35 protein-coding genes and 1 riboswitch are annotated in these 43,968 nt (G+C 64.1%); of the genes, 24 read left to right on the top strand and 11 right to left on the bottom strand.

The window, feature by feature from the left end:
- The 11 genes from J0I79_RS14125 to J0I79_RS14075 form a co-directional block, all read left to right on the top strand.
- On the top strand, positions 1-832 hold an 832-nt coding region (locus tag J0I79_RS14125; protein ID WP_292859362.1), incomplete at its 5' end, for a sugar-binding transcriptional regulator.
- A gap of 45 nt (positions 833-877) precedes the next feature.
- Positions 878-2,323, top strand: a complete 1,446-nt coding sequence (locus J0I79_RS14120; RefSeq protein ID WP_292859359.1) for an extracellular solute-binding protein — start codon at positions 878-880, stop codon at positions 2,321-2,323.
- A gap of 180 nt (positions 2,324-2,503) precedes the next feature.
- Positions 2,504-3,427: a sugar ABC transporter permease gene (locus J0I79_RS14115; RefSeq protein WP_292859355.1), complete on the top strand. Its 924-nt coding sequence runs from the start codon at positions 2,504-2,506 to the stop codon at positions 3,425-3,427.
- A 9-nt stretch (positions 3,428-3,436) separates the two neighbouring features.
- Entirely contained in the window at positions 3,437-4,294 is an 858-nt protein-coding gene (locus J0I79_RS14110) for a carbohydrate ABC transporter permease (protein WP_292859352.1), read from the top strand.
- 2 nt (positions 4,295-4,296) lie between these two features.
- Positions 4,297-5,415: an ABC transporter ATP-binding protein gene (locus J0I79_RS14105; RefSeq protein ID WP_292859349.1), complete on the top strand. Its 1,119-nt coding sequence runs from the start codon at positions 4,297-4,299 to the stop codon at positions 5,413-5,415.
- Positions 5,412-6,536, top strand: coding sequence for an ABC transporter ATP-binding protein (locus tag J0I79_RS14100; protein ID WP_292859346.1), 1,125 nt, complete (start codon positions 5,412-5,414; stop codon positions 6,534-6,536). Before J0I79_RS14105 ends, J0I79_RS14100 begins: the two co-directional genes overlap by 4 nt.
- Positions 6,536-8,089, top strand: a complete 1,554-nt coding sequence (locus J0I79_RS14095; protein ID WP_292859343.1) for an FGGY-family carbohydrate kinase — start codon at positions 6,536-6,538, stop codon at positions 8,087-8,089. The genes J0I79_RS14100 and J0I79_RS14095 overlap by 1 nt, the downstream gene beginning before the upstream one ends.
- 10 nt (positions 8,090-8,099) lie before the next feature.
- On the top strand, positions 8,100-9,140 hold the full coding sequence (locus tag J0I79_RS14090; RefSeq protein ID WP_292859340.1) for a 2-hydroxyacid dehydrogenase: 1,041 nt from the start codon (positions 8,100-8,102) through the stop codon (positions 9,138-9,140).
- 46 nt (positions 9,141-9,186) lie between these two features.
- The gene (locus tag J0I79_RS14085) at positions 9,187-10,704 is read left to right on the top strand and encodes a glycerol-3-phosphate dehydrogenase (protein WP_292859336.1); all 1,518 of its coding nucleotides are present in this window, start codon (positions 9,187-9,189) and stop codon (positions 10,702-10,704) included.
- On the top strand, positions 10,704-11,762 hold the full coding sequence (locus tag J0I79_RS14080; protein WP_292859333.1) for a class II aldolase/adducin family protein: 1,059 nt from the start codon (positions 10,704-10,706) through the stop codon (positions 11,760-11,762). The genes J0I79_RS14085 and J0I79_RS14080 overlap by 1 nt, the downstream gene beginning before the upstream one ends.
- A gap of 48 nt (positions 11,763-11,810) precedes the next feature.
- Complete coding sequence (locus J0I79_RS14075) at positions 11,811-12,752, top strand: TIM barrel protein (RefSeq protein WP_292859330.1); 942 nt, start codon at positions 11,811-11,813, stop codon at positions 12,750-12,752.
- A gap of 59 nt (positions 12,753-12,811) precedes the next feature.
- On the opposite strand, the gene fba is transcribed toward J0I79_RS14075, so the two are convergent.
- Positions 12,812-13,876, bottom strand: a complete 1,065-nt coding sequence (gene fba, locus J0I79_RS14070) for a class II fructose-bisphosphate aldolase (RefSeq protein ID WP_140816912.1) — start codon at positions 13,874-13,876, stop codon at positions 12,812-12,814.
- Positions 13,877-14,140: 264 nt separating this feature from the next.
- Here fba and J0I79_RS14065 point away from each other — a divergent pair, with 264 nt between their 5' ends.
- The 3 genes from J0I79_RS14065 to J0I79_RS14055 are packed head-to-tail and all read left to right on the top strand — an operon-like array spanning position 14,141 to position 16,171.
- Complete coding sequence (locus J0I79_RS14065; RefSeq protein WP_292859321.1) at positions 14,141-14,911, top strand: DeoR/GlpR family DNA-binding transcription regulator; 771 nt, start codon at positions 14,141-14,143, stop codon at positions 14,909-14,911.
- A gap of 18 nt (positions 14,912-14,929) precedes the next feature.
- Complete coding sequence (locus tag J0I79_RS14060) at positions 14,930-15,688, top strand: triose-phosphate isomerase (RefSeq protein WP_292859318.1); 759 nt, start codon at positions 14,930-14,932, stop codon at positions 15,686-15,688.
- Between the two features lie 39 nt (positions 15,689-15,727).
- Complete coding sequence (locus J0I79_RS14055) at positions 15,728-16,171, top strand: RpiB/LacA/LacB family sugar-phosphate isomerase (RefSeq protein WP_292859365.1); 444 nt, start codon at positions 15,728-15,730, stop codon at positions 16,169-16,171.
- A 34-nt stretch (positions 16,172-16,205) separates the two neighbouring features.
- Here the strand turns inward: J0I79_RS14055 and J0I79_RS14050 are convergent, their stop codons facing one another.
- On the bottom strand, positions 16,206-16,940 hold the full coding sequence (locus J0I79_RS14050; RefSeq protein WP_292859315.1) for a FadR/GntR family transcriptional regulator: 735 nt from the start codon (positions 16,938-16,940) through the stop codon (positions 16,206-16,208).
- Between the two features lie 356 nt (positions 16,941-17,296).
- On the opposite strand from J0I79_RS14050, the gene J0I79_RS14045 reads away from it, so the two are divergent.
- Complete coding sequence (locus J0I79_RS14045) at positions 17,297-19,117, top strand: autotransporter domain-containing protein (RefSeq protein WP_292859312.1); 1,821 nt, start codon at positions 17,297-17,299, stop codon at positions 19,115-19,117.
- An 85-nt stretch (positions 19,118-19,202) separates the two neighbouring features.
- Here the strand turns inward: J0I79_RS14045 and dhaL are convergent, their stop codons facing one another.
- The 4 genes from dhaL to J0I79_RS14025 all read right to left on the bottom strand — a co-directional run bounded on the left by dhaL (position 19,203) and on the right by J0I79_RS14025 (position 23,005).
- Positions 19,203-19,838, bottom strand: coding sequence for a dihydroxyacetone kinase subunit DhaL (gene dhaL, locus J0I79_RS14040; RefSeq protein WP_292859309.1), 636 nt, complete (start codon positions 19,836-19,838; stop codon positions 19,203-19,205).
- A 10-nt stretch (positions 19,839-19,848) separates the two neighbouring features.
- The gene (locus tag J0I79_RS14035) at positions 19,849-20,856 is read right to left on the bottom strand and encodes a dihydroxyacetone kinase subunit DhaK (RefSeq protein WP_292859306.1); all 1,008 of its coding nucleotides are present in this window, start codon (positions 20,854-20,856) and stop codon (positions 19,849-19,851) included.
- Between the two features lie 179 nt (positions 20,857-21,035).
- Entirely contained in the window at positions 21,036-21,509 is a 474-nt protein-coding gene (locus J0I79_RS14030; protein ID WP_292859303.1) for a 6,7-dimethyl-8-ribityllumazine synthase, read from the bottom strand.
- 76 nt (positions 21,510-21,585) lie between these two features.
- Positions 21,586-21,732, bottom strand: a riboswitch (FMN riboswitch).
- Positions 21,733-21,829: 97 nt separating this feature from the next.
- Entirely contained in the window at positions 21,830-23,005 is a 1,176-nt protein-coding gene (locus J0I79_RS14025) for an MFS transporter (RefSeq protein ID WP_292859300.1), read from the bottom strand.
- 49 nt (positions 23,006-23,054) lie between these two features.
- Here J0I79_RS14025 and J0I79_RS14020 point away from each other — a divergent pair, with 49 nt between their 5' ends.
- The gene (locus J0I79_RS14020) at positions 23,055-23,594 is read left to right on the top strand and encodes an Lrp/AsnC family transcriptional regulator (RefSeq protein WP_292859297.1); all 540 of its coding nucleotides are present in this window, start codon (positions 23,055-23,057) and stop codon (positions 23,592-23,594) included.
- 10 nt (positions 23,595-23,604) lie between these two features.
- On the opposite strand, the gene mtnA is transcribed toward J0I79_RS14020, so the two are convergent.
- Both mtnA and mtnK read right to left on the bottom strand, forming a co-directional pair.
- Positions 23,605-24,699 carry an S-methyl-5-thioribose-1-phosphate isomerase gene (gene mtnA, locus J0I79_RS14015; protein WP_292859294.1) on the bottom strand — a complete coding sequence of 365 codons (1,095 nt, stop codon included), beginning with the start codon at positions 24,697-24,699 and terminating at the stop codon, positions 23,605-23,607.
- Positions 24,696-25,967, bottom strand: coding sequence for an S-methyl-5-thioribose kinase (gene mtnK / locus J0I79_RS14010; protein WP_292859291.1), 1,272 nt, complete (start codon positions 25,965-25,967; stop codon positions 24,696-24,698). The genes mtnA and mtnK overlap by 4 nt, the downstream gene beginning before the upstream one ends.
- 137 nt (positions 25,968-26,104) lie before the next feature.
- Here mtnK and J0I79_RS14005 point away from each other — a divergent pair, with 137 nt between their 5' ends.
- The 3 genes from J0I79_RS14005 to J0I79_RS13995 all read left to right on the top strand — a co-directional run bounded on the left by J0I79_RS14005 (position 26,105) and on the right by J0I79_RS13995 (position 29,790).
- Entirely contained in the window at positions 26,105-27,616 is a 1,512-nt protein-coding gene (locus J0I79_RS14005) for a sugar ABC transporter ATP-binding protein (RefSeq protein ID WP_292859288.1), read from the top strand.
- Positions 27,617-27,694: 78 nt separating this feature from the next.
- The gene (locus tag J0I79_RS14000) at positions 27,695-28,690 is read left to right on the top strand and encodes an ABC transporter permease (protein WP_292859285.1); all 996 of its coding nucleotides are present in this window, start codon (positions 27,695-27,697) and stop codon (positions 28,688-28,690) included.
- 47 nt (positions 28,691-28,737) lie between these two features.
- On the top strand, positions 28,738-29,790 hold the full coding sequence (locus J0I79_RS13995; RefSeq protein WP_292859282.1) for a substrate-binding domain-containing protein: 1,053 nt from the start codon (positions 28,738-28,740) through the stop codon (positions 29,788-29,790).
- Positions 29,791-29,857: 67 nt separating this feature from the next.
- Here J0I79_RS13995 and J0I79_RS13990 read toward each other — a convergent pair whose 3' ends face one another.
- Both J0I79_RS13990 and J0I79_RS13985 read right to left on the bottom strand, forming a co-directional pair.
- Positions 29,858-31,912: a bifunctional aldolase/short-chain dehydrogenase gene (locus J0I79_RS13990; RefSeq protein WP_292859279.1), complete on the bottom strand. Its 2,055-nt coding sequence runs from the start codon at positions 31,910-31,912 to the stop codon at positions 29,858-29,860.
- An 87-nt stretch (positions 31,913-31,999) separates the two neighbouring features.
- Positions 32,000-32,965: a sugar-binding transcriptional regulator gene (locus J0I79_RS13985; protein WP_292859277.1), complete on the bottom strand. Its 966-nt coding sequence runs from the start codon at positions 32,963-32,965 to the stop codon at positions 32,000-32,002.
- 203 nt (positions 32,966-33,168) lie between these two features.
- On the opposite strand from J0I79_RS13985, the gene J0I79_RS13980 reads away from it, so the two are divergent.
- From J0I79_RS13980 to J0I79_RS13960, 5 genes are all read left to right on the top strand, one after another.
- Positions 33,169-34,818, top strand: a complete 1,650-nt coding sequence (locus tag J0I79_RS13980) for an acyl-CoA synthetase (protein WP_292859275.1) — start codon at positions 33,169-33,171, stop codon at positions 34,816-34,818.
- A gap of 381 nt (positions 34,819-35,199) precedes the next feature.
- The gene (locus J0I79_RS13975) at positions 35,200-35,805 is read left to right on the top strand and encodes a TetR family transcriptional regulator (protein ID WP_292859272.1); all 606 of its coding nucleotides are present in this window, start codon (positions 35,200-35,202) and stop codon (positions 35,803-35,805) included.
- Positions 35,806-35,858: 53 nt separating this feature from the next.
- Positions 35,859-37,001, top strand: coding sequence for an efflux RND transporter periplasmic adaptor subunit (locus tag J0I79_RS13970; RefSeq protein ID WP_292859269.1), 1,143 nt, complete (start codon positions 35,859-35,861; stop codon positions 36,999-37,001).
- Positions 37,002-37,239: 238 nt separating this feature from the next.
- Positions 37,240-40,383 (top strand): efflux RND transporter permease subunit, encoded by a 3,144-nt coding sequence (locus J0I79_RS13965; protein ID WP_292859266.1) that lies wholly within the window; start codon positions 37,240-37,242, stop codon positions 40,381-40,383.
- A 193-nt stretch (positions 40,384-40,576) separates the two neighbouring features.
- Positions 40,577-41,941 carry an LLM class flavin-dependent oxidoreductase gene (locus tag J0I79_RS13960; protein ID WP_292859263.1) on the top strand — a complete coding sequence of 455 codons (1,365 nt, stop codon included), beginning with the start codon at positions 40,577-40,579 and terminating at the stop codon, positions 41,939-41,941.
- 43 nt (positions 41,942-41,984) lie between these two features.
- Here J0I79_RS13960 and J0I79_RS13955 read toward each other — a convergent pair whose 3' ends face one another.
- Entirely contained in the window at positions 41,985-43,694 is a 1,710-nt protein-coding gene (locus J0I79_RS13955; RefSeq protein ID WP_292859260.1) for an APC family permease, read from the bottom strand.
- Positions 43,695-43,968: the final 274 nt, after the last annotated feature.

The following is a 43,968-nucleotide window of genomic DNA, read 5'->3' as shown; positions in this document are numbered from 1 at the left end:
CATCACCAAGGCCAACCAGGAAGGGTTGGTGAAGGTCTATATCGACGGTGAAGTCTCCGAATGCGTCCAGCTCGAGGACGAGCTGTCGCGCCGCTATGGTCTCGACTATTGCGAGGTGGTTCCGGATTTCGATTCCGAGGACCTGCCGCTCAAGGCGCTCGGCATTGCCGGCGCGCAGTTCCTCAAGCGCGAGATCGAGCGCGGCGAACAGGCGCTGATCGGCGTCGGCCACGGCCGCACGCTCGCCGCCTGCGTGGAATATCTGCCGCGCACCTCGACAGACAAGATCCGCTTCGTTTCGCTACTGGGCGGCCTGACGAGAAAGTTCTCGGCCAACCCGCATGACGTGATCCATCGGCTGGCCGAACGCACCGGCGCGGAAGCCTATGTCATGCCGGTGCCGATGTTCGCCAACACTGCCGAGGACCGCGCCGTGCTGCTCGGCCAGAAAGGCATCAGCGAGGTCTTCGACCTCGCTCGCTCCGCCGACCTGTTGTTTGCCGGCGTCGGCACCGCCGAGCGCGAAGCATCGCTGGTCGCCACCGGCATGATCGAGAAGGGCGAGATGGAGGAGATCCGCCGCAATGGCGGTGTCGGCGAATTGCTCGGCCATTTCTTCGACGATGCCGGCAAGGCGGTCGCCACCACCGTTTCCGACCGGGCGCTGGCGCTGTCGCGCGAAGACATAGCCAGCCGCCGGATCGTCGCCGTCGCCGGCGGCAAGATCAAGGTTCGCGCCATCAGGTCGGTGCTGGAGGGCCGCTATCTCAAGGGGCTGATCACAGACGAGCGGACGGCGCGATTGCTCGTGGAAGAGACGCCGGTCGGGTAGCCGGCAACAGTTCAGTTGAAACTACCCTGTGGAGGAGAAGACGAAATGCATGAGAAAGAGAAAGACCTCATAGACGCCTTCCTGCGCGGACAAGTCGACCGTCGTGGACTGATCAAGGGCCTGGGTGCGATGGGCCTCGCCGCCGGCACCGCCGGCACGCTGCTCAATCTCGGGCAGACCCGCGCGCTCGCCGCCGATTTCGACTGGAAGGCGCACAAGGGCAAGACCATCAAGCTGCTGCTCAACAAGCATCCCTATGCCGACGCCATGATCGCCGATCTGGAGAACTTCAAGCAGCTTACCGGCATGAACGTCGTCTATGACGTGTTCCCCGAGGACGTCTATTTCGACAAGGTCACGGCGGCACTTTCGGCGAGCTCGCCCGAGTACGATGCCTTCATGACCGGCGCCTACATGACCTGGACCTATGGTCCGGCCGGCTGGATCGCCGACCTCAACGAATGGATCAAGGATCCGGCCAAGACCAACCCTAACTATGCCTGGGACGATATGCTGCCGGGCGTGAGATCATCCTGCGCCTGGAACGGCAAGCCGGGTGGGGCGCTGGGTTCCGAAGACGCCAAGCAGTGGTGCATTCCGTGGGCGTTCGAGCAGAACAACATCACCTACAACAAGGGCATGTTCGACAAGGTCGGTGTCGGCGTTCCCGGCAACATGGACGAGATGATCGCGACGGCGGCCAAGCTGCAGAAGGACATTGGCGGCGGTGTCTACGGCATCGGCGTGCGTGGCTCGCGCTCCTGGGCAACGATCCATCCGGGCTTCCTGTCGGCTTACTCGAACTTCAACGAGAAGGACCTGACTGTTTCCGCCGACGGCAAGCTCGCGGCGGCGATGAACACGGCCGGTTCCAAGGCCTTCCACGCCAAATGGGTGCAGATGATCCAGGAAAGCGGCCCCAAGGACTGGTCGACCTATACCTGGTACCAGGTCGGCACCGATCTCGGCGCCGGCGCTTCGGCGATGATCTTCGACGCCGACTGCCTCGGCTACTTCATGAACGGCGGCGACAACAAGATGGCCGGCAAGCTCGCCTATGCCGCCTTCACCGCCAATCCCGAGGCCAAGGCCTCGACGCCCAACATCTGGATCTGGTCGCTGGCGATGTCCAACTTCTCCAAGGACAAGGACGCGACCTGGTACTTCCTGCAATGGGCCTCGGGCCCCGAGCACGGCCTGTTCGGCGCCACCAAGATGGATTTCGTCGATCCCGTCCGCCAGTCGGTGTGGAAGGACGAAATGTTCCGCCAGAAGCTGAACAAGAGCTATCCGGGCTATGTCGAGATGTTCGACGCCTCGGCCGCCGGCGCCTCGATCAAGTTCACCGCGCAGCCGCTGTTCTTCGACCTCACCACCGAATGGGCGGCGACGCTGCAGAAGATGGTTGCCAAGGAATTGCCGGTTGACGAGGGTCTCGACAAGCTGGCCGAGAGCATCAACGGCCAGCTCAAGGAAGCCGGGCTCGGTTAGGCCCGGACCGGATGCTGGCCTGCTCCGGCGGGCCAGCCCAACCAGCCATTTCACGTCTGCGACGCGGCGTCTGGAGCAAGGGGTAAACCCGTTGCCCGAAGCGCCGCCAATTCGCCCCCCGGCCGCCTGGCTCCCTCAGGCGGCCGGCCGGGCGGGACAACAGGGATCACGGAGCAGCGGATGACTGCCGCAACAACCCACAGGGCCGGGCCGTCCGGCTTCAGGATCAGCAAGCGGGTGCTGCCTTATGTGCTCAGCCTGCCGGCCTTGCTTGTCTGCATCGGTATCCTGATCCCGTTCCTGACGTCGGTCGTCTATTCGTTCCAGCGCTACAGGCTAAGCCAGCCCTGGGCGCGGCAGTTCAATTGGGGCGACAATTACATTTCGTTCTTCACCGACCCGAAGTTCTGGAACACGCTCAAGGTATCGCTGCTCTATGCCGGCACCACTGTCGTGCTGGAACTGCTTCTCGGCCTCGCCATAGCCTTGCTCCTGCAGAAGCGCTCGACGTTGAACAACTTCATTTCGATCATGCTTTTGATGCCGCTGATGACGGCGCCAGCACTTGCCGCGCTGATGTGGAAGCTGATGACCAACCCCGGCTTCGGTGTGCTCAGCTATCTCGCCAGCCTGATCGGGCTGCATGATTTCCGCTGGGCCTCGTCGCCGTCGACGGCGCTGTTCACCGTGGTGCTGGTCGATATCTGGGTCTACACGCCCTTCATCATGATCCTGCTGCTTGCCGGCCTGCGCAGCCTGCCGACGCAGCCCTTCGAGGCGGCCGCGCTCGATGGTGTGCCGAGGAGCTTCGTCTTTTTCCGCATCACGCTGCCGATGCTGACGCCCTACATCCTGACGGCGACCTTGTTTCGGCTGCTCGATTCCATCCAGCAGTTCGACATCATCTATGCCATGACGCAAGGAGGACCGGGCGACACGCTGACCGTCTTCCAGGTCGAGGCCTATCTCAACTTCTTTCAGTCGACCAATGTCGGCCGCTCGGCGGCGCTGATGATCATCCTGTGGGCGATCACCTATTTCCTTTCCAACATCTTCATCAAGAACTGGCTGCGGCTGCGCGAACGCGCCCGTGGCCAGGCATAGGAGGCGGCGATGGAACACACTTCCCTCATCGAACGCATCCTGCGCGGCATCGCGCTGACGCTGGTCGTGATCTTCTTCATGTTCCCGATCCTCTGGATCTTCATGATGTCGTTCCAGACCAACGAGACCATCCTGCGCATCCCGCCGCAGCTGATCTTCGAACCGACGCTCGCCAACTACACGGCGCTGATCACCGGCAAGCTGATGACCGCCGCCGGCACGCTCGACATCGCTTTCATGCGCAACCTCTGGAATTCGGTGTTCCTGTCCGTCACCTCGGTCGCGGTCTCGCTGCTGCTCGGCGTGCCGGCCGCCTACGCCTTCGCGCGGCACAAATTCCGGGGCTCGGAGGACATCGCCTTCACGCTTCTGTCGTTCAAGTTCGCGCCGGCGCTGCTGGTACTCCTGCCGCTCACCCTCTATTTCCAGAAGCTTGGGCTGGCCAACACCTATTTCGGCCTGATCTGGGTCTACCAGCTGATCTGCCTGCCGCTGATCCTGTGGATCGTGCGCGGCTATTTCGAGGATATACCGGCCGACATCGAATATGCCTACCGCATCGGCGGCCATTCCTGGTTCGCGACGTTCCGCAAGATCGCCCTGCCGCTTGCCGGCCCTGGCATTGCGGCGGCCGGCCTGCTCGCCTTCATCTTCGCCTGGAACAATTTCGTCTTCGCGCTGGTGCTCGCCTCGGCCGACAAGCAGCCGGTGACGGTCGGCGCGCTGGCCTTCATCACCTCCTCGGGCATCCAGTACGGCCAGATTTCGGCGGCCATCGTGCTGTCGATCACGCCGACGCTGGCGCTCGCCCTCTACGCACAGCGCTATCTGGTCGAAGGCCTCTCGCTCGGCGCGGTGAAAGGATAGACATGGCCAGCCTCGAACTGAAAAATATCGTCAAGCGCTACAAGAGCCACACCGTGCTCGACAATCTGTCGCTGACGGTCGCCGACGGCGAGACCCTCGTGCTGTTCGGTCCGTCCGGAGCCGGCAAGACGGTGCTGCTCAGGTTGGTTGCCGGCGTCATCGACCCGGACGAGGGGAAAATACTCATCGGCGGCGATGACATGACGGATGTCGACGCGGAATTTCGCGGTGTCGGCATGGCCTTCCAGAACTTTGCACTGTTTCCGCATATGAGCGCGTTCGACAACATCGCCACCCCGCTGGAAGCCAAGCGGTCCTCGCAGGGCGCGATCAAGGCCGGCGTCGATAGCGTCGCCAAGCTGTTGAAGATCGCCCATGTGCTCTCCCACAAGCCGCGCGCGCTCTCCAACGGCCAGAAGCAGCGCACCGCGCTTGCCCGCGCGCTTGTCGGCTCGCCGCCGCTGCTCCTGCTCGACGATCCCTTGCGCAACGTCGATGCCAAGCTGCGCTTCGAGATGCGGCTGGAACTGCCGAGGCTGCTCGCAGATCGCGGCGCGACCGTCGTCTATGTCACCCAGGACTACAAGGAAGCCATGGCGCTCGGCGACCGGATCGCGGTGATGTCGCAAGGCGTCATCCGGCAGCTCGGCACGCCCGAGCAGATCTACCGCGAGCCGGCCAATATCGAGATCGCGCGGCCGTTTGGCGATCCAACGATCAACCTGCTTGACGTCAAGCCAGCACGGGATGCCCGGGGGATCTATGTCGGCCTGTCCAATGTCCAGGTCCATCTCGCCGAAGCGCCCGAGACCGCCATCGGCCGCGACTGCGTCATCGGGCTCAGGCCCGAATCGCTGCACTTCGTTGCCGACAATCAACCCGGCGCCATACCGGTGACCGTCGAGGCCGAAACGCCGCTCAACGAAAAGATCGTCACCCTGGTGCGCACCGTGCGCGGCCGCGAAATCCTGGTCTCCCGGCCGGCCGGCACGCCCGGCCGCAATGAGGGCAGGGCGCATATCGCCGTCGACGGCAAGAGCGCCTTGCTGTTCGATCATGCGAGCGGCGAGCGCATTGGCGCGAAGACTGTCGTCAAGCTGCGCAACGGAGAAGCGGCATGAGCCCAAGCGCACTCACAATATCTGAAGTCGACAAGTTCTATGGCCCGATCGATCGGGGCGTCCACGCCGTCAAGAAGTTGACGATGGAAATCGCCAGGGGCGAGATCGTGGCGCTGCTTGGCTCCTCTGGCTGCGGCAAGACCTCGACGCTGCGCATGATCGCCGGCTTCGAGGAGGTTTCGCGCGGCGCCATTTCGGTCGGCGGCCGCCAGGTTCACACCTTGCCGCCGGTGAAGCGCAACGTCGCGATGGCCTTCGAGGGCTATTCGCTCTACCCACCGCTGACCGTGCGCGAAAACATGGCCTTTGCCCTGAAAGCCGCCCGGCTGGCCAAGAGCGAAGTCGACGCCAAGGTCGCCAGCATCGCCAAGCTGCTCGAGATCGAAGACATACTGGAGCGCTATCCCAGCTCCATCTCCGGTGGCCAGCAGCAACGCGCCAGTCTCGGACGGGCGTTGATCCGCGACGCCGACCTGCATCTCCTGGATGAACCGATGGGGCAGCTCGAGCCGCAGCTTCGCGCCGTGCTGCGCGGCCGCATCAAGCATTTCATCAAGGAGCGCGGCCTGACCGCCATCCTGGTCACCCACGACCAGACCGAGGCCAATGCGCTCGCCGACCGCATCGCCGTCATGGAAGGCGGCGTGCTGCAGCAGTTCGACACGCCGGACCGGATCAAGGAGCGGCCGGCGAACCTGTTCACCGGCACGTTCGTCGGCGAGCCGCCGATGAACGTCTTCGAGGCCTTCGTTGCGGCCGCTCCAGGCAAGATCAGCCTCAAGCTTCCCGACGGCCTGTCGCTCGACTACGACAAGGATGCCTTCAGCGCCCCGGTCCGTGATCAACTGCTCAGCCGCGATCGGGTCATGATCGGCATCAGGCCCTATGCGGTCCGGCGCTCGAAGGACGGTGTTCCGGCAAGGGTCTCCGCCAATCAGTGGCTCGGCGACCAGACCCACATCGCGGCGGACTTTGCCGGCGGTTCGCTGGTGCTGGTCGAGCATGACCGCACCCGCCTCGATCTCGGCGCGCCGATCAATGTCAGCATCGACCCGAAGAACCTGCATGTCTTCGATCAAGCAAGCGGCATGGCGATCTCGCACGGCATGGAGCTTGCGTGATGCGAGATCTGCTCATCGGCATCGACGCCGGCACTTCGGTTATCAAGTCGATCGCTTTCGACCTGGCTGGCCGGCAGATCGCCGCCGCAGCGCTGCCGAACCACTATGAGACGCTGCCGGGCGGCGGCGCCGAACAGAATCTGGCGCGAACCTGGGCCGATGCCGCAGCCACCTTGCGCCAGCTCGCCGACAAGGTTCCCGATCTCGCACGCCGCACTGCCGCCATCGCCGTGACCGGGCAGGGCGACGGGACGTGGCTCATCGATGCCAAGGGCGAGCCGGTCGCCAAGGGCTGGCTCTGGCTCGACGCGCGCGCCGCCGCCGTGGTCGAGGAAATCCGCGCGCGGCCGGAGGACCGGCTGCGTTTCGAAAAGACCGGCAGCGGGCTCGCCGCCTGCCAGCAGGGCTCGCAATTCGTCTTCATGAAGCGCGCCATGCCCGAAATACTGGGCAAGGCGGCGACTGCCTTTCACTGCAAGGACTGGCTCTATTTCAAGCTGACCGGCGAGCGCGCCACCGATCCGTCGGAGGGAACCTTCACCTTCGGCGATTTCCACACCCGCGACTATTGCGATGACGTGCTCGACGTGCTCGGCGTTGGCGATCTGAGGCATCTTTTGCCGCCCATCACCGACGGCACCAGTCACAGCGCCGGACTGTCGGCGGCCGCGGCCGGCGTCACCGGCATGCTTGCCGGCACGCCGGTGGTGCTCGGCTATGTCGATGTCGTCTGCACCGCGCTCGGCGCCGGCCTGTTCGACCGCCAGCGCAAGCCCGGCTGCTCGATCGTCGGTTCCACCGGCATGCACATGCGGCTCGCCGAAACGCCTGATGACGTGCAGCTCAACGAGGCGGCGACCGGTTACACGATGGCGATGCCGGCGCCCGGCGTGTTCGCGCAGATGCAGTCCAACATGGCCGCCACGCTCAACATCGACTGGGTGCTCGGGCTTGCCTCCGGCATTCTCGCCTCGCAAGGCATAACCCGCAGCAATGGCGAGATGATCGCACTGGTCGATGCCTGGATATCGGCCTCGCAACCGGCGTCGCTGCTTTACCAGCCCTATGTGTCGGAAGCCGGCGAGCGCGGCCCGTTCGTCGATGCCAACGCCAGGGCGGGTTTCGTCGGCATCTCCTCGCGCCACGGCTATGCCGATCTGGTGCGCGCCGTCTTCGAGGGCCTGGCGTTCGCGGCGCGCGACTGTTACGCGGCGATGGGGCCGCTGCCGCGCGAAATCCGCCTGACCGGTGGCGCCGCCAGAAGCCCGGCGCTGCGCAAGATCCTCGGCGCCGCCATCGGCGCCGACACGCGCACCAGCGCCCGCGAGGAAGCAGGCGCCGCAGGTGCCGCGATGATCGCGGCGGTCTGCATCGGCCAGTACGCGTCCATGGACGACTGCGTCGGTGAGTGGGTGACGCCCTTGCTCGGCGAGGCCGAGCCGAGCGACCGCGACCTCGCCGCGATCTACGACAGGATGACCCCCTCCTACATGTTGGCGCACCAGGCACTGCGGCCCGTGTGGCGCTCAATGGCAGCATCGCAGGCAGATTGAGAAGCAGAGTATGCGTAAGAAGATAGCGATCATTGGCGACCGGTTCATGCTGCCGGAGGTGTTTCGCGCCAAAATCGAGGAGGTCGCGACTGGCGATCTCGATATCAGGACATTGCAGACGGCCTGGCCCGACGAGCCGATGGAGTTCGGCGATCCGGCGCTCGGCCTCGACAGGATCAAGGAATATTTCGGCCATCCCGATGAGGTCGTGGATTTCATCGGCGATGCAGAGATCCTTGTCACCCAGCTTGCGCCGCTCTCGGAAGGCATGATGCGACGCCTGTCGACACTGAAGCTCGTCGCGGTTTCGCGCGGCGGCCCGATCAACATCGACATGGAAGCGGCCAGGGCGCACGGCATCGGCGTGGTCAATGTGCCTGGCCGCAACGCTACCGCCGTGGCCGAGTTCACCATCGGCGCCATCCTGGCCGAGACTCGGCTGATCCGGGTCGGGCACGAGGCCTTGCGTAAGGGCGAATGGCGCGGGGATCTCTACCGCGCCGACCGCACCGGCCGCGAACTCAGCGAAATGACCGTCGGCGTCGTCGGCTACGGCAATATCGGCACCAAGGTGGTGCGCCTGCTGCGCGCCTTCGGCTGCCATGTGCTCGTCTGCGACCCTTATGTGCAGTTGAGCGCGGAGGACCGCAATGCCGGTGTCGAACTGGTCGCGCTGGACGACCTCCTGTCCCGCTCCGATGTGGTGACGCTGCACTCGCGCGTAACCGCCGAGACGCGTGGCCTGATCGGCAAGGACACGATCGCGCGGATGAAGCCCGGCGTCATCTTCGTCAACACCGCGCGCGGGCCGCTGGTCGACTATGACGCGCTCTACGAGGCGCTTGTTTCAGGGCAGATCGCCAGCGCCATGCTGGAGACCTTCGCGGTCGAGCCGGTGCCGTCGGACTGGCCGCTGCTGCAATTGCCCAACGTGACGCTGACGCCGCACATAGCCGGCGCCTCGGTGCGCACCGTGACCTATGCCGCCGAGCAGGCAGCCGAAGAAGTGCGGCGCTATCTCGCCGGCTTGCCGCCGGTCAATCCGTGCTGAGGGCATCAGCCATGGAGCGCAACTCCCGCAGCGGGGCAACGGCCAGATGAACGGCGGCAGTGATATCGTCGACCTCTTCGTCATCGGCGGCGGCGTCAATGGCGCTGGTATAGCGCGCGATGCCGCCGGGCGCGGCCTCTCGGTCATCCTGTGCGAGAAGGACGATCTCGCCGAGGGCACCAGCTCCCGCTCGGGCAAGCTCGTCCATGGCGGCCTGCGCTATCTCGAATATTACGAGTTCCGCCTGGTGCGCGAGGCGCTGATCGAGCGCGAGGTGCTCCTGGAATCGGCGCCACACATCATCTGGCCGATGCGCTTCGTGCTGCCGCACAGTCCGGATGATCGGCCGGCCTGGCTGGTGCGGCTGGGCCTGTTTCTCTACGACCATCTCGGTGGCCGCAGGCGGCTGCCGGCGACCCGCACGCTCGACCTGCGCACGGCGCCCGAGGGTGCGCCGATCAAGGACGCCTTCAAGCGCGGTTTCGAATATTCCGACTGCTGGGTCGATGATGCCCGCCTCGTCGTCATCAATGCGCTCGACGCCGCCGAGCGCGGCGCGAAGGTTTTCACCCGCACCGCTTGCACGGCCGCGCGCCGCGAGAACGGGCTTTGGGTCGTCGAGATGCGCAGCGGCAGGACCGGCGTCAAGACAGAGGTCCGCGCGCGCGCCCTGGTCAACGCGGCCGGTCCCTGGGTCAACGACATCGTCAACCGCGTGGCCGGCCAGAACTCCAGGCGCAACGTCCGCCTCGTCAAGGGCAGCCATATCGTCGTGCCGAAATTCTGGGAGGGCCGGCAGGCCTATCTCATCCAGAACAGCGACAAGCGCGTCATCTTCATCAACCCGTACCAGAACGATCTTGCCCTGATCGGCACCACCGACATCCCCTATGACGGGCGGCCCGAGGACGTCAGCGCGGACGAGAGCGAGATCGACTACCTGATCAAGGTGGTCAACCGCTATTTCAAGCGCGGCCTTGCGCGCGATGATGTCGTCTACTCGTTCTCCGGCGTCAGGCCGCTCTATGACGACAATGCCGACAACCCAAGCGCGGTGACTCGCGACTATATCTTCGAACTCGATGCGCCGGACGGGCAAGCGCCGCTGCTTTCCGTCTTCGGCGGCAAGATCACCACTTTCCGCAAACTGGCCGAGCACGCGCTGGACAGGATCGCGCCCTTCTTTCCCCGCATGGGAAAACCCTGGACGGCCAAGGCGCATCTGCCTGGCGGAGACATCGCCAATGCCGATTTCGAGCAGTTTCTCGGCGACCTTGGCGCCGAATATCCGTGGATGCCGGCATCGCTGCTCAAACACTACGGCCGGCTCTACGGCACAAGGACGCGGGCCTTGGTCGGTGCGGCGCGCTCGATCGATGAACTCGGGCAATGTTTCGGCAAGGACTTCTTCGAGCGCGAGGCCAATTACCTCTTCGAGCGGGAATGGGCGGTGACATCGGCCGACATACTGGAGCGGCGCACCAAGCACGGCCTGCATCTGTCCTTTGGGGAGCGCATGGCTTTCGAGGACTGGTGTGCAAACCGGCTGGCGAGGGCAGGCTGATGGCTAATCCCACCGATACCGGCGTCAGCGAATTTCGCATGCTGCGGTGCCTGTCGGCCAGCATCGGCGCCGACCCGCTGCTGGTTCAGGGCGCCGGCGGCAACACATCGATAAAACAGGCCGGCGTGCTGTGGATCAAGGCGTCCGGCACGTGGCTGAAGAATGCGGGCGACAGCGAGATCATGGTGCCGGTCGCACTGGCGCCGCTGCTCGATGCGCTCGCGCGGCGGAGCCCGGCGGCGGAGAAGGCGGCGCAGTTCACGCTCGCCGAGCTCAATCCCCGCCAATTGCGGCCGTCCATCGAGACGACGGTGCACGCGCTGCTGCCGCAGAAGATCGTCGTCCACGTCCATTGCGTCCAGACGATCTCGATTGCCGTGCAGGCCAATGCCGAAGCCCTGCTCGACGAGCGCCTGCGCGGCCTCGACTGGGCCTTCGTCCCCTATCGCCGGCCCGGCCTGCCGCTGGCGCAGGCGATCGCCGAGCGGCTGAAGCCCGCGACCGACGTGCTGGTTCTCGGCAATCACGGCCTCGTGGTCGCTGCCGACACGGTTGGCGAAGCGGCCCTGCTTTTGCAAAGGGTGACCGGGCTGCTGACACGACGGCCGCGCCCGACGCCGTCGCCCGATCTCGACGCGCTGCTGAGACTTGCCGCGGGCAGCGACTACCGGCTGCCGGCCTCGGCGGCCGCGCATGCCGTCGCGACCGATCTCGCCAGCTGCCGTATCGCCGCTTCCGGCAGCCTCTATCCGGATCATGTGATCTTCCTTGGCGTCGGCTCGGTAATCGCCGGCCCGGGCGAAAACGCGGCTGACGTCGTTGCCCGCACCACTGCGGCGCCGACATCCATCCTCTTTCCCGGCAAGGGCGTGCTGATGCGCCGCGACGCCAATGCCGGCGCGGAGGCCATGGCGCGCTGCCTGGCCGACGTCACCGCGCGCGTCGACGAGGCGGCGCGTGTCAACTATCTCAGCCCGAACGAGAACGCCGAATTGCTGGACTGGGATGCCGAAAAATACCGCCAGCAGCTCAATCGCGAGGAGGCGACGCTGCAATGAACGGCGTCCTCTTCATCGCCACGTCATGGCGCCGGGAGGGATAGCGGTTTGGCCTTCACGCTCTCCCTCAACACCAATCCGCTGGTCAACCGCTTTGCCGCGCCGGACGATCTGATCGACACGATTGCCTATGATATCGGCATCAGAGACGTTCAGCTTACGCATGAATTCGTCAATCCGGGCTGGCCGGCGGCCACCATCGTCAAGTTCATCCGCCTGTTTCGGGGCGCCTTGCAGCGCACCGGCGTACGCATCACCTCGGGCATGACCGGCCCTTATGGCCGTCTCAACCATTTCGGCCATCCCGACGCCGATGTGCGCCGCTACTATGTCGACTGGTTCAAGACCTTCGCCGACATTTCGGCCGAACTCGGCGCCAGCGGCATGGGCACGCAGTTCGCCATCTTCACCCACCAGGATTATGACGATCCGTCGCGCCGCGCGCGCCTGTTCGACATCGCGCTGAGCTGCTGGGGCGAGGTCGCCGAGCACGCCCGGGCGGCCGGCCTGAGCTATCTGTTCTGGGAACCGATGTCTGTCGGCCGCGAATTCGGCCACACGATCGAGAACTGCCGCCAGCTGCAGGGCGCGATCGATGCGGCCGGCATGGCCATTCCGCTGGAGATGATGGTCGACATCGATCATGGCGACGTCACATCAAGCAATCCGGCCGACATCGATCCCTATGCCTGGGCCGAGGCTTTCCCGCTGAAGTCGCCGATCATCCATATCAAGCAGTCGTCGATGAACAAGGGCGGCCACTGGCCGTTCACGTCGGCTCACAACAAGGACGGCCGCATCACGCCGCAAAAGCTGCTGGAAACTGTGCGGCGCGGCGGCGGCACCGATAACGAGATCTGCCTGGAACTGTCGTTTCGCGAGCGCGAGCCGGTCGACCACCAGGTCGTCGCCATGATCCGTGAATCGGTGGACTACTGGGCGCCGTTCATCGATACGGGCAGGCCCGGCCTTCTGCCGAAAGCCGGATAGAAAAGGGCGGGTGCCGATGCGGCTCCCGCCCTTTGAACGCTCGCTGGAAGCGGCCGAACTCAGCCGAACTTGGGATCGAGACTGCCCGACTTGTAGCGCTTGGCCATTTCCGACACCGGCAGCGGCTTGATCTTCTGCGCATTGCCAGCGGTGCCGAACTCCTCGAAACGCTGCTTGCAGAGCTTCCTCATCGCAGCCATGGCCGGCGTCAGGTACTTGCGCGGATCGAACTCCGAGGGGTTCTCGGTCAGCACCTTGCGGATCGCTCCGGTCAGCGCCATGCGGTTGTCGGTATCGATGTTGATCTTGCGCACGCCATGCTTGATGCCGCGCTGGATTTCCTCCACCGGCACGCCCCAGGTCGGCTTCATCTGGCCGCCATATTTGTTGATGATCTCCTGCAGGTCCTCCGGCACCGAAGACGAACCGTGCATGACCAGGTGCATGTTGGGCAGGCGGCGGTGGATCTCCTCGATGACGTTCATGGCCAGCACCGCGCCATCGGGCTTGCGCGAGAATTTGTAGGCGCCGTGGCTGGTGCCCATGGCCACCGCCAGCGCATCGACATGCGTGTCCTTGACGAATTGCACCGCCTGTTCGGGATCGGTCAGCAATTGGTCGTGGCTGATGGCGCCCTCGACGCCGTGGCCGTCCTCCTGTTCGCCGCCGCCGCTCTCGAGCGACCCCAGCACGCCGATCTCGCCTTCCACCGACACGCCGCCCCAATGCGCCATGTCGACGACGCGGCGGGTGATGCCGGAATTATAGGCGTAGTCGGCCGGCGACTTGCCGTCCTCCTTCAGCGAGCCATCCATCATCACCGAGGTGAAGCCGTACTGGATCGCGGTGACGCAGGTGGCTTCGTTGTTGCCGTGGTCGAGATGCATGCAGACCGGGATGTCGGGATGAATCTCGACCAGCGCGTCGATCAGCTTGGCCAGCACCACGTCATTGGCATAGGCGCGCGCGCCGCGGCTCGCCTGCAGGATGACCGGCGACTTGGTCTCCTCGGCAGCTTCCATGATGGCGAGGCCCTGTTCCATGTTGTTCATGTTGAAGGCCGGCACGCCATAGCCATGTTCGGCGGCGTGATCGAGCAATTGTCTCAGAGTGATGCGAGCCAACGAATAGTCTCCCGTATCTGTTTCAAAGCCTGTGGTTGCGGGCCGCCCGCGCACCGGTCGGTCCCATCCATGCTTCTGGCCGGAATTGCGCCCGACCGCAACCGCGACAGACCGTCCCGGCAGCAATTCTTGTTACAGCGCCGCGATATGATGCGGCCTGATATCCCAGGAAGTTATCTCATTATAACAAAAAAACTGATACTTTTGCGATGATTTCTGTTACATCCTGGGGCTGGTCAAGGAGCCAATCGGCGATCGGCGGCGATGAAAAGCGATACCAGGCGGCAAGGCATCATGGACTTCCTGATGGACGCCGGCGCGGCGAGCGTCGACGATCTTGCCTCGCGCTTCGGCATTTCCAGGATGACCGTGCATCGCGATCTCGATGAGCTCGAGGAGAGCGGCTTCCTGCGCAAGGTGCGCGGCGGCGCCTCGATCCAGCCGAGCGGTCTCTTCGAAAGTGATTTCCGCTACCGGCAGAAGCAGGCAACGGAGGAGAAGCAGCGCCTGGCGGCGGCGGCCGTCGCCATGGTCGAACCAGGCCAGACCGTCATCATCGACGACGGCTCGACGGCGGGCGGGATCGCGCGGCATCTGGCGGATCTGAGGCCGCTGACGGTCATCTCCAACAATCTGGCCGTCATCGACGACCTGGCAAGTGCCGGTGGCATCAACCTGATCGCGCTCGGCGGCCAGTACAGCAAGAAGTTTCACGGCTTCTTCGGCCTGCTGGCCGAGGCGTCGCTGCGGTCGCTGCGCGCCGATGTCGCCTTTCTGTCCTCATCCGCCATCCACGGCGCCTCCGCTTTCCATCAGGATCAGGAGGTGGTGCAGAGCAAGCGGCTGATGATGGCCGCGGCGACCCGCAAATATCTGCTGGTCGACCATGGCAAGTTCGGCCGCACGGCGCTGCATTTCCTGACCGATCTCAAGGCGTTCGACACCGTCTTCACCGGCCGCGAGCCCGAAGCCGGGATGCGCGCGGCGCTGGATGCGGCCGGGGTGTCGCTGAGGGTGGTCGGCAGCAGCGATTGAGGGTCAGGGAGAGTACGCGTGGTTTACTGGGTCGGTACAAGCTGGAAGATGAACAAGACGCTCGCCGAGGCGCTCGATTTCGCCGAAGCCCTGGCCGGTTTCGTCCCCGGATTTGACGACCGTATCCAGCCTTTCGTCATCCCCTCTTTCACGGCGGTGCGCCAGGTCAAGCAGGCGCTGTCGGCGACGCGGATCAAGGTCGGCGCCCAGAACATGCATTGGGCCGATGCCGGCGCCTGGACCGGCGAGGTTTCTCCAGTGATGCTCACGGACTGTGGCCTCGATCTGGTCGAGCTCGGCCACAGCGAACGGCGCGAGCATTTCGGCGAGAGCGACCGCACGGTTGGCCTGAAGACGGCGGCAGCCGTCAGACACGGATTGATACCGCTGATCTGTGTCGGTGAGACGCTGGCCGAGCGCGAAAGCGGCAAGGCAGATGCTGTGCTGACCAGCCAGGTTGAAGGTGCTTTACAATTCCTCGAAGGCGAGGCGAGGGGTGCAAGGATACTGTTCGCCTATGAGCCGGTCTGGGCGATCGGCGACAAGGGTATTCCGGCCAGCTCGGACTATGCCGATAGGCAGCAGGCGCTGATCAAGAAGGTGGCCGGCGGCCTGCTGCCATCCGTGCCACCAGTGCTCTACGGCGGCAGCGTCAATCCCGGCAACGTCGCCGAACTGATCGGCCAACCCCATGTCGACGGCCTTTTCATCGGTCGCTCCGCCTGGCAGGCCGAGGGCTACATCGACATCCTGCGCCGCGCCTCGGCGGCGATCTGAAACGAACGCATCCAAACGCATCCAGGAAGGACCATGACCATGAAAATAGCCATTGGAGCCGACAGCGCCGGCAAGCCGCTGCTCGATGTCATTTCAGCCCATCTCGCCGGCAAGCCCGGCCTCGTCGTCAGCGACCTCAGCCAGTCCGGCTTCTATGCCGACCTGTCGCAAAAACTCGCCCAGACGATCGTCGACGGCGAGAACGATCGCGGCATCCTGTTCTGCGGCACCGGCATCGGCGTTTCGATCTCGGCCAACAAGGTGCCGGGCATCCGCGCGGCACTCACCCACGACACCTATTCGGCCGAACGCGCCGCGAAATCCAACAACGCGCAGATCATCACCATGGGCGCACGCGTCATCGGCCCGGAACTGGCAAAGGCGATCGTCGACACCTGGCTTGCTTCCGAGTTCGATGAAAAAGGTCCGTCAGCCGGAAATGTCCAGGCGATCAACAAGCTCGACGCCGCAAAACCCGCCTGATTTCTCAGGCCGGGTCCGCGGCGTAGCCGCGCGTTTATTTCTGCCTGCCGAGTCTGGCGGCCAGGGAACGCCGAACATCCTCCTCCGCGTCGTCCAGCAGATCGACCAACAGTTTGCTGGTGGCCGCCGGATCGCGGTTTTCGATGGTCTCGACAATCCGCCGGTGCAGTCCCAGCGAGTGGCGCTGTCCAGCCGGATTGTCGTCCGAAAGCCGGAAGCTGATCACCAGGGCGGTTTCGATCAAGGCGGCGAGCGAACCGATCAACTCGTTGCCCGACATGTGCAGGATCGCCTGGTGGAATGCCAGATCCGGTATCGCGAAGCGCTCGCCGTCGTCGCCGGCCTTTTCCATCTCTTCAAGGATCGCCCGCAATTCGGCGATCTCTTCGGGACTGGCGCGCTCAGCCGCCAGGGCTCCGGCCGTCGGCTCGATGGCGCGGCGAAGCTCGAACAGCGAGCGGGCCTCCTCCGCCGTCGTTCTTGAGCCGAAACGCCACAACAGCACATCCGGATCGAGAAAATTCCAGTCCTTGCGCGGGCGCACCCTGGTCCCGGTGCGGGGACGCATTTCCACCATGCCCTTGCCCGCCAGAACCTTGACGACCTCGCGCAGGCCGGTGCGGCTCGCGCCATAGGAGGCGCTCCAGTCGTCGCCATTGGGCAACTGGTCGCCCGGCGTGAGCTCACCGCGTACGATGCTGAGACCGATCTCGTTGAGCAGTCTGGCGTGAAGGCCGGAATAGGAGGCGCCGGCCATGCGCGACGCCATCCGGGATGCTCGGGGAAAGGCAGTCGGAATCTTCATACTATTCCCATTATTCATACGATTGTCACGTGCCCACCCTAGTGAGCACATCGTTGACCCTCCCGCCAGAGCGATCGACGAACCACAGCGCGGATAAGAGCCGAAGAGCCACAAAATCTCGAATCTTGCCATCGCCGACGGCGCATCGCCGTCGTTGGCCGATGGCGTGCGCGTCGAGCCGTCGATCATACACACCAACAGGAACGCGCCAGAAAATGCCTCACAAAATGATTGATCAGATCAGCAAAGCCGCTCTTATGCGCGCGGCCTGCATTCCGAAAACCATGACCTCCTGCGTCTTGCTGTCAAGCGCCCTTCTCATGACATCGGTGCCCGCGTTTGCCGTCGAACCCTGGATCATGGTCGAGAAGACCACCTTCACCGGCAGCGCCATAAATTCGAAGCAGCAGGGCGTGACCACGGACGGCACGAACTGGTACTTTTCCGGTACCAATATCCTCGAGCGTACCGACAAGAACTATAACCCGTCATTGACTGTCTCGCCGGCCATCCCGCTCGCTCTCCAGCTTCCGTCTGAATTCTCCAGCCTAGGGCTGAACCATATTGGCGACATCGACTATGCCGACGGGCTCCTCTACATTTCGCTGGACACGAGCAAGCGCGATCCGATCACCGGGGGCAAATATGACCACCCGGTTTTCGCGGTTTATCGCGCGAGTGATATGAGCTTTACCGGCCAGGCTTTTTCGCTCAATCCGCCCCATGGCACCCATGACGTCGCCAGCTGGGTCGCTGTCGACGCCAAGAACGGCCTCGGCTATGGCATGGCCTATGAAAACGCGACCGAGATCGCCGTCTACAATTTGTCGGACTGGAGCTTCAAGGAATACATCCCGCTGACGCAGACCATCGATCAGGCGCAGGGCGGCAAACTCCTCGACGGCTGGATGTATTTCTCCACCGACAATGACGAGAAGCTCATCTACCGGGCGAACCTCAAGACCGGCGAGGTCGAGATCCTCGGCAATCTGAAACTCGACCGCGAGCAGGAAGTCGAAGGGCTTTCCTTCAACCAGACGAAGGATGGCTGGTCGATGTACATCCTCAACCGGGAACCGCTGGAGACGGACCCGAACGTCGAGGCGGTCGGCTTCTACCGCTATCTGCGCCCCTACGGGAATGCGCTTTCCGGCGAAATCCACGCCGACATCAACGGCGCGCTTGTCGAGGACAGCCGCTTCGCGCGGGATGCGGCGAACCGCCGGCTGCAATCCGCCTTCGACGCGGTCTCCGCCCCGGTCCTGACGACCGCCAGCATCGACGCAGGCGGCATTCATGCCGGTTCCGCCAATGCCGACGGCATCGTGATCTGGAGTGAGGCGCTTGCGATGACCGGCAAGGCGGATGGCGTCGGCGATGCCGCCGCCTTCGGCCGCAACACCGCCGGATTCGTTGGCGGCGCCGATATGCCAGTGGGCGACTGGCGGCTTGGCGTGCTGGGCGGCTACAGCCATTCCAGCTTCGATGTCTCCGATCGTGCTTCGTCCGGTTCGAGCGACAATTATAATCTCGGCGTCTATGCCGGTACGCAGTTGGGACAGCTCGGCTTCCGCGCCGGGGCGATCTATGGCTGGCATAATATCGACACCAGGCGCAACGTCGTCTTCCCTGCCTTCAGCGAACAGCTTTCCGCCAATTACAATGCGGCGACGGCCCAGGCCTTCAGCGAACTGGCTTACCGGATCGATCTCGGCCGCAACGCCTTCGAACCCTTCGCCAACCTCGCCTATGTCAATCTGAAGACCGACGGCTTCGCCGAGACCGGCGGTACGACATCCGCGCTGACGGCCCAGGCGATGACGACCCAGAACACCTTCTCGACGTTCGGCGTTCGCGCTTCGACCCAGTTCGACACTGGTGCGACGAAAGCCGCCCTGCATGGCATGCTGGGTTGGCAGCATGCCTATGGCGATGTCGGCCCGACTTCCGACCTTGCCTTCAACACCGGAGCGTCCTTCACCATTTCGGGCGTGCCGATCGCCCGCGATGCGCTGGCGGTCGAAGCCGGCTTCGATGTTCTGCTGTCGCCCAATGCCACGCTGGGCGCGGCCTATTCCGGCCAGATCGCCAAGGGGACCGACGGGCATGTCTTCAAGATCAACTTCGATCTGAAGCTGTAGGTGATCACCGGCGCGGCCGTGCGTTCATCGGGTTGCCAATCCGGTGGACGGCACGGCCGCTCACGGTCTCTGTCGGGGCTGGGCGTCAGCCCAGGCTCCTGGTCATCGCATCGATGACGGTGACGGCCGAGGCCGCGCCCGGGTCGATATGTCCAAGCGAGCGTTCGCCAAGCCGCGACGAGCGGCCCTTGGCGGCGACCATGTCCTTGGTCGCCTGCGCGCCGCGCTCGGCAGCGGCCAGGGCGGCGGCGAGGCTTTCGGACAACGTCTTGCCGGCTGCCTGCGCCGCCCCGGCGGCATCGGCCGCGGGCAGCCAGGCATCGATCATCGTCTTCTCGCCGATCTCGGCCTTGCCCCGGTCGCGAATGCCTTGCGCCATGGCCTGGAACAAGGCGACGACATCGGCGTCCGAGAGTTGGGCCTTACCCTTGACGGCGGCTGCCGCGCGCATGAAGGCGGTGGCGTAAAGCGGACCCGAGGATGCGCCGACCGCGTTAAGGAACGACTTCGCCGCCGTGTTGAGCAAGGCCGTCGGCTCGGTCGTTGCGAGATCGAGCGGCGCCAATGCGTCGCGCACGGCGCTGAATCCAAGCGCCATGGCGATGCCGTGGTCGGCATCGCCGATGACGCCGTCGAGCTGGCAGAGCCGGTCCTTGTCGGCCTCGATCGACACGGCGATGGCGTCGAACATTTCTCTCAGATCAGCGGCATCGATGGTCACGGATTGCTCCTCAGCCGGCGCGGAACATGGCGCAGTCACAGGGGTGGTCGAGCATCGCCTGCAACTCGTCATCGAGATGAAAAAGCGTCACCGAGGCGCCGGCCATTTCCAGCGACGTGCAGTAATTGCCGACCCAGGTTGCGTGGATGGAAACGCCGATCGCGTCGAGCCGCTGCTTGACCCTGCGGTTCATGATGTAGAGCTCCATCAGTGGGGTCGATCCCAGCGAATTGACCAGCACCGCGACCTTGTCGCCGTGCCTGGGCGTCATTTCGGCGAGGATCTTGTCCAGCATCTCGTCGGTGATCCCGTCGGCCGTTCCGAGCTTGCCACGCGCTATGCCCGGTTCGCCGTGGATGCCCATGCCGATCTCCATTTCGTCGGCGCCGATCTCGAAGTTTGGGCGCCGCGTCTGCGGCAGCGAGCAGGGCGAAAGCGCCACGCCCATGGTGAAGGTATGGTCGTTGGCCTTGCGCGCGATGCGCTCGCATTCGTCGAGGGAGAGCATGAGGTCGCAGGCGGCGCCCGCCGCCTTGAAGACGAAGAAATTGCCGGCCACGCCGCGGCGCTTGTCCCGCTGGTCGCGTGGCGCCGATGCGACATCATCCGTGGTCAGCACCGTGCGCACCTCGATGTCGTCCATGCCAGCCATCTCGGCGGCCATGTCAAAATTCATCACGTCGCCGGCATAGTTGCCATACATGAACAGGACGCCGGCGCCGCCGCTCACCGCCTTGGCACATTCGAGGATGGGATCGGGCGGCGGCGAGGCAAAGACATTGCCGATGGCCGCCGCGTCCGCCAGTCCCTTGCCGACGAAGCCGAGAAAGGTCGGCTCATGGCCGGAGCCGCCGCCGATCACCAGCCCGACCTTGCCTTGTCGTGGCCCGTCGCGGGCAATGATCGAACGCGGGCTGCCGTCGGCGCTGCGGAGATGGCGGGGATGCGCGGCGAGGATCCCTTCAAGCATCTCGTCGACGGCGCGGTTGCCGTCATTGATGATCTTCTTGGTCTGCACCGGCATCCTCCGAACCAATGCATGCCGCCCAAAAGTGACCCCGGTTCCGGGGAACGGCATGTATGAAAACAAGCAACCTGAAGCGCGCCGCCCCGAGTCCGCTCGAACGCGACGCGCTTCAGGTATTTTCCCGAGATAGTACAGGCTGTTACCGGGATTTCCACCCCGGCATCGGCGCTTCAGGCAGCGATCTTTTCGCGCGCGGCGAGAATTTCGACACAGGCCTTGGCCGCCTCCTTCCCCTTGACGGTGAAGTGCTCGAAGAAGAAGCGGTGATGCTCGGCGCTGTCGTGATAATTGTGCGGCGTCAGCACCGCCGAAAGCACCGGCACGCCGGTCGACAGCTGTACGTTCATCATGCCGTCGATGACGGCGCTGGCGACGAACTCGTGCCGGTAGATGCCGCCATTGACGACGAAGGCCGTGCCGAGGATCGCCGCGTAGCGGCCCGTCTGTGCCAGCGTCTTGGCGTGCAGCGGTATTTCGTAGGCGCCGGGCACGTCGAAGACATCGACGGCGAAGCGCTCGCCGCCGACGTTGGTCATCTCCGCCTCGAAAGCCCTGACGCACTGGTCGACGATGTCGGCGTGCCAGCGCGCCCTGATGACGGCGATGCGGGTCGTTTCATAGTCTTTGTGGGAATGCTGATTCATGGGTCCATCCTTCCGTTTCGAACCAGAATCAGGACGCACGAAACGAAATGCGGCCCGCCGGGGCGGTCCGTCTTCCGTTCGTTCTCTTTCATCCGGACTGTAACCGTCGGCTCCGGAATCACACCGGATCTGCTGACCTTTCCGGTTTTGCCGGAAAGCGCTCGCGGGCTTGGGTGGAACCCTTACCGCCGGTGGGGACTTTCACCCCGCCCTGAGAACATTAACGGCCCTGTATGGGAGAACGGCACTGCGGCTGTCAACGCGGCAGCGGCGGATGGCCAATCACGTTCTGTCGACTGGAGCAATCCGATGAGAGCAGCCTATCGGCTGCGCCAGGTCGCCGCCGAGGCGGCAACCAGCATCAGCACGGCCGCGACCATCGCACAGATGGCAAAGCCGAAACTGGAATAGAGCGGCCCGAAGCCGGTGGTGCCGACGAACACCGCCAGATAGGTCACCGCGCTGTTGAGGCCCATGATCGTACCGCGCCGCGACGGATCGAGCGCCGACAGGCGCGTCACCAGCACGTTCAGTCCGAAATGATTGGCAAGCCCCCAGGCGGCCACCATGGCAAGCGTCAGGCCATAGCTGTTGCTCGCGGCGGCAATCGCCACATAGACGACTGCGACGAGCAGATAGGCGAAGGGCATGACGCGGCGCGCGCCCAGCCGGTCGATGACGCCGTCGAGCAGGGCTGCCGTGCCGAAACCCACCCCATAGGCAAGTGCGGCGAGCCCGTTGGCGCTCACCGGTTCTCCCAGGCCGACATGAAGATGATCGCCGAGATAGCCGTAGACGCCGTAGAAAGCGGTCATGAAGGCGGCGCATGCGACGAGCAGCGGAATAATGCCGGGGGTGGTCAACGCTTCCAGCGGCGCGGGCGCGGGTCCGGCCTTTCTGGCGTCGCTGAGCGAGGTCATCGTCAGTCCCGTCCAGGCAAGAGCCGCAAGCACCGCGACGGCGGCGAAGACGGCGCGCCAATGCACGAGGTCGGCAAGCACCGCTGACAGGGAAACACCCGCCACCATGCTGAGCGTCCACCCGGTCAGCACCACGCCGATCGTGCCGCTTTCCCGTCCGGGCGGCGCGATGGCCGCAGCGCTGGCATAGATTGCCGGCATCGCGACGCCGGCGGCGATGCCGGCGAGAAGCTGCGCCGCGACCAGGGCGATCACCGTCGGTGCCAGCGCACTGGCGACCAGTGCCGCGGCCAGCGTCAGCAACGCCGCCTGCAGCATGCGCCGGGCGCCGATGCGGTCGATATAGCGGGCCAGGAACAGGGCGCTCGCCGAGGTGCCCAAGCCAAAGGCCGCCGCCGCCATCATCACGGCCGGGACGCTGGTGGCGAATGACGCGGCCACGGCCGGCGCGATCGGACCAAGCACCAGTGAATTGGAGCCGATCACGGCGATGCAGCCGGTCAGCAGATAGGCAAGGGCAGGGATTGGCGCGCGCGCGGCTGCCGGCAATGAGGCTGCTTGATCAGTGTTCGACATATTCACATAATGGCCGAATTTCATTCGGCGCAAAAACGGAAATCCAGACATGGACAAAGAAACAGATAGCATTCCGCGGAACAGGCTAGCGCCTCGCGAAATCGATGCGACTGACCGAAAGATATTAGGCGTTCTCGTCGAGGACGCCACGATCAGCTACGCCGAACTCGGCGATCGCGTCGGGCTTTCTCCGCCCGCCGCCCATGAACGGGTCAAGCGGCTTCGCCGTAGCGGGGCCATTCGCGGCACAGCCGCCATCGTCGACCCTAACGCGGTGCGAAAGCCCTTGCTCGCCTTTGTCCATATCGACACCAAAGGCTGGGGGAAGACGCCCGAACTGATGGCGGTTTCGCAGTATCCGGAGGTCGAGGAGATCCACACCGTTGCCGGCGACACCTGTGTCTTGCTCAAGGTGCGTACCGAGGACACGCGGGCGCTCGAGGGTCTGCTGTCGCGTCTCTACGAAACACCCGGCGTCACCACGACGCGAAGCTATGTCGTCCTGTCGACCTATCTCGAGCGGCCGGTCCAGCCCGGCGTCACGGCGCAGTGGCCGACGCCCAGCCATATGAGCAAGCCGTTGTACTGACTGATCCGCGTTACCCGCGCTCGGGGAACATCGCCTTCAGCCCCTCGCGCGAGGCTTTCGCCACGCCGCGCTCGGTGATGAGCCCGGTGACCAGCCGCGCCGGGGTCACATCGAAGGCCGGGTTCGCCGCCGGCGTCGCCTCGGGCGAGATGCGCACCTGGGCGATCCTGCCATCCGATGTCTTGCCCCAGACGAGCGAAACCTCATCGCTGGAGCGTTCCTCGATCGGAATCTCCTTCAGGCCGTCATGGACGGTCCAGTCGATGGTCGGCGAGGGCAGGGCGACATAGAAGGGGATATTGTTGTCGGCGGCGGCCAGCGCCTTGAGGTAGGTGCCGATCTTGTTGCAGACGTCGCCGTCGGCGGTGGTGCGGTCGGTGCCGACGATCACCATGTCGACCGCGCCATGCTGCATCAGATGTCCGCCGGCATTGTCGACGATCAGCGTGTGCGGCACGCCATGGCCGGCCATCTCCCAGGCGGTCAGCTGGGCGCCCTGGTTGCGCGGCCTTGTCTCGTCGACATAGACGTGGACGGGAATGCCGGCCTCGACAGCGAGATAGATCGGCGCGGTCGCGGTGCCGTAGTCGACAGTCGCCAGCCAGCCCGCATTGCAGTGAGTGAGAATGTTGACGGTCTCGCCCGGCTTCTTGCCGGCGGCGATCTGCTTGATGATCGCAAGACCGTTTTCGCCAATGGAGCGGTTCAGCCCGACATCCTCGTCGGCGATCTCGCTGGCCCGCCGGTAGGCGGCTTCAGCGCGTTGTTCCGTCGGCAACGGCTTGAGGAAGTCACGCATCTCGTTGAGCGCCCAGCGCAGATTGATCGCCGTCGGGCGCGTCTCGTGCAGCGTCTCCCACACGGCGTCGAGCGCGGCATCGGACGCATCCTCGGCCATCTGCATGGCGACGCCATAGGCGGCGGTGACGCCGATCAGCGGCGCGCCGCGCACCCACATGTCGCGGATCGCGGTGGCGATGCCGCCAACCGTGCCGATCCTCTCGATGCGGAACTCATGCGGCAGCCAGCGCTGGTCGATGATCTCGACCGAACGCTTGTCGTCGCTCAGCCAGATGGTGCGGTAGTGGCGGTCGCCGACGTTCAAATGTCATTCTCCTGTTCGATCAGCGCGGCGAGATGGTTGACCTCGTCGATACCGTGTATCTGGCGCCGGTTGACGGCGATGTGACGGCCGAATTTCAGCGCCTTCGCCTCGCAGGAAGCGCGCAGGTCCTCGTCGGCGATGGTCTCGAAGTCGGCATTGTGGGCGAGGCCAAGGATGCGCCGGTGCACCTCGATGCCGGCGAACCCCAGAAGGTCGTCCCAGATCTGGTGCAGCACTTGGTCGAGCGCCTGTTCGGCGCCGAGCCTGTCGCCCTGATCCTCGAAGAGGCTCTTCTGATAGAGCATGCCGGTGCGTTCGGTTCGCCACAGCTGCGAGAATTCGGCGCGGAACACCGCCCAGGTCTCGGCGGTCACATCGAGCAGATAGGCGCGCATCGCATCGCGCTTGCCGTCCTGCTCGTGGCCGCGCTGCGAGAAGAAGGACATCCAGAAATTGGCAAGCAGCATGCCGACATCGAAGGCCATCGGGCCGTAAAAGGCGAATTCCGGATCGATCATCCGGGTCTCCTTGTCGGTGACCATGATCGAGCCGGAATGCAGGTCGCCATGCAGCAAGGTCTCCGCATTGGCGGCGAAGAGGTGCTTCAGCCTTTGCGCCTCGACCTTGAGGTCGCGGTCGGCACGCAGCTCGGCGACAAGGCCGTCGAGCTGCGGGCTGGTGTGCCGGTTCATCTTAGCATCGAAATAGGGGTCCGAGAAAACCAGGTTCTCGGTGATGTCGCAGAGCTCGACATTGTCGGCAAACAGCGCGAGATCCGCCTTGCGCTCCCTCGTCACCATCGAGAAGTCGGAGCCCCGGAACAGGGTGCGGGCCATGAACAGGCCGATATCCCGGGCAATGTTGGGCAGTTGCCGGCCTTCGATCAGCGCCCGCCGCAGGATGATGTGCGGCGACAGATATTCCATGATGATCAGCGCCTGGCTCTCGTCGAAATGATAGATCGCCGGCACCGAGCCGGGCGCGCGTCGCTCCTGCCGGGTCAATGCGTGATATTCAAAGAAGGAGCGCTTCAAGGGCAGCGGCCAGCTGTCGCCGACAAGGCGCACATAGGGCAGGGCCTGCTTGACCACGGCGGCGCCACTGGCGCCCTCGACGATGAAGACGAGGTTCAGGTTGCCGTCGCCGACTTCGCGGACTTTCCATTGCGTGGTGTCCTTGCCGATCTCAGCGCACAGCGCTTCGTTCGTGCCGAGGCGTGTTGCCAACGTCTCCACCGACAATGCTTCGAACGGCGATTTCCCGGTCATTCTGCTCCCTCCCGCCTTTGCGCTCCGATCATAGGGGAGCCTTGGCGGCGGGGCCAAGCTAGGAAGCTGTCTGGCAATTGTCAATCGTGTTGACAATTGCCGACATTGACCATAGCGTCGTCGTCAGGGAGGAATGCATGGTCGGCAATGCCGTGTTCCGCGTGGAGGGATTGAGGAAATCCTTTGGCCGCAACGAGGTGCTTGGCGGCATCTCGCTCGATCTGCATTCCGCTGAAGTGACCGTGCTGATGGGCGCCAACGGCGCCGGCAAATCCACGCTCGTCAAGATCATCAGCGGCGTCTACGAGCGCGGCGGCGGCACAATGACGCTTGCGGGGCAGGATTTCGCGCCGAACACGCCGGCCGAAGCGATCCGCGCCGGTGTCGTCACGGTCCACCAGAACATCAATGACGGCGTGGTCGCCGACCTCGATGTCGCCACCAACCTGACGCTCGACAGGCTGAGCGGCCGGGGCGCCCCGACCATTTTCAATCCCGCCCGCGTCCGCCGCGAGGCGAAGGCAGTCGCTGATCGCATGGGGCTCGCCATAGATCTCAAGGCCCGCGTCAGCGATCTCTCGCTCGCCGACCGCCAGATGGTCGCGATTGCGCGGGCCCTGGCGCATCAGCCTAAGGTCCTGATCCTTGACGAGCCGACCTCTTCGCTGTCCAGTGCCGAAGCCGACCGGCTGTTCGCGCTGGTCGACCGCTTGCGCGGGCAGGGCGTGGCGATCCTTTATATCTCGCATCGCATGTCTGATATCAGGCGGCTTGCCGATCGCATCGTCTCGATGCGTGACGGCATCGTCTCCGGCGCATTCGACAGCAAGCCGCTCGACTATGAAGGCGCGGTCAACGCCATGCTCGGCCGCAAGATCCATCTCGACCGCATCGTTGCCAGGAGTTCCGCCAAGGCGGTGCTGACCGTCGACGGCCTGCGGATCGCGCAGGGCGCGCGCCCGATCTCGATCACCCTTGGCGATGGCGAGGTGGTTGCCATCACCGGCCTTGTCGGCGTCGGCAAGACGGCGCTCGCCGAAACGCTGTTCGGGGTGCGCAAGCCTTTCGCCGGCACCATGACGATGGACGGCAGGCCTTATGCGCCGCGCTCGGCGGGTGATGCCATCGCCGCCGGCGTGTTCCTTGTCGCCAAGGACCGTGCGACCAGCGGCATCGTCGGCGGCTTCAACATCGAGCGCAATATCAGCCTGCCTTTCCTGAAGCGCATGTCCGGGCTCAGTGTTCTCAAGCGTCGCCTGGAGCGCGCCACCGCGCGCCGGCAGATCGAGGAACTGGGCGTCGTCTGCCGCTCGGAGAAGGACGAAATGTCGGCACTGTCCGGCGGCAACCAGCAGAAGGTGATGGTCGCGCGCTGGATGGCGCAGGATGCAAGGCTGTTCGTGCTCGACGAGCCGTTTCAGGGCGTGGACATTTCGGCGCGGCGCGACATCGCCGCCAAGCTGAGGGCAAGCGCCAATGGCCGCGCCACGCTTTTGTTCGTCACCGAGATCGACGAGGCGCTGGAGACGGCCGACCGCATTCTTGTGATGTCGGAGCACACCATCGTCGGCGAACATCGCAACGCCGATATCGATATGGACCGCCTGTTGGCCGAGGTCGCCGGCGGACCGCTGCACAGCGCGGCCTGAGTGTCGCGATGGGAAATGGAATGGAGAGACCATGAGTTCGGACCGGATGAACAGGACAGCCGCGCCGGGGTGCGTTGAATGACGCTGCGCGACTACGCCATCCGCTACGGCTTCATCGTCCTCCTGTTCGGGCTGGTCGCCTACTTCGCTATATCGGCCGACGGGTTCGTCTCGCCGCAAAGCGCTGTCTTCATCTTCCAGTCGGTCGCCATCACCGGAGTGCTGGCGCTTGGCGTCACCGCGACGCTGGTGGTCGGCGGCTTCGATCTTTCGATCGGCTCCGTGGCCACCTCAGCCATGATGGCATCAGCCTATGTCATGGTGGTGCTGGAGCAGAACGCGTTCGTCGCGGTCATCGTCTGCCTGCTCATCGGCGCCATAGTCGGACTGATCAATGGCTGGCTGATCGTCTATATGCGCGTGCCTGATCTCCTGGCGACGCTCGGCATGATGTTCCTGCTCGTCGGCCTGCAGCGCATTCCGACGGAGGGACGTTCGATCGCCACGGGCATGACGATGCCCGATGGCTCTGTCGCCAACGGCAAGTTCTCCGATGCCTTCCTGGCGCTCGGCCGGCACCGCTTCGATTTCTTCATCCCGAACCTGATCCCGGTTTCCGTGGTGGTGCTTCTGGTGCTCGCCCTGCTGATCTGGTTCTTCCTGGAATACACGCGCTTCGGCCGCATGATGTATGCCGTCGGCTCCAATGAACGGGCCGCCGAACTCGCCGGTGCGCCTGTCAAGGCATACAAGATCTGGGCCTACATTATTTCAGGAGTTTTTGCCTCGATCGGCGGCATTTTGCTCGCCGCCCGGCTTGGACGCGGCGACATCGCCTCGGGTAATAATCTGCTGCTCGATGCGGTCGCCGCGGCGCTGATCGGCTACGCGGTGCTCGGCGCCGCCAAGCCGAACGCCTTCGGCACCGCCGTCGGCGCGCTGTTCGTCGGCATCCTGCTGCAAGGCCTGACGATGATGAACGCGCCTTACTACACACAGGATTTCGTCAAGGGCGTGGTTCTGGTCGTCGCCCTTGTCTTCACCTTTGCCCTGTCGGGCAGGGGCAGGAGGTAGTTTCGACCGGCTAGGTTTTGGGCTCAACAAGAGTGGAGGAAAACAAGGTGAACATCACAAGAAGAGTTTTGGGGAAGGCGGCTCTCGCGCTGGCCGGCGCAAGCATGCTCATACAGGTTCCGGCTTTTGCCGCCGACAAGCCGGCGCCGTTCGACAAGCCCGGCGTCAAGATCGCGCTGGTGCGCTATCTCTCGACCGGCGACTTCTTCCAGGCCTATCTCTCGGGCGTCGAAGCGCAGTCGAAGGCGCTCGGCATCGACCTGCGCGTGCTCGACAGCCGCCAGGATGCCGCGCTTCAGTCCGACATGGTCGACCAGGCGATCGCGCTCGGCGTGCAGGGCATCATCATCCAGCACGGCCTGACGGAATCGATGAAGGATGCCGCCCAGCGTGCCGTCGATGCCGGCATCAAGGTCGTCGCCTTCGACGTCAATGTCGAGAATCCCAAGATCCCGCAGATCGAACAGTCCGACAAGGATCTTGCCCGTCTCGCGCTCGAGCAGGCGGTGAAGGATAATGGCGAGAGCTGGAACGCTGGCTATGTCTATGTCGCCGGCATCGCGCCGCTCGACCGCCGCAACGAGACCTGGGTCGACGTCAAGAAGAAGTATGCGGGCATCAAGGAAGTCGCCATGTTCGGCACGCTAGACAACCCGATCGCCAATTCCGTCGCCAACCAGGCGCGCTCGGTGCTGTCGGCGCATCCCGACATCAACGTGATGTTCGCTCCCTATGACGAATTCGCCAAGGGCGTGAAGATTGCCGTCGACGAGGCAGGCCTCAACAAGAAGATCAAGATCTACTCCGCCGACATTTCGACGTCGGACATCTCCGCGATGCGCGAGCCCGACAGCGCCTGGGCGGCCACCGCCGCGACCAACCCGGCCGTCGTCGGCCAGGTTTCGGTGCGTGCCCTGGCGCAGTTGCTGGCTGGCGAGGACCCCGGCCACAACGTCATCGTGCCGCCGACCCTGATCACGCAGAAGGAGCTGATCGAGAAAGACATCAAGAACATGGAAGACCTGTCGGCCAAGCTGCCGCAGTTCGCTCATGCTGATGTCGCCATGCCGGCCTGGATGCCGAACCCGAACGCGAAGTAAGGCCGATCGCCATGGAAATAAAAGGGCGGCTTCGAGCCGCCCTTTTTTGTTCCGGGAGTGGTCGATCCTACCGCAGCGCGGCCGCTATGTTGCCGCCGTCGACCGTGGTTACGTCGGCGGTCGTGCGGTCGGCCAGCGCATGGTGCAGGAAGGCCTGCGCCACGTCCTGCGCGGTCACCTCCTGGCCCAGCAGATTGCCGGACATGTATTCCTTTTCCGACAGGCCGCGCGCGCCCGAACGGCTGGCGATCATGGCGTCGGTCAAGAGGCCCGAGCGGATGCGGTCGGCGTTGACCGCGTTCGAACGGATGCCATGGGCGCCGTAATCAAGCGCGTATTGCCTGGACAGGAACAGCGTCGCCGCCTTCGGGATGCCGTAGGCACCGAACTTCGGGCCGGGATTGATCGCCTGCTTGGAGGTATTGAACAGTAGTGCGCCGCCAGTCCCCTGTTCCAGCATGATGCGCACGGCGTTCTGCGCCGCCGACTGGTGAGCGAAGAAGTTGAGCTCGAAGCTCTTGCGCAGCAGCGCGTCGTCGAGTTCGCCGATACGGCCTTCCCAGGCTGCACCGGCATTGGACACCAGTATGTCGACGCCGCCGAACACCGCGACAGCCTTGTCGAAGGCGGCGCGCACCTGCGCCGGATCGGTGATGTCGGCGCCGACACCGATCGAATTGTTGCCGGCTTTCTTGGCGGCGTCGGCGGCCTTTTCGCCGTCGAGATCGACGACCACGGCATGCGCGCCATTGTCGGCGAACAGCTTGGCGGTCGCCGCTCCGATGGCGCCCGCGCCGCCGGTGATCAGCACGACCTGTCCAGTCAGCGGCTTCGGCTTGTTGGAGGCGAGCTTGGCCTGCTCCAGCGACCAATATTCCAGCGGGAACAGGTCGGCTTTCGACAGCGGATGGAAGTGCCCGACAGCCTCGGCGCCGCGCACCGCCTCGATCCACATCTCGCCGACATCGGATGCGATCCTGGCGTCCTTGAGCGTGCGGCCATGGCCGAACATGCCGAGCCCCGGCACCAGCGTCAGCCGCGGCATCGGGTCGAGCATGGTGCGCTTGACGTCGTCGAGCGCGTCATTGGTCTCGAAATAGGCGCGGTAGTCGTTGGCGAAGGCATCGACATGGCTCTTGATGACAGCCTTGTAGTCGCCGGCCTGGTCGGCATCGGGCGCCGGCACCGCCATCGGTCCGGTCTTGATGCGGATCGACAGATCCGGCGTGGAGACACCGCGCGCAGCATAATCGGCGATTTCAGCCGAATTGATGAAGTCGACAATGGCGTCAGACGTGCGGAAATCGCTGATCATGCGGTCGAAGCGGCCTTCGCCGCGCGGCGCCGCGACAGCGCCGCGCAGCATCGGCGCGATCGCTCCCGGCGTGGCGAGCTTGGCCGGCAACGCCGCCTTCGCCGACGCCGGCCTGGCGTTCTTGGCGACATAGTCCTCGGCAACGTTCACATAGTGGATCATGCGATCGTAAGCCTGCTTGGCGTCGTCGCCGAAGGTGAAGATGCCATGCTTGTCGAGGATCAGGCCTTCCACGGTCGGATCGGCGTCGAAGACATCGGCAGCCGCCTTGGCGAGATCGAAGCCCGGCATGATGTAGGGCACGTAGCCCATCTTTGCGCCGAAGACCTTCGCCACCAGGGGCTTGCTGTCTTCCTGGTCGACGATAGCCAGGATGGCGGTCGAATGGGTGTGGTCGACGAATTTGTGCGGCAGGAAGGCGTGCAACAGCGTCTCGACCGACGGGTTGGGCGAGGAGGGATCAATCAGGTTCGCCCGTTGCAGCGCGACCATATCTTCATCAGAGAGCCTGTCCAGCTTGCGCGCCTTGAGCAAGGCGCCCATCTTCACCGCCGGCAGGCCCTGCGGCTCGATGACGGCCATGTCCCAGCCACTGCCCTTGACGCACAGCACATCCCATTCATCGCCGACGAGGTCGGTCGCCTTGATCTTGCAGGAAGTGTTGCCGCCGCCATGCAGGACCAGCTGTGGCACGCCGCCCAAAAGCCGCGTCGTGTAGACGCGCAAGGCGAGGTCGCGGCCGACGCCCTTCTTCGCATAGTCGGCAACGAGTTTTTCGGCCGCGTCGTCGTTCCACAGATTTTTCATTTTTCGCTTCGTCCGGTTGCTGTCTTGGATGGTGAAACAGGAATGCCGCGACGCCTTGATGACAATGCGCCGGCAAAGGGTGGGTCTTCAGGATGCCTTTTGCGCTGCCGTCCCGGCATGATCGAGCAGCCGCCGCGCCATGTGCGCGCCGACCACGAGATGGGTGCAAAGTCCGCCGGCGATCGCCGCCAGCAGCGGTTCGAATTTACTGTCCTCCTGCACGACCATCAGCCGTTTGGCGATGGCGCGTAGCGAGGTAAGCTCGGCGGAGATCACGCGCCTGTTGTAGCTGCAGTCGAGCACCTTGCCGTCGGCATCGATGATCTGTCCGGCAATGACGCCGGCTGCCCCCCGGCTGCGCAGCTCCGCCATTTCGCTCTGCGTCAGCGCGCCGCATTTGACCAGATGGCTTTCGGCATCGACGGCGCCGACCGAATAAAGCGCCAGGTCGCAATTGCCGATTCCCGACAATTGCTCGCGGATCACCGGTTCGGCGCGCAGCGCCTGCGCCAGCTCTTCCGTCGACAGCACCAGCGGCGCGTAGAAATTGAGGCCCTTGGCGTTGAGCCGGCGCGCGATTTCCATCGTGCACTGGTCGGGCCGGTAGGAATAGGGCGCGCCGAGATTGCCGCAGAGCTGCACCACCGTGACATCCTGCAGGTCGGCATAGGACATGATGTCGGCGATCGTATAGACGGTTCGGCCCCAGGCGACGCCGATGCGGTCGCCCTTCTTGACCAGTTCGAGAAACACGCTTGCCGCAAGCACGGCGATATCCGTTGCCGGATCCGGGACGTGGCCGTTCTCCGGTGCGATCCAGACGGCGTCGAGGCCGAGCGCGTCCTCGAGCTGGCGCGCCATCACATCGTCGGTGAAGAGCTGGGTCGAGGTGGAGATGTTGACGATGCCGGTCTCGCGCGCCTTGCGCAGATACATCGCCACCGAGGCGCGCGAAATGTTGAGCTGGCTCGCCACCTGGTCCTGTCGCAGCCCGTGCGCATAGTAGAGCCAGGCGGCTTTGTGGATGAGCTGTTCTGCCGGTCGGATCGCCATGCCGCCTCCTCGGCTGACAATAGTCACGGCTCTCGACAAAAGTCAAATTGGGATGACAAGCCGCGATCGGCTATGGGAAAGACCTATCCGGGATCGGCGTTCTACAAAGCCGGCGCAGCATAGCATTTTCAGCCATTCGGGGGGATAGCCTGACGAGATGGCTGAGGCTAGAAAGCTCGGAAAGGGACTTTGGGGAGGACGGGATGGGAAATCCCTATGAGCAGGATCTCGACCGCAACGCCGCCAACCACCAGCCGCTGACGCCGCTCACCTATCTGGAGCGCGCTGCGAAGACCTATCCCGATCATATCGCCATCGTCCATGGCGGCCAGCGCATCAGCTACAGCGATTTCTGGCGCCGCTCGCTGAAGCTCGCTTCGGCGTTGGCCAAACGTGGCATCGGCAAGGGCGACACGGTCACGGTCATGCTGTCCAACACGCCGCCGATGCTGGAGGCGCATTTCGGCGTGCCGATGACCAAGGCGGTGCTGCATTCGCTCAACACGCGCCTCGATGCCGCGGTCATCGCCTTCCAGCTCGACCATGCCGAGACGAAGATACTGATCGTCGACAGGGAATTTTCGGGAGTCGTCAGCCAGGCGCTGGCGCAAACCAGGGTAAAACCGCTGGTCATCGACTATGATGATCCCGACTACGCCAGCGACGCGCCCTATCCGAAGGGGGAGCGGATCGGCACGGTGGACTATGAGGCCTTTGTCGCCGGCGGCGACGAGGATTTCGCCTGGTCGATGCCGGACGATGAATGGGACGCCATCTCGCTCAATTACACTTCGGGCACAACGGGTAACCCGAAAGGCGTCGTCTACCACCATCGCGGCGCAGCACTGATGGCCTACACCAACACCATCCATGCCGGCATGGCCAAGCACGCGGTTTATCTCTGGACGCTGCCGATGTTCCATTGCAACGGCTGGTGCTTCCCCTGGACGCTCGCCGTCCAGGCCGGGACGCATGTCTGCCTGCGCTGGGTGCGGCCGAAGCCGATCTACGACGCCATCGCCGACCATGGCGTCACCCATCTCTGCGGCGCGCCGATCGTCATGTCGGTGCTGATCAACGCCAGGGACGAGGACAAACGGACATTTCCGCAGACCGTCACCTTCAACACCGCCGCGGCGCCGCCACCAGAAGCGGTGCTGTCCGGCATGGCGGACGCAGGCTTTGCCGTCACCCATCTCTACGGCCTGACCGAGACCTACGGTCCCGCGGTCGTCAACGAATGGCACACGGATTGGGATGCGCTCGACAAAGGTGCGAAGGCGGGCAGGAAGGCAAGGCAGGGCGTACGCTACGCGGCGCTCGAAGGCCTGACGGTGATGGACCCGGAGACGATGACGGAAACGCCCGCCGACGGCGAGACTATCGGCGAGGTCATGTTCCGCGGCAACATCGTCATGAAGGGCTATCTCAGGAATCGCAAGGCAACCGACGAGGCTTTCGCCGGCGGCTGGTTCCACTCGGGCGACCTCGGCGTCATGCATGCCGACGGCTACATCCAGCTCAAGGACCGCTCGAAGGACATCATCATCTCCGGCGGCGAGAACATCTCGTCCATCGAGGTCGAGGACGCGCTCTACAAACATCCGTCGGTTGGCTCCTGCGGGGTCGTGGCGCGTGCGGATGACAAATGGGGCGAGGTGCCTGTCGCCTATGTCGAACTGAAGCCGGGGAGGGTGGCGACCGAGGCGGAGATCATCGAGCATTGCCGAGGGCTGCTGGCGCGTTTCAAGGTGCCGAAAGCGGTGATTTTCGCGGAGATTCCGAAGACGTCGACGGGTAAGATTCAGAAGTTCAGGCTGCGGGAAATGGCGAAGGCAACTTCGTCATCCTAGGGCGGAGCAGTCGCGAAGCGACGTCGCGGAGACCCTAGGATCCATGCCGTGAAATCACAGCAGTGTTCCGGCGGTCCAAAAAATAGCTTATCGTCGAGGATAGGCACCTAGGTCGTAACTTATTGGTCCGTCTTCACTCTTTGGCTTGTGTCGCGGCATGGATCCTAGGGTCTGCGCGCGTCGCTTCGCTCCTTGCTCCGCCCTAGGATGACGACCTGACGGGCGCTACCTTGTAATCGCGGACTTCGGTCGTTGCTTCCTCGCAACTGTCACCATCTGTCACCAAATTATACGCGTACGTCGAATCCGCGTTGACATCGCGCTGCCTTCGATTTACGACTGACGAAAATTGAAATTCGTCACTCATCAAACGAAAGCGCGATGTCCGAAGCCGCCAACATAGTCGCCGACGCCGCCCGCCAGGAGAATGTGACGCGCATTCTCGACTGCGCCGAGCGTCTTTTCCGGCACTATGGCTATGGCAAGACCAATGTCGCCGACATCGCCCGCGAACTCGGCATGTCGCCGGCCAACATCTATCGTTTCTTCGCCTCCAAGGTCGAAATCCACCAGGCCGTCTGCGGCCGCATGCTCGGCGCCAGCTACAAGATGGCCTACGAGATCATGCATCTGCCGATCAGCGCCGAGGAACGGTTGCGGCGCTACATCCACGCGCAGTACAAGATGACGACGGAGGTCATGCTCGACGACCAGAAGGTCCACGAGATGGTGATCGTCGCGCTTGAGCGCGACTGGGCCGTCATCGACAAGCATGTCAACAGCATCCACGACCTCTATGCCGAGGTGATCCGCGAGGGCATCGAGGCCGGCGAGTTCCGGGAGCAGGATGCTGAAACGGCCTCGCGCTGCTTCGGCGCCGCGACCGTCATTCTGTGCCATCCGCAGATGGTGGCGCAGTGTCTTGCCAAGACCAACCGGGCAATGCCCGACGAACTTATCGACTACGCGATCAGAGCCTTGAAATAGCTGGCATCCTTCGCCGGCGTCGACGATCCATCTCCAGTTCAGGAGTGCCAACCGTGTCTTTGTCCAGTTCCATCATCCGCAGCCTGTCAGTCGCCGGCGCGGTCGTCGCGGCGCTCGGGCTTGCCGGCTGCAGTCAGGAGAAAACCGAGGTCAAGGACATCATCCGACCGGTCAAAGTGGTCGAGATCGCACCGGCGCATGACACCCGCACGCTCTCCTATTCCGGCTCGGTGAAGGCCCGCGTCGAAAGCGCGCTTGGCTTCCGCGTCAACGGCAAGATCACCGAACGCCTCGTCGATATCGGCCAGCACGTGGCGCCGGGCGACGTGCTCGCCCGCATCGACCGCTCCGACTATGACCTGTCGGTGAAGAGCGCGCAGGCCGCGCTCGATGCCGCGGAGCGGCAGGTCGAGACGGTGGAACTCGCCCGCAAGCGCGCCGAGCAGCTTTTTGCCAAGAATTTCGCGCCGAAGTCGCAGCTCGAACAGGCGACGCTGACCTATGACCAAGCGGTCGCCACGCGCGACTCCGCACGCTCGACGCTTGCGCAGGCCAGGAACCAGGTCGGCTACACCGAACTCAAGGCCGACAGGGATGGCATCGTCACATCGGTCAATGCCGATGTCGGCCAGGTGGTCGGTTCCGGCACGCCTGTTGTCACTGTCGCGGTCGACGGTGAGAAGGAAGTGTTGATCGCGGTGCCGGAAATGGAAATCGCCGAGTTCAAGCCGGGTAAGGCCGTCAAGGCGGGTTTCTGGTCCGATGCCGGGCTGGCGCTTGATGGTAAGGTCCGTGAGGTGGCCGGCAGCGCCGATCCCCAGTCGCGCACCTTCGCCGTCCGTGTCAGCCTGCCCAACGACCCGCGCGTGCTTCTTGGCATGACCGCCAACATCGAGGCGTCGGCGGCGAACGAAAAGCAGATGGTGTCGATCCCGCTCAGCGCGCTGGCGAAACAGGACAGCCAGTCGATTGTCTGGACCGTGGATCGTGGCGCCGACACGGTTCACGCCCGCCCGGTAAAGGTCGCCGAATTCGCCCCCGATGGCGTGCGCGTGGCGGACGGGTTGAAACCGGGCGACATCGTCGTCGCCGCCGGCACGCAGTTCATGACCGAGAACCTCAAGGTGAAGCTCGCCGGCGGCATGTCGCAGCAATCCGCTTCCGCCGAGAGCGACGACGCCAGCAAGCTGCGCTGACGACAGACAGGTCGGCCGCGCGTTCCCGCGGCCGCAGGTTTCCGGGCGGCGTGCCCGAAGGTCGAGACGTCAAGGCCGATGTACCCCCGCATCGATCCTCGCGTCCCACCGCGATGAGTGTCTCCGCCCTCGGAAAGCTCGCCGCCCGGAAGCCGACAAGGAACGCAGATCAGTCCGTTTCGCGCGCAGCCTTCGAGGCATCAGCCGCGCCGACAACCAGCAAAGTGGACCCGCACCGATGACGACCTCCACTGACGAAAAGCGGCCCTTCAACCTGTCGCGCTGGGCGATCGGCCATCCCTCGATCGCGCGCTTCCTGTTCGGTCTGATCATCATCGCCGGCGCGCTCGGCCTGATGCGCATGGGCCAGAAGGAGGATCCGGACTTCACCTTCCGCGTCATGGTCGTGCAGGCGATCTGGCCCGGCTCCTCGATCCAGGAGATGGAAGACCAGGTCGTCAACAAGATCGAGCGCAAACTGCAGGAGACGCCGCATCTCGACTTCGTGCGCTCCTTCACCCGCGCCGGCAGCGCCATCATCACCGTGCAGATCAAGGGCGACACCAACGCCGCCGAGGTCAACGACGCCTTCTATCAGGTGCGCAAGAAGGTTGGAGACATCGCGGGCGACCTGCCGCAGGGCCTGCTCGGTCCCTATTTCAACGATGAATTCGGCGACACCTTCATCACGCTGCACTCGATCAGCGGCGACGGATTCTCCTATCCCGAGCTGAAGAAGTTCGCCATCCAGGCGCGCGACATGCTGTTGACCACGCCCGGCGTCGAGAAGGCCGTCATCATCGGCGACCAGCCGGAAAAGCTCTACATCGACGTTTCCTCCAAGGCGCTGGCCGAACGCGGCCTGACGCTGACCGACCTGCAGAACGCGATCAAGGGCCAGAACAATGTCGATCCGGCCGGCTCCGTCGACACCGGCGTCAATTCGGTGCGCATCTCGGTCGAAGGCGACGTCACCAAGGCCGCCGACATCAGGGAATTGCGCCTGCGCGCCGGCGGTCAGGTGACCCGGCTGGGCGACATCGCCACCGTGACCTCGGGACTGGAAGATCCCTTCCAGCGCAAATACCGCTTCAACGGTCATGACAGCGTGCAGCTTGGCGTGGTCATGGCCAAGGGCTTCAAGGTCACCGATGTCGGCAAGGATGTCGAGGCGACCTACAAGCGCTTCGAGGAGGCGCTGCCCTATGGCGTTTCGGTCGACCAGATTTCCGACCAGCCCGAAGTGGTCAGGGATGCCGTCAGCGAGTTCATGCATGCGCTCGGCGAGGCGCTGCTGATCGTGCTCGTCGTGTCGTTCCTGTCGATCGGCTGGCGCTCCGGCCTGGTCATCGCCATCGCCATACCGCTGGTTCTGGCCGCCACCTTCGCCATCATGTACGAGCTCGGCATCGACCTGCAGCGCATTTCGCTCGGCGCCCTCATCATCGCGCTCGGCCTGCTCGTCGACGATGCCATGATCGTCGTCGAGATGATGGAGCGCAAGCTGGAAGAGGGGCTGGTCAAGATCGAGGCGGCGAGCTTCGCCTATACATCGACCGCCTTCCCGATGCTGACCGGCACGCTCATCACCACCGCCGGCTTCATCCCGGTCGGCTTCGCCGCCTCCACCGCCGGCGAGTATGTGCGCACCCTGTTCTATGTCGTCGGTATCGCGCTGGTCGTGTCCTGGTTTGTCGCCGTCTATTTCACGCCATGGCTGGGCAACATGATCCTCAAGCAGCGCAAGCACGCCGGCAGCCATCACGATGTCTTCGATACGGGCTTCTACCGCCGCCTGCGCGCGACCGTCGGCTGGGCCGTGCGCCATCGCATCATCGTGCTCGTCATGACGCTGGTCACCTTCGGCACCAGCCTGTGGGCGTTCCAGTTCATTCCGCAGAACTTCTTCCCGCAATCGTCGCGGCCGGAAATCCTCGTCGACCTGTGGCTACCCGAAGGCACATCCATCAAGGAGGTCGAGGCGCAGGCCAAGAGCCTGGAAGCCAAGATGATGGACGACAAGGACAAGCGCTTCATCGCCACCTATATCGGCGAGGGCGCGCCCCGCTTCTTCCTGCCGCTCGACCAGCAGCTGCGCAATCCGAACTTCGCCCAGATGCTTGTCATGGCCAATGACGAGCCCGCACGTGAAAGATTGATCGTCAAGCTGCGCACCATACTGGCCGAAGATTTCCCCTCGATCCGCGCCAAGGTCGATCGCCTGTTCCTCGGCCCGCCGACAGGCTGGCCGGTGCAGATGCGCGTCATGGGTCCGGACCGCCAGGAAGTACGCCGTATCGCCGACCAGGTGAAGGCGAAGTTCCGTGAGGACCCGCTGCTCGGCGCCGTGCATGACGACTGGCTGGAGCCGGTGCCGGCGATGAAACTGGTCATCGACCAGGACCGTGCCCGCGCGCTCGGTGTCACCTCGCAGCGCATTCGCCAGATGCTGCAGGCCTCCATGTCAGGCGCGCCGCTCGACGATTTCCGCGATGGCGAGGAGACGGTGAACATCGTCGCCCGCGAACCGGATGCCAGCCGTAGCCTGCTGTCCTCGGTCGATTCGGTCTATATCCCGACCGACTTCGGCGGCTTCGTGCCGCTGTCGCAGGTGGCCAAGGTCGTTCCGGTCCTGGAGCAAGGCATCGAATGGCGCCGTGACCGCCTGCCGACCATCAGTGTGCGTGCCACGCTGCCCGACGGCATCCAGTCCAACGACGTCGTCACCAAGATGTACAAGGACATGCAGGGCCTGCGCGATGGCCTGGCCCCCGGCTACAAGATCGAGATCCAGGGCGGCGCGGAGGATTCGGCCGAAAGCCAGGCTTCCATCGCCGCCAAGGCGCCGATCATGCTGGCCATCATCGTCGTGCTGCTGATGATCCAGCTGCAGAATTTCGGCAAGGCGATGCTGGTGCTGGCGACGGGTCCGCTCGGCATCATCGGTGCGGCCGCCGCGCTTCTGATCAGCGGTGCGCCTTTCGGCTTCGTCGCCATCCTCGGCGTCATCGCGCTGCTCGGCATCATTATGCGCAACTCGATCATACTGGTCGACCAGATCGATCAGGACATCGCCACCGGCATGGATCGTTCCGAGGCCATCATCGGCTCGGCGGTCCGTCGTTTCCGGCCGATCGTGCTAACGGCAATGACGGCGGTGCTGGCGCTGATCCCGATCTCGCGCGCCGTGTTCTGGGGACCGCTGGCTTATGCCATGATGGGCGGCATCCTGGTCGCCACCGTGCTCACCATCCTGGTGCTGCCGGCTGGCTACGCCCTGTTCTTCGGCCGTGAGCCGAAGAAGAAACATGACGCCGATGCCGCGGAAGCATCAGCGACGGAGCAGCCGGAGAGGCCGCAACTGGCGCTGGCGGCCGAATAGAACGTTCCCATCGGATCATCCGTCATCGCACCCGGCTGATGACGGATGATCCGGGTGACGGCCGGCCCTCTCGCTGCATAAATGCTCCCCGGAGGCCATTCTGCAAAACAGAATTCCTTCCCAGGACCGCAAGGCGGTCCCATCCTGAGCGGTACCGGAGCGGCAACGCTCATCCTCATCAGGGTGTCTTCCCATGGCAGAAAAACGGCAATTGCGGCTCGGCGCCTTCATGCGTCCGGTCAGCCTCCACACTGGCGCCTGGCGTTACCCGGGCGCTTATCCCGACGCCAATTTCAACTTCGCGCATCTGAAACGCTTCGCGCAGACGCTGGAAGCGGCGAAGTTCGATGCCTTCTTCATGGCCGACCACCTGGCCGTGCTCAACATGCCGATCGAGGCGCTGCGGCGCAGCCACACTGTCACCTCGTTCGAGCCGTTCACGTTGCTGTCGGCGCTGGCTGCCGTCACGGACCACATCGGGCTGATAGCCACCGCGTCGACGACCTTCGATGCGCCCTATCATATTGCCCGCCGCTTCGCCTCGCTCGACCATATCAGCGCCGGCCGCGCCGGCTGGAACATCGTCACGACGTCCAACCCCGACGCTGCGCTGAACTTCGGCCTCGATGAGCATGTCGAGCATGATGAGCGCTATGGCAGGGCGCGCGAGTTCTACGATGTCGTCACCGGCCTGTGGGACAGTTTTGCCGACGACGCCTTCATCCGCGACGCCGAAAGGGGGCTCTATTTCGACCCGGCCAGATTGCATGTGCTGGACCACAAGGGCGAGCATCTCTCGGTGCGCGGGCCGCTCAACATCGCCCGCCCGGTGCAAGGCTGGCCCGTCATCGTCCAGGCCGGTGCCTCGGAGGCAGGACGGCAGCTGGCGGCCGAGACGGCGGAAGTGATTTTCGCCGCCCATGCCGATCTTGCCGCCGGCCAACGTTTCTTCGCCGACGTCAAGGGCCGCGCCGAAAAACTCGGCCGTTCGCGCGACGACATCAAGATCCTGCCGGGCGCCTTCGTCATCGTTGGCGACAGCATCGAGGAAGCGCAGGCCAAGCGCGCCAAGCTCGACAGCCTTGTCTATTACGAGAGCGGCATTGCCTCGCTGTCGATCGCGCTCGGCCACGATGCGTCCGGCTTCGACCCGGACGCGGCGCTGCCCGACATTCCCGAGACCAACGCCTCGAAGAGCGGGCGTGAGCGCGTCATTGAGCTGGCGCGCCGGGAAAACCTGACCGTGCGCCAGCTTGCCCAGCGGTTGGGCGGATATTCCGGGCTTGCCTTTGTTGGTACGCCGAAAACGATCGCCGATGAGATGGAGGAATGGCTGGTCGCCGAGGGGTCCGATGGCTTCAACGTCATGTTCCCTTACCTGCCGGCCGGCCTGGATGATTTCGTCGAGAAGGTGGTGCCGGAGCTGCAGCGGCGCGGCATCTTCCGGCGGCAGTATGAGGGGGCGACATTGCGCGAGAACCTCGGCCTGAAGCGGCCGCCGAACCGGTTCTTCCAGGAAGAAGCGCTCAAGCTGTCTGAAGCATCGAACAGCAAATAAAAAGGGCGCGCCGAAGCGCGCCCTTTTTCATAAATCCCATCGCCTAGATCACGAAGATCCAGTTCGAGATCAGCACCACCGCGACGCCGGCGATCAGCGTCAGATAGGGCAGCATGCCGGCCTTCTTGACCGAAAGGTCGGCTCCCGCCATGCCGAGATCGGCCAGCATGTGTTCCGGGAACTTGCCCTTGTCCTGTACATAGTGGCGGAAGCAGAACACCGGGATGATTAGAGCCGCCGTGATCAGGCCGGCCCAAAGCGCCATCGGGTTCCAGACCTTGGCGCCGGCGCCCATGAACATGGCGTTGACGTAGGCGAAGATGGCCCCGATGCCCAACAGCCACGTCGGCGCTTTCCACGGCCGCTTGATATGGCCGTTGTCGATGCGGTGGATCCAGCCGGCATTCAGGTTGAGGAAATTGAAGATGATGTAGCCGCAGTTCGACACGGCGAGGATGAAGAAGAAGCTCGTCGCGTCGGCGGATGCGATCGCCAGCACGACCAGGTTGAAGCACAGATCGGTCCACATCGCCCTTGTCGGCGCGCCGTGTTCGTTGACGTGGCTGAGATAGCGCGGCAGCCACCCGTCGACCGAACCCTGGTAGAGCGTGCGCGAGGAGCCAGCCATCGCCGTCATGATGCACAGCACCAGCGCCAGGATCATCAGCATGACCAGCAGGCTGTGGATCAGCCTGCCGCCGCCGACCATGCCGGCCAGCGCGTCGGCCACCCCCGAGCCGTCGACGATCGGGGTTGCCAGCATGCCGTTCAGGCCAAGCACGCCCTGGAAGGTGAAGGGAACCAGGATGAACAGGAGCATGCAGAGCAGGCCGGAGTAGAAGATCGCCTTGAAGGTGTCGGTGCCGGGGTTCTTGAATTCCGACGTATAGCAGACCGCGGTTTCGAAGCCGTAGGTCGACCATGCCGCGATGAACATGCCGCCCAGCGCCAGCGTCCAGCCGGCGATGTTCCACGAGCCCGGATCAGGTGCGTAAGCGGTGGCGAGCGGCACCAGCGGCGAAAAATTCGCCCAGTCGATCTGGCCGGTGAAGATCGGCACGACGCCGACGATCAGCATCGGGATGATGACCAGCAGGCCGATATATTTCTGCACGCTGGCCGTGCCGAGAATGCCGCGATGCTGGATCGAGAAGATCATCAGCATCAGCACCGCGCCGATGAAGAAGGTGGCGTTGAAGGTGAAGGAGACCGGACCGAGCGTGTGGCTCCAGAGCGCCCAGGTGCGGATCGCCGGCGTCGCCGCTGTGGTCACCGCCGCTATGGCGTCGGCGGGGGCCGTCCCCGCATGCGCCGCGATGTAAGCTACGACCTCGGGCGATGTGTCCGTGAAGATCGGCACCGGCGCCAGCGCGTTGAGGACGTAGGCGGCGGCGATCGAGCAGCCGAGCGACAGCACCGGCGTCCAGGCGAACCAGTTGCACCATACCGAGAGCGGCGCGATAAACTTGGAGTAACGCAGCCAGGCCGTCGCGCCGTAGATCGAGGCGCCGCCCGACTTGTTCGGGAACAGGCCGGCGATCTCGGCATAGGTGAAGGATTGCAGGAAGCCCATGATCATGGACACCGTCCAGATCAGGAAGGCCAGCTTGCCCGTCGTGCCGGCAATGCCGCCGATCGAGAACAGGACAAGTGCCGGAACGCCGCTTGCCACCCAGAAGGCGCCGCGCCAGTCGATATGCCTGAGCAGCTTGCTTTCGGCAGGCTGCTCGAGGGCCGTGCTTATGGTGCTCATGTCTGTGACTTCCCCTTTTTCGATGTTCCCCGCCGGCGATGCCTCGACTGCGCGAGACTTGCCCCCGGCACATGATCGCCACGCCTGTCGTGTTTCCACTCAGTCGTATTTTTTTCTTAAGAGTGAAGATTGATCCGGCGCGCTTTCACGTCAAGCGTTTTGTGTCGCCGCCCACATCACGCTTGCGAAACATGCTCTTCCCTTCTCCCCTTGTGGGAGAAGGTGTCGCCGAAGGCGACGGATGAGGGGTGTTCCAGCGGAGTGAGGCAGTGGC

The sequence above is a fragment of the Mesorhizobium sp. genome (assembly GCF_017306585.1).
Taxonomy (GTDB): domain Bacteria; phylum Pseudomonadota; class Alphaproteobacteria; order Rhizobiales; family Rhizobiaceae; genus Mesorhizobium.
The sequence above is the reverse complement of the archived record's forward strand: the minus strand, read 5'-3'. Positions and strand labels throughout refer to the sequence as shown.

Bases quoted from the DNA above. Each gene is read 5' to 3' on its own strand.
- J0I79_RS14120 (WP_292859359.1), top strand. From the start codon at position 878: ATGCATGAGAAAGAGAAAGACCTCATAGACGCCTTCCTGCGCGGACAA.
- J0I79_RS14115 (WP_292859355.1), top strand. From the start codon at position 2,504: ATGACTGCCGCAACAACCCACAGGGCCGGGCCGTCCGGCTTCAGGATC.
- J0I79_RS14110 (WP_292859352.1), top strand. From the start codon at position 3,437: ATGGAACACACTTCCCTCATCGAACGCATCCTGCGCGGCATCGCGCTG.
- J0I79_RS14105 (WP_292859349.1), top strand. From the start codon at position 4,297: ATGGCCAGCCTCGAACTGAAAAATATCGTCAAGCGCTACAAGAGCCAC.
- J0I79_RS14100 (WP_292859346.1), top strand. From the start codon at position 5,412: ATGAGCCCAAGCGCACTCACAATATCTGAAGTCGACAAGTTCTATGGC.
- J0I79_RS14095 (WP_292859343.1), top strand. From the start codon at position 6,536: ATGCGAGATCTGCTCATCGGCATCGACGCCGGCACTTCGGTTATCAAG.
- J0I79_RS14090 (WP_292859340.1), top strand. From the start codon at position 8,100: ATGCGTAAGAAGATAGCGATCATTGGCGACCGGTTCATGCTGCCGGAG.
- J0I79_RS14085 (WP_292859336.1), top strand. From the start codon at position 9,187: ATGAACGGCGGCAGTGATATCGTCGACCTCTTCGTCATCGGCGGCGGC.
- J0I79_RS14080 (WP_292859333.1), top strand. From the start codon at position 10,704: ATGGCTAATCCCACCGATACCGGCGTCAGCGAATTTCGCATGCTGCGG.
- J0I79_RS14065 (WP_292859321.1), top strand. From the start codon at position 14,141: ATGAAAAGCGATACCAGGCGGCAAGGCATCATGGACTTCCTGATGGAC.
- J0I79_RS14055 (WP_292859365.1), top strand. From the start codon at position 15,728: ATGAAAATAGCCATTGGAGCCGACAGCGCCGGCAAGCCGCTGCTCGAT.
- J0I79_RS14050 (WP_292859315.1), bottom strand. From the start codon at position 16,940: ATGGCGTCGCGCATGGCCGGCGCCTCCTATTCCGGCCTTCACGCCAGA.
- J0I79_RS14045 (WP_292859312.1), top strand. From the start codon at position 17,297: ATGACATCGGTGCCCGCGTTTGCCGTCGAACCCTGGATCATGGTCGAG.
- J0I79_RS14030 (WP_292859303.1), bottom strand. From the start codon at position 21,509: ATGAATCAGCATTCCCACAAAGACTATGAAACGACCCGCATCGCCGTC.
- J0I79_RS14025 (WP_292859300.1), bottom strand. From the start codon at position 23,005: ATGTCGAACACTGATCAAGCAGCCTCATTGCCGGCAGCCGCGCGCGCG.
- J0I79_RS14020 (WP_292859297.1), top strand. From the start codon at position 23,055: ATGGACAAAGAAACAGATAGCATTCCGCGGAACAGGCTAGCGCCTCGC.
- mtnK (WP_292859291.1), bottom strand. From the start codon at position 25,967: ATGACCGGGAAATCGCCGTTCGAAGCATTGTCGGTGGAGACGTTGGCA.
- J0I79_RS14005 (WP_292859288.1), top strand. From the start codon at position 26,105: ATGGTCGGCAATGCCGTGTTCCGCGTGGAGGGATTGAGGAAATCCTTT.
- J0I79_RS14000 (WP_292859285.1), top strand. From the start codon at position 27,695: ATGACGCTGCGCGACTACGCCATCCGCTACGGCTTCATCGTCCTCCTG.
- J0I79_RS13990 (WP_292859279.1), bottom strand. From the start codon at position 31,912: ATGAAAAATCTGTGGAACGACGACGCGGCCGAAAAACTCGTTGCCGAC.
- J0I79_RS13985 (WP_292859277.1), bottom strand. From the start codon at position 32,965: ATGGCGATCCGACCGGCAGAACAGCTCATCCACAAAGCCGCCTGGCTC.
- J0I79_RS13980 (WP_292859275.1), top strand. From the start codon at position 33,169: ATGGGAAATCCCTATGAGCAGGATCTCGACCGCAACGCCGCCAACCAC.
- J0I79_RS13975 (WP_292859272.1), top strand. From the start codon at position 35,200: ATGTCCGAAGCCGCCAACATAGTCGCCGACGCCGCCCGCCAGGAGAAT.
- J0I79_RS13965 (WP_292859266.1), top strand. From the start codon at position 37,240: ATGACGACCTCCACTGACGAAAAGCGGCCCTTCAACCTGTCGCGCTGG.
- J0I79_RS13960 (WP_292859263.1), top strand. From the start codon at position 40,577: ATGGCAGAAAAACGGCAATTGCGGCTCGGCGCCTTCATGCGTCCGGTC.
- J0I79_RS13955 (WP_292859260.1), bottom strand. From the start codon at position 43,694: ATGAGCACCATAAGCACGGCCCTCGAGCAGCCTGCCGAAAGCAAGCTG.